Source organism: Methanoculleus sediminis (assembly GCF_001017125.1).
GTDB lineage: Archaea > Halobacteriota > Methanomicrobia > Methanomicrobiales > Methanoculleaceae > Methanoculleus > Methanoculleus sediminis.
Map to the genome: position 1 here is coordinate 383,964 of NZ_JXOJ01000002.1, position 50,948 is coordinate 434,911.

Annotated in this window: 47 protein-coding genes and 2 tRNA genes (1 of these 49 only partly in view); 29 read left to right on the forward strand and 20 right to left on the reverse strand. The window is 61.7% G+C overall.

The window, feature by feature from the left end; all coding sequences use genetic code 11:
• The 3 genes in view from mmp3 to SZ63_RS04750 are tightly spaced (at most 47 nt apart) and all read right to left on the reverse strand, a layout consistent with a single transcriptional unit that may run on beyond the window.
• Positions 1–766: the 5' portion of a methyl-coenzyme M reductase-associated protein Mmp3 gene (gene mmp3, locus SZ63_RS04740; protein WP_048181944.1), read on the reverse strand. 761 nt of this gene lie to the left of the window's left edge; 766 of the gene's 1,527 nt are visible here — the first part of the coding sequence; its start codon is at positions 764–766; its stop codon lies beyond the left edge, outside the window.
• Between the two features lie 10 nt (positions 767–776).
• Positions 777–2,390 (reverse strand): methyl coenzyme M reductase system, component A2, encoded by a 1,614-nt coding sequence (atwA, locus tag SZ63_RS04745; protein WP_048181949.1) that lies wholly within the window; start codon positions 2,388–2,390, stop codon positions 777–779.
• Between the two features lie 47 nt (positions 2,391–2,437).
• Complete coding sequence (locus tag SZ63_RS04750) at positions 2,438–3,280, reverse strand: HAD family hydrolase (RefSeq protein WP_048181951.1); 843 nt, start codon at positions 3,278–3,280, stop codon at positions 2,438–2,440.
• Positions 3,281–3,334: 54 nt separating this feature from the next.
• Between SZ63_RS04750 and SZ63_RS04755 the strand changes: the two genes are divergently transcribed.
• Positions 3,335–4,264 (forward strand): ribose 1,5-bisphosphate isomerase, encoded by a 930-nt coding sequence (locus SZ63_RS04755; RefSeq protein WP_048181954.1) that lies wholly within the window; start codon positions 3,335–3,337, stop codon positions 4,262–4,264.
• On the opposite strand, the gene SZ63_RS04760 is transcribed toward SZ63_RS04755, so the two are convergent.
• Both SZ63_RS04760 and SZ63_RS04765 read right to left on the reverse strand, forming a co-directional pair.
• Complete coding sequence (locus SZ63_RS04760; RefSeq protein WP_241481245.1) at positions 4,215–5,081, reverse strand: winged helix-turn-helix transcriptional regulator; 867 nt, start codon at positions 5,079–5,081, stop codon at positions 4,215–4,217. The two genes, SZ63_RS04755 and SZ63_RS04760, sit on opposite strands and share 50 nt — an antisense overlap.
• Positions 5,082–5,112: 31 nt before the next feature.
• On the reverse strand, positions 5,113–5,604 hold the full coding sequence (locus SZ63_RS04765) for a hypothetical protein (protein ID WP_048181957.1): 492 nt from the start codon (positions 5,602–5,604) through the stop codon (positions 5,113–5,115).
• Between the two features lie 812 nt (positions 5,605–6,416).
• On the opposite strand from SZ63_RS04765, the gene SZ63_RS04770 reads away from it, so the two are divergent.
• The 5 genes from SZ63_RS04770 to SZ63_RS04790 all read left to right on the forward strand — a co-directional run bounded on the left by SZ63_RS04770 (position 6,417) and on the right by SZ63_RS04790 (position 11,155).
• Positions 6,417–6,830: a hypothetical protein gene (locus tag SZ63_RS04770; RefSeq protein WP_048181960.1), complete on the forward strand. Its 414-nt coding sequence runs from the start codon at positions 6,417–6,419 to the stop codon at positions 6,828–6,830.
• Positions 6,831–6,973: 143 nt separating this feature from the next.
• Complete coding sequence (locus tag SZ63_RS04775) at positions 6,974–7,927, forward strand: ABC transporter permease (protein ID WP_241481246.1); 954 nt, start codon at positions 6,974–6,976, stop codon at positions 7,925–7,927.
• Positions 7,928–7,934: 7 nt separating this feature from the next.
• Complete coding sequence (locus tag SZ63_RS04780) at positions 7,935–8,948, forward strand: ABC transporter permease (protein WP_048181965.1); 1,014 nt, start codon at positions 7,935–7,937, stop codon at positions 8,946–8,948.
• A gap of 185 nt (positions 8,949–9,133) precedes the next feature.
• Entirely contained in the window at positions 9,134–10,177 is a 1,044-nt protein-coding gene (locus tag SZ63_RS04785) for an ABC transporter permease (protein ID WP_048181971.1), read from the forward strand.
• A 582-nt stretch (positions 10,178–10,759) separates the two neighbouring features.
• A complete protein-coding gene (locus tag SZ63_RS04790; RefSeq protein ID WP_048181978.1) occupies positions 10,760–11,155 on the forward strand; it encodes a hypothetical protein in 396 nt (131 codons plus the stop codon).
• Positions 11,156–11,265: 110 nt separating this feature from the next.
• On the opposite strand, the gene SZ63_RS04795 is transcribed toward SZ63_RS04790, so the two are convergent.
• The 5 genes from SZ63_RS04795 to SZ63_RS04815 form a co-directional block, all read right to left on the reverse strand.
• Entirely contained in the window at positions 11,266–11,493 is a 228-nt protein-coding gene (locus SZ63_RS04795) for a translation initiation factor eIF-2B alpha/beta/delta subunit family protein (RefSeq protein ID WP_048181982.1), read from the reverse strand.
• Between the two features lie 79 nt (positions 11,494–11,572).
• Entirely contained in the window at positions 11,573–12,301 is a 729-nt protein-coding gene (locus SZ63_RS04800; protein ID WP_048181986.1) for an MBL fold metallo-hydrolase, read from the reverse strand.
• A 1-nt stretch (position 12,302) separates the two neighbouring features.
• The gene (locus SZ63_RS04805) at positions 12,303–13,589 is read right to left on the reverse strand and encodes an ATP-binding protein (RefSeq protein WP_048181992.1); all 1,287 of its coding nucleotides are present in this window, start codon (positions 13,587–13,589) and stop codon (positions 12,303–12,305) included.
• A gap of 44 nt (positions 13,590–13,633) precedes the next feature.
• Positions 13,634–14,515 (reverse strand): type II methionyl aminopeptidase, encoded by an 882-nt coding sequence (gene map, locus SZ63_RS04810; protein WP_082122653.1) that lies wholly within the window; start codon positions 14,513–14,515, stop codon positions 13,634–13,636.
• The gene (locus SZ63_RS04815) at positions 14,512–15,642 is read right to left on the reverse strand and encodes a M24 family metallopeptidase (protein ID WP_048181998.1); all 1,131 of its coding nucleotides are present in this window, start codon (positions 15,640–15,642) and stop codon (positions 14,512–14,514) included. Before SZ63_RS04815 ends, map begins: the two co-directional genes overlap by 4 nt.
• A gap of 59 nt (positions 15,643–15,701) precedes the next feature.
• On the opposite strand from SZ63_RS04815, the gene SZ63_RS04820 reads away from it, so the two are divergent.
• The 4 genes from SZ63_RS04820 (at position 15,702) to dacB (ending at position 18,121) form a co-directional block, all read left to right on the forward strand.
• Complete coding sequence (locus SZ63_RS04820) at positions 15,702–15,935, forward strand: hypothetical protein (protein WP_048182004.1); 234 nt, start codon at positions 15,702–15,704, stop codon at positions 15,933–15,935.
• Between the two features lie 31 nt (positions 15,936–15,966).
• Positions 15,967–16,266 carry a hypothetical protein gene (locus SZ63_RS04825; protein ID WP_011844927.1) on the forward strand — a complete coding sequence of 100 codons (300 nt, stop codon included), beginning with the start codon at positions 15,967–15,969 and terminating at the stop codon, positions 16,264–16,266.
• Positions 16,267–16,301: 35 nt separating this feature from the next.
• Positions 16,302–16,374, forward strand: a tRNA-Asn gene (locus tag SZ63_RS04830).
• 154 nt (positions 16,375–16,528) lie between these two features.
• The gene (dacB, locus tag SZ63_RS04835; protein ID WP_048182011.1) at positions 16,529–18,121 is read left to right on the forward strand and encodes a D-alanyl-D-alanine carboxypeptidase/D-alanyl-D-alanine endopeptidase; all 1,593 of its coding nucleotides are present in this window, start codon (positions 16,529–16,531) and stop codon (positions 18,119–18,121) included.
• Positions 18,122–18,817: 696 nt separating this feature from the next.
• Here the strand turns inward: dacB and SZ63_RS12375 are convergent.
• Positions 18,818–22,174: a PAS domain S-box protein gene (locus SZ63_RS12375; protein WP_052959059.1), complete on the reverse strand. Its 3,357-nt coding sequence runs from the start codon at positions 22,172–22,174 to the stop codon at positions 18,818–18,820.
• Positions 22,175–22,714: 540 nt separating this feature from the next.
• Here SZ63_RS12375 and kaiC point away from each other — a divergent pair.
• From kaiC to SZ63_RS12895, 7 genes are all read left to right on the forward strand, one after another.
• Positions 22,715–24,478, forward strand: a complete 1,764-nt coding sequence (gene kaiC / locus SZ63_RS04845; protein WP_048182014.1) for a circadian clock protein KaiC — start codon at positions 22,715–22,717, stop codon at positions 24,476–24,478.
• Positions 24,475–24,786: a circadian clock KaiB family protein gene (locus SZ63_RS04850; protein WP_048182019.1), complete on the forward strand. Its 312-nt coding sequence runs from the start codon at positions 24,475–24,477 to the stop codon at positions 24,784–24,786. The genes kaiC and SZ63_RS04850 overlap by 4 nt, the downstream gene beginning before the upstream one ends.
• A gap of 6 nt (positions 24,787–24,792) precedes the next feature.
• Positions 24,793–25,149 carry a circadian clock KaiB family protein gene (locus SZ63_RS04855; protein WP_048182024.1) on the forward strand — a complete coding sequence of 119 codons (357 nt, stop codon included), beginning with the start codon at positions 24,793–24,795 and terminating at the stop codon, positions 25,147–25,149.
• A gap of 26 nt (positions 25,150–25,175) precedes the next feature.
• Positions 25,176–26,528, forward strand: coding sequence for a sensor histidine kinase (locus tag SZ63_RS12380; RefSeq protein WP_156168365.1), 1,353 nt, complete (start codon positions 25,176–25,178; stop codon positions 26,526–26,528).
• A gap of 91 nt (positions 26,529–26,619) precedes the next feature.
• Complete coding sequence (locus SZ63_RS04865) at positions 26,620–27,798, forward strand: epoxide hydrolase family protein (RefSeq protein ID WP_048182029.1); 1,179 nt, start codon at positions 26,620–26,622, stop codon at positions 27,796–27,798.
• Positions 27,795–28,949 (forward strand): epoxide hydrolase family protein, encoded by a 1,155-nt coding sequence (locus tag SZ63_RS04870; RefSeq protein WP_048182033.1) that lies wholly within the window; start codon positions 27,795–27,797, stop codon positions 28,947–28,949. Before SZ63_RS04865 ends, SZ63_RS04870 begins: the two co-directional genes overlap by 4 nt.
• An 83-nt stretch (positions 28,950–29,032) precedes the next feature.
• A complete protein-coding gene (locus SZ63_RS12895) occupies positions 29,033–29,179 on the forward strand; it encodes a hypothetical protein (RefSeq protein ID WP_156168367.1) in 147 nt (48 codons plus the stop codon).
• A gap of 57 nt (positions 29,180–29,236) precedes the next feature.
• On the opposite strand, the gene SZ63_RS04875 is transcribed toward SZ63_RS12895, so the two are convergent.
• Entirely contained in the window at positions 29,237–30,682 is a 1,446-nt protein-coding gene (locus tag SZ63_RS04875) for a CorA family divalent cation transporter (RefSeq protein WP_048182037.1), read from the reverse strand.
• A gap of 131 nt (positions 30,683–30,813) precedes the next feature.
• On the opposite strand from SZ63_RS04875, the gene SZ63_RS12385 reads away from it, so the two are divergent.
• From SZ63_RS12385 to SZ63_RS04900, 5 genes are all read left to right on the forward strand, one after another.
• A complete protein-coding gene (locus tag SZ63_RS12385; protein WP_052959061.1) occupies positions 30,814–31,221 on the forward strand; it encodes a hypothetical protein in 408 nt (135 codons plus the stop codon).
• A 125-nt stretch (positions 31,222–31,346) separates the two neighbouring features.
• A complete protein-coding gene (locus tag SZ63_RS04885; RefSeq protein WP_048182041.1) occupies positions 31,347–31,862 on the forward strand; it encodes a hypothetical protein in 516 nt (171 codons plus the stop codon).
• Complete coding sequence (locus SZ63_RS04890; RefSeq protein WP_048182046.1) at positions 31,859–33,067, forward strand: ABC transporter substrate-binding protein; 1,209 nt, start codon at positions 31,859–31,861, stop codon at positions 33,065–33,067. Before SZ63_RS04885 ends, SZ63_RS04890 begins: the two co-directional genes overlap by 4 nt.
• 11 nt (positions 33,068–33,078) lie before the next feature.
• Positions 33,079–34,128 (forward strand): FecCD family ABC transporter permease, encoded by a 1,050-nt coding sequence (locus SZ63_RS04895; protein WP_048182051.1) that lies wholly within the window; start codon positions 33,079–33,081, stop codon positions 34,126–34,128.
• Positions 34,128–34,916: an ABC transporter ATP-binding protein gene (locus tag SZ63_RS04900; protein WP_048114532.1), complete on the forward strand. Its 789-nt coding sequence runs from the start codon at positions 34,128–34,130 to the stop codon at positions 34,914–34,916. The genes SZ63_RS04895 and SZ63_RS04900 overlap by 1 nt, the downstream gene beginning before the upstream one ends.
• A gap of 6 nt (positions 34,917–34,922) precedes the next feature.
• On the opposite strand, the gene SZ63_RS04905 is transcribed toward SZ63_RS04900, so the two are convergent.
• From SZ63_RS04905 to SZ63_RS04915, 3 genes are all read right to left on the reverse strand, one after another.
• Complete coding sequence (locus tag SZ63_RS04905; RefSeq protein WP_048114531.1) at positions 34,923–35,183, reverse strand: DUF3303 domain-containing protein; 261 nt, start codon at positions 35,181–35,183, stop codon at positions 34,923–34,925.
• Positions 35,184–35,282: 99 nt separating this feature from the next.
• The gene (locus tag SZ63_RS04910) at positions 35,283–36,563 is read right to left on the reverse strand and encodes a chloride channel protein (protein WP_048182053.1); all 1,281 of its coding nucleotides are present in this window, start codon (positions 36,561–36,563) and stop codon (positions 35,283–35,285) included.
• A 108-nt stretch (positions 36,564–36,671) separates the two neighbouring features.
• Positions 36,672–37,148 carry a PRC-barrel domain-containing protein gene (locus SZ63_RS04915; protein ID WP_048182059.1) on the reverse strand — a complete coding sequence of 159 codons (477 nt, stop codon included), beginning with the start codon at positions 37,146–37,148 and terminating at the stop codon, positions 36,672–36,674.
• A gap of 219 nt (positions 37,149–37,367) precedes the next feature.
• Between SZ63_RS04915 and SZ63_RS04920 the strand changes: the two genes are divergently transcribed.
• From SZ63_RS04920 to SZ63_RS04930, 3 genes are all read left to right on the forward strand, one after another.
• Positions 37,368–37,661: a hypothetical protein gene (locus SZ63_RS04920; protein WP_048182062.1), complete on the forward strand. Its 294-nt coding sequence runs from the start codon at positions 37,368–37,370 to the stop codon at positions 37,659–37,661.
• A gap of 104 nt (positions 37,662–37,765) precedes the next feature.
• The gene (locus tag SZ63_RS04925; RefSeq protein WP_048182065.1) at positions 37,766–38,260 is read left to right on the forward strand and encodes a hypothetical protein; all 495 of its coding nucleotides are present in this window, start codon (positions 37,766–37,768) and stop codon (positions 38,258–38,260) included.
• Between the two features lie 140 nt (positions 38,261–38,400).
• Positions 38,401–40,443, forward strand: a complete 2,043-nt coding sequence (locus tag SZ63_RS04930) for a M13 family metallopeptidase (protein ID WP_048182068.1) — start codon at positions 38,401–38,403, stop codon at positions 40,441–40,443.
• 43 nt (positions 40,444–40,486) lie between these two features.
• Here SZ63_RS04930 and SZ63_RS12390 read toward each other — a convergent pair whose 3' ends face one another.
• Complete coding sequence (locus SZ63_RS12390; RefSeq protein ID WP_156168369.1) at positions 40,487–41,518, reverse strand: hypothetical protein; 1,032 nt, start codon at positions 41,516–41,518, stop codon at positions 40,487–40,489.
• Positions 41,519–41,816: 298 nt separating this feature from the next.
• Between SZ63_RS12390 and SZ63_RS04940 the strand changes: the two genes are divergently transcribed.
• From SZ63_RS04940 to SZ63_RS04950, 3 genes are all read left to right on the forward strand, one after another.
• Positions 41,817–42,821 carry a hypothetical protein gene (locus SZ63_RS04940; RefSeq protein ID WP_048182072.1) on the forward strand — a complete coding sequence of 335 codons (1,005 nt, stop codon included), beginning with the start codon at positions 41,817–41,819 and terminating at the stop codon, positions 42,819–42,821.
• Complete coding sequence (locus tag SZ63_RS04945; RefSeq protein ID WP_048182074.1) at positions 42,818–46,006, forward strand: hypothetical protein; 3,189 nt, start codon at positions 42,818–42,820, stop codon at positions 46,004–46,006. The genes SZ63_RS04940 and SZ63_RS04945 overlap by 4 nt, the downstream gene beginning before the upstream one ends.
• A gap of 237 nt (positions 46,007–46,243) precedes the next feature.
• Positions 46,244–47,002: a hypothetical protein gene (locus SZ63_RS04950; RefSeq protein ID WP_011844944.1), complete on the forward strand. Its 759-nt coding sequence runs from the start codon at positions 46,244–46,246 to the stop codon at positions 47,000–47,002.
• A 56-nt stretch (positions 47,003–47,058) separates the two neighbouring features.
• Here the strand turns inward: SZ63_RS04950 and SZ63_RS04955 are convergent, their stop codons facing one another.
• Positions 47,059–47,274: a hypothetical protein gene (locus SZ63_RS04955; RefSeq protein WP_048182076.1), complete on the reverse strand. Its 216-nt coding sequence runs from the start codon at positions 47,272–47,274 to the stop codon at positions 47,059–47,061.
• Positions 47,275–47,536: 262 nt separating this feature from the next.
• On the reverse strand, positions 47,537–48,067 hold the full coding sequence (locus tag SZ63_RS04960) for a hypothetical protein (protein ID WP_048182079.1): 531 nt from the start codon (positions 48,065–48,067) through the stop codon (positions 47,537–47,539).
• A 257-nt stretch (positions 48,068–48,324) separates the two neighbouring features.
• Between SZ63_RS04960 and SZ63_RS04965 the strand changes: the two genes are divergently transcribed.
• Positions 48,325–49,038, forward strand: coding sequence for a hypothetical protein (locus SZ63_RS04965; protein WP_048182082.1), 714 nt, complete (start codon positions 48,325–48,327; stop codon positions 49,036–49,038).
• Here SZ63_RS04965 and SZ63_RS04970 read toward each other — a convergent pair.
• Positions 49,033–50,226, reverse strand: coding sequence for a DNA-methyltransferase (locus SZ63_RS04970; RefSeq protein WP_082122654.1), 1,194 nt, complete (start codon positions 50,224–50,226; stop codon positions 49,033–49,035). The genes SZ63_RS04965 and SZ63_RS04970 overlap by 6 nt on opposite strands.
• Before the next feature lie 340 nt (positions 50,227–50,566).
• Positions 50,567–50,649: transfer RNA gene (locus SZ63_RS04975), tRNA-Leu, on the reverse strand.
• Positions 50,650–50,948: the final 299 nt, after the last annotated feature.

Genomic DNA, 50,948 nt, shown 5'->3' on the forward strand with positions numbered 1-50,948 from the left:
ACTCCGCCGGAACCCGTGTCGGAACCAGGTGCGTGTCGGCGACATAGGTGCTGCTCGAGCGGTCCACCCTGAATCTGCCGCCCTGCACGGAGAGAAGGAAGTGCTCGACGCTCCGGGCGGTTCCGGTATCGATCCCGTCTTCCCCGAAGCCCTGCACTTCCGCTTCCACGTAGGAGACGACCTGCATCCCGTCTTCGAGCGGGAAGTCGGAGTCGCGGGTGACGACGACGTTCGAGCGGTCGACACGCCGGAATACCCGCTCGACCCCGGTGATTTGATCGCCGTCGGCGAGCCGGTCGAGCAGTCCGCGGCCGGTGACGATTTTGCCGATGACGCCGCCGTCGGCCGGGGCGCCGTAGTCGGCGGTATGCCCCATGCGTGCGAAGATCAGGTAGGACCTGGAGGGATCATAGCCCCCGCACCCGAGGATCACGTCGCCGCGCTCGTACCGGCCCGGATGGCGTGCCGGGCGGACGTCGGACTCGAACGGCCCGAAGGCGACTGCGTAACGATCCTGCCAGTGCAGGCGGAGCTGTTCTGCAACCTCCGGTCGAAGGAGACGGGAAACCGCCGCGGTCTTCGCCACCTCGACGACCAGGTCACCCGCCGGAGCGGCGAACCGGACCTCCTGCGACTCGGCTTCATCTTCAACGAGCGCCGGGCGGATGACGGCGACACTGAACCGCTCATCCCATGCGGGGAGGAGATCCCCGAGCCGGGAACCTTCCGGAACCAAAACGCGTTTGCCGTCCAGGTGGATCTCCATTACGTGCACCTCAGGGGGCTCCGCCGGCCCCCATCACCGTTCGTTCGTCCTCGGTGAGATGAGCGAGCACCTCCTCCGTCGGTCCCATCTGGATGATCTTGCCTCCCCGCATGAGGGCGACACGGTCACAGATATCTCTCACAAATTCCATATCGTGCGAAACCACGATAAATGTCTCGTCCATCTCTTCGCGGGCGTGGAGGATCGAGTGCTTCACATCGATCTTCGTGATCGGGTCCATGGTGCCGGTCGGTTCGTCGAGAACAACGAGCAGCGGCTCGCGGATGAGCACCTGGGCGAGCGCCACCCGGTGCTTCTCGCCTTCGGAGAGCTGGCCCGGATAGCGGTCCAGGATCTCCTTGCTCTTCTCGGGCGTGAACCCGGCCATCCCGAGCGTGATGATCGCCTTCCTCATCGCGAGTTCCTTGGGGAACTCGAGACCGATGGCGTCGGTGAGGTTGTCGAGCACCGTCCGGTGCGGGTAGAGATCGTACTCCTGGTGGAGAAGCCCGATGTAGCCCTTCGCCCGACCGCGGTTCTCGATGCCGGGTTTCGTCATGTCGATCCAGTCGTCGCCGATCCGGATGTTCATCTCGCCGCTGGTGGGCTCGAGGATCCCGGATATGATCCGGGAGAGGGTCGTCTTGCCCGCCCCACTCTTGCCGATGATCCCGAAGATCTCTTTCTCGCCGACCTCGAACGAGACGGTGTTGACTGCCCGGACGACGCCCCGGTCGACCGAGAGGTAGCGCTTCACCACGTCACGGGCGACCAGGATCTTCTCGCCGACCGCCCCGGCCTCGTGCTGCTCGACGTCGCTGTAGTTCTCCATGAACCGGCCGATGACTTCCTCGGGGGCGCCGATCCCTTTGATCTCACCGTTTTCCAGGAGGATTGCCCGATCGGCCACGTCCTTGATGACGTTTGAGAAGTGGGACGTGACGACCATTCCCATGTCGTTCGCCTGGGCGCTCTCGATGAGCATCCGGTGGACGAGCGTGGCGGTCTCCGGATCGAGCGTCCCGGTCGGTTCGTCCGCATAGAGCATGAACGGGTTCTTCGCAAGCTGCCGGGCGAGCACCACCCGCTGCTTCTCGCCGCCGGACAGGTCGCGGGCGATGTGCATCATCCGGTGGGAGAGCCTGACCTGGTCGATGAGGTCGGCGGCCCTGCTGACGGCCTTCTCGCTCGGGTAGCCGACATCGTCGAGCGCACGCAGGACGTTCTCGATCACCCGGTCGTCACCGTAGAGTGCGAACGTCCGCTGGAACATGATGGCGGTTCTCCGCATGATCCGCCGTTTCATCGTCGCGTTTTCCTCGGCCCAGAGATCGATATCCGCCGGTTCGAGCCTGCCCCCGCAGACAGGACACGGCTTTTCCGCTTCGCTCGGGACACCGATGTACTCGCATTTGCCGCAGGTGACGACGTGATAGATGACTGCACCCCGTGTCGGAGGCTGGTCGACACCACGCATAAGGTGCATGAGAACGGTCTTGCCGGCGCCGCTTCTGCCGATAATGCCGACGGTCTCTCCCTCCGCCACCTCGAAATTGATATTTTTAAGCACGGTAGTCCCGTTGAACTCCATGCAGAGATCCTTCACCGTAATAAGTGGGGTCATCTTGAGATCCTCGTTAAACTAATCTTCTTCTGGTATCATATTAGGGTTTATATTGTTGCACTTTTCCCGGTCGCCGCGGTATCCGTGAGGAGTTCTGCCACGATACCGGGCACCTCGCTGACGTTGTGGATCACCCGATCCACGCTCGCATAAAGGACGGGCGGTTTCCGATCCGACTGCTGTTCGGTGAGCACCGCGAGGTCCGCCTTCCGGAAGGCGTTCAGGTCGTTGATGGCATCTCCAACCATAACAACGTTATCGTACTGCTCTTTGAGATCCTCCACGATCCGTGCTTTCATCGAGGGGGTTGCGACACCGTAGACCCTTTCCCGCGGGATTCCGAGATAATCGCCCATCCGTTCGAGTTTTGCGACGCGATCGCCGGATGCTATGTATGCGGGAACACCCATCCGGTGCAGTTCGCTGATGGCCTCTTTTGCACCCTCAAACGGCCTCCCGCCGGTCGTCACCGTGAACTCGATGCCGGGGATCTCCATGTTCAGGATCACGCCGCTGTTCATGGTGACGATCGACTCTTTCTTGCAGCAGCTCCAGACCTGCCGGATACATGCCTGCAGGTCGCCGATGCGGGCATGTTCGTCGTTGTAGAGGAGGTTCCCGACCTCTTCGGCGGGGATGACCCGGCGGGAACAGGCCACGCCGAACCCGATCGACTGCTCCAGGAAGAACTCGGAGAGGCACTGATCCTCCGGCGCCTCCATGACGTCCCGGGAATGGAGGTGGAGAACGACGAGCACCCGGGCGTCCGAACCGAAGGTGATGGTCGTGGTCTCGACCTCGGTCAGCATCTCGTCGTGGAGGATGTCGCGTGCTACCCGGTAAGTCCGCAGAAGTGTGCCTGCACTATCAAAAACAACGGCTACCGACATATTCTCACGTCAATAAGTCTATGTAGTCTCTTGTCCTCTCTTCAATGAGGACGTATGGTATTGAGTGAGACGGCAGCAAGCATAAAGAGTATGGAGATCCGGGGCGCCGGCAGGATCGCCCGGGCGGCGGTGGAAGCACTGGCCGATTATGCCGCAAATCTCGACGCATCGGACCCCGATACATTCAAGCAGGAGATGAGGAAGGCGGCCGATATCCTCACCGAAACCCGGCCGACCGCCGTCTCGCTTCCGAACGCTGTGCGCTCCGTGATGCGGGCTCTGGACTCGTTCGATTCGGTGGAAGCCGCACGGGACGCGGTTCTTGCCCGGGCTGCGGAGTTCGTCGAGCACTCGGAGCACGCGGTCGAACGGATAGCGGCAATCGGGGCACGCCACATCTCCGACGGCGACGTCCTCCTGACCCACTGCAACTCCGAGGCGGCGCTCGGGTGCATCCTGGAGGCCCACCGGCAGGGGAAGGATATCGAGGTCTACGCGACGGAAGTCCGGCCCCGCGGCCAGGGGCTCATCACCATCAGGACGTTGAACGACGCCGGGATCCGCACAAACTATATCGTCGACTCGGCGGTCCGCTACTTCATCAACGACGTCGACCTGGTCGTCGTCGGCGCCGACGCAATAGCGGTGAACGGCGCGGTGGTGAACAAGATCGGGACCGCCCAGATTGCGCACGCCGCACACGAGGCGCGGACGAACGTCATCGTGGCGGCCGAGACCTACAAGTTCGCCCCGAGGACGATCCTCGGTGAACTGATCGAGATCGAGGAGCGGGATACGGCCGAGGTGCTCCCCCGGGAGGTGGCGGAGAAACTACCCTTCGTCCGGGTCAGGAACCCAACCTTCGACGTGACGCCCGCGGAGTACGTCGACCTGATCGTCACCGAGCAGGGGGCGATCCCGCCGGGGCTGGCGTTCACGGTGATCCGGGACTACCTGGGGTGGAAGATCGAGGAGTTGCGGTAGGGCCCGGATCGCCTACCGGGGGGGAGTCGGCACGATTTTCGGCACCCGTTCCGTTCCAGGGAAGGAGGGGCACCGTGCCGTCTGCCGTCCCCTCGCAACCCCCGGAAGGCACCAGTGCCTCGCCGGTGAGCGTGTAGCACACTGTCTGGCCATCGCGATTCGCTTCAACGAGCCCATCTGCGGCGAGCCGTCGCAGGTGCCAGGCAGCCGTGGAGCGCGAGATGCCGACAATATCGGCAATCTCCGACTGCGTGATGCCGGATTTTTCAAGGAGAAGGGCAAAAATCTGCCGACGCGTGCCGTTCTGGAGGTGCAGGCATACGACCTTCTCGGCCGTATCATAGTCGCCGTTCCGAAAACAGCCCACCCTGCCGTCTCGATACAGGGCACTGACCAGACCGGCCTCCCGGAGACGAGAGAGGTGGTAACGGGTGGTTCCCCTGTTGATCCCGGTGATACGGGCGATCTCCGCGGGCGCGATCCCCGGGTGATCCCGGATGCAGGCGTAGATCCGGGACCGTTTCTTGTTGTCCAGGGGGCAGCGTGAGGTCCGGTAGCCGAGGTACGCCGTGACGCCGGTAGAATAGACGAATTCGAAGGGCATCGCGAGGAGCGGGCAGTGGAGGAGAAGGAGAATGGTGAGCAACTCCATCGGCGGGTAGGACCAGAGCGGCATGAAGAACTCGTCGTCGACGTTTATCCCATCAGTGGGGAGTTCAGCGGGACCTGGCTCGACGATGATCTTTGCCGTCGCAGGACTCCAGAGGAGGAGCAGGGCCAGGGACAGGACAATGAACAGGTCAGCCGCTCTGTGCACGGTCCGGCCCCCTACAGTGCCTCTACATCCATCAGTAGTAATAGATAACATTCAGCGTATACTCCGTTCCCTCCTCCGGAACGTCTTCCCCGAAGATCAGGAACTTCCACATGCCGGACGGCAGGGAATCGGACCCTGAGAGGGCGAGAGAGATCTTCTCGTCCATCCTTCCGTCGACACCGTCACGGTACGGGCCGAGCACGCCGCTGCCCGGCGGGGTTATGGTCAGGGCAAGAGAATCGGTTCCGGGATGCTGGTGGCCGCTCCAGTCAAGGTTGACCACAATGGTTCTCACGCCCGACGGCACCGACTTCCAGACAGTCTGATACTCGCCCGGGTGTATCGTGCCGCCGACCGACCGGATGAGTTCCACCCTGTCGCTCACATCGTCGGCGGGCGCTACCGCAATCCCGCCGGCGGTCGTGCAGGGCAGGGCTGCAGCGCCGGAGACTAGGAGGGAGGTGAGCAGTGCGGCAACAAGGATTCTTTCAACAACCTGTGCACTGCACTTCGTTGCATTCATGATACCACTATGCTCTATGTCCAGATTCCTGACCTTAAATGTTCTGTGTCGAGCGTCGAATCGTCAGCGGGAAGTCCGCATCACCGTTTTCATCGAATAAGCCTCTGATACCTGCAATACGGACGGCATGGAGACTTTCCAGTGGAAGTTATCCCCTGGCGCAATCCTGGAGGCCAGAACGGCGTTCAGGATCAATAACGGAGAATCTCCCCGGAATGGCAAAACCCGGCAGTTTCATAGGCGCCCCTGGAGAACCCGACCTGCGACAAGGAGGTTCTGCGCGCCCATCAAGGAGGCCGTAACCCCCGATATCGGTCCGAGCCACCGAGTCGATATACTACACCCAGATCGTCTTCCATCCCCATGACCCGAACCACGACGACGCGCACGCGCACCGGGATACGGCCAGAAGACCCACAATATTACAGATTTTTCAGCATCCGCGGAACGTATGCGGATTTCAGTTCTACATATGCACCACGCTCACGAGAAAGAGATTCGGATCGATTTCTACCGAAAACACCCCATACCAGTCATGAATCGGGGCGAACATTGTAAACCGGGAGGAACCAGCGGGTCAAGGCCGCGATGACAATTCGATGGTAAGCACAGAAACGTTAAGAGGAGCAACGGCGACGTCTCGATTGGCGATACCGCATGCGGTATCCCGCGGGGGCCAGGAAGATCGATTGGCGTCGTGTCCCGGCTCCCACAGCGTGCCCGGAGGACGACTGAGTTGTTGGCTGCCATCAGGGATAGTCATTGTGATTTAGCGCTCCTCCTAGCACCATTCCGAAGATTAGAGGAACAAAATGACACAGAAAAAAGATCACCCTCTCAGGGTTGTACTCATGGCCATGTTGCTCGCCGCCTTGGTCGCCGTTCCTGCGGTGAGTGCCTATTCGGCATCGGACTATGCGACATCGTACAAAGAGACGGTGCCGACCCGGATCCAGTACTACGCTGAAACCGACGTGACAGAGGTGATGGATGAGATCTATATCCAGGCTAACCTCTGGTATAGACCTAATAGCGGATCGTCGAGCAACCATGTTGTGAGCACTCCCATGGAGCACTATTACAACGTGGATGGCGCTGGTGCATATGGAACATATTCCAATCCAGCGCCGGGCGACTACCAGACCCGGGGATACCGTGCGTTAGTCGAGAACGGTGTCGTATCGAAGAGCTGGTTCGATCAGAACGGCTGGACACCTCTGCAGTAGCCTCCCCCTGGTAGTTCCAATGTGGGACCGTCACTTCCTCGTAAGCTGCGGTCCCTTCGCCCCATAGAGTGTGAGAATATGAACGGTGACAACCCATGTCCATAACCCGGAGCAACCAAGCAGCTCCGAGTGGCCTACTGACGGTGGCCGGTAAGGAACTTACCGACCACCTGACGAACTGGACGTTTCTTGCCTTTGCGCTCCTGCTGATCGTGGTCTGCATCCTCCCTTTCCAGCAGGGTCTTACTGGATACCAGGCGACTCAGGCGGCGTATGCTGCCGGTCCCGTCGTCACCCCATGGGGTGTCGAAGAGTTCGGTAGCAGCCTTCCGAACGCCGCGGACGTTTACACCCGCCTCCCCGGAGAACTCTCTACCGTCGGGGCAATCCTTGCGATCGCCATGGGGTTCGATCTCATCTCACGGGAGCGGCAGACCGGTTCGCTCAAGTTGCTCCTCGTCCGGCCGATCTTCCGGGACGAGATCATCACCGGCAAGGCGCTCGGAGGCCTTTTTGCCCTGGGAATACTCGTTGCCGCGGGGCTTGCCGTTTCGCTGGCAGTCCTTCTCATCGAAGGGATCGTGCCCGGCCCGGACGATCTGGTCTCGATCTCTCTCTTTGGGATCGTAACGGTTGCGTTTCTGGCGTTCTACTTCAGTCTCGCCCTGGCGATCTCGACGGTGGTGCCCCGGACTGGAAAGGCATTTTTGTATGCGCTGATCGCGTTCTTCATCTTTTCCGCCCTCGTCCCGACGGTGGGAGCGGTTGCGAAGGACGTCGTTGCCGGTGCTCACCCTCTGGGTGCGGGCCCCTCCGAACGGGAAGATTACCAGACCCGGCTCGCACTGGTGAACAGCGTCGTAACAGTCTTTTCGCCGCAGTGGAACTACGAACTGGTTGCAAAGAGTGCTCTTGAACCGCGGCTCACTACCTACTCGTTCATTGAGGGTTCCGTAGTTCTCCTCCCCGGCGACGGGACGGCACGCCCGGCGGACGCCCTCGCACGGTTCTGGCAGAACGTGCTGGTGCTTTTCACAGCACCGTTCGTGCTCTTCGGGATCGCGTATATAGCGTTCCAGAGGATGGATGTCCGGTGATGCGCCAATGAAAATCGACCTCTCTCGTGTAGCGATCATCGCACGAAAGGAGTTCGCCGACCACCTCACCGACCGGACGTTCCTCCTGGTGCTCGCGCTCTTCGGCATTCTGACTCTCTTTGCCCTGGAGCGAGGCCTTGCTAGTTACACGAATGCAATGGAGTGGTATGTGTTTCTCCTGGAGAGGGCGGCGCGTGCCGACCACTTATCGACATCGCCGTTTACATCTTCTCCTAACCTCCCATCGGTGTTGTGGATCTTCCTCGGCGTAGGGGAAAAGTTCCTCCTCTTCGGGCCGTTGCTCGCGATCGCCGTGGGGTTCGACCTCATCTCCGGGGAGCGTTCGACCCGGTCGCTCCGGATGCTCCTCTCCCGGCCGGTCTATCGCGACGAGGTCATCACCGGAAAGGCCGTAGGCGGCGCCGTCGTGCTGGTGCTTGCATCGGCCGTGCCGTTCATCCTGGCGCTGGGTGCGGTGCTCGTCGCCGGGCTTACCGTCACCCCTCATGATGCGGCAATCGTGGTGCTCTGCTGGGGCGCCACGATCCTCTACCTGCTCGCGTACTTCGGCGTCGCCGTTGCATTCTCCGCATTCAGCGAAGACGGCGGCCGGGCGCTCGCCTGGGCGATGGCGATCTTCATCCTCTTCTCGGCGATAGTGCCCGTCGTTGCAGAGAGTTCGGCCGTCTCAGCCGCCGGCCCCATCCCGGCGTGGCCCGGCGACAATCCCACGCCGGACGAGGTACAGCAGTACCTGGAGGAGAGGAACGATCGCAGCGCGACGTACGACGATGTCAAGAACACCATTCTGGCACTCAGCCCCAACGGCAACTATGAAACGATGATAAAGATGCTGGGGTCCCTTCATTCCGGCGGCGGGGACGGGGGAGCCGTTGCGGAAGAACCCGGTCTCAAAGATGTGCTGGGCCGATTCTGGCAGAATATCGTCGGTCTCGTTGCGTTCCCGATGATCTTCCTCGCCGTCGCCTATGTGCGGTTCATGCGGATCGACTTGCGGTAACAATCTGGATGCAAAATGACAACAATGCTGTATTTTCCGGTAATATGCGGGGTCTCCCCGAAAACCCGGTCCCCGTCATCCGTGATGAGACATACAGGTGACGGCGCGGTGTCGACACACACCCTCATCATGCGGCGTTACAGCGGCGTTCTGCCTCCCCTGTCCTCCACCGGAGGTGGCGTTCCGTGACGTCCGGCCTCTTCGTCGTGCTGCAGAAAGAGTTCGTCGACCAGTCGACCAGCCGGCGTTTCCTCTGCATATTTGCGCTGTTCTTGCTCATCTCCGCGATCGGCGTCCACGACGGCGCGAACCAGTATGGGGATATGCTTGCATCGTACGCACAGCAGATGCAGTCCGTCTCCTCCGACACCTATATGCCGAGGTATATGCCCGAAAAGCCGTCACCCCTGCTCATATTTACGAAGATGGCCGATTACTTCGTGATGTTCGGGGTGTTCCTCGGCATCGCCATGGGGTTCGACCTCGTCTCAAAAGAAAAGGAGACCCGGTCGCTCAAGACCCTCCTCTCTCACCCGGTCTACCGGGACGAGGTCGTGAACGGAAAAGCACTCGGCAGCGCCCTGGTCCTGGCGATCGCCCTCGGCGCGACGGTCGCGGTATCGGTCGCCATCCTCCTTGTTGTGGGTATCGTACCCACCATGGACGAACTGGGTGCAATCCTGGTGTTTACCGTTGTCTCCGGGATATTTGTTCTGACCTACTTCTCGCTGGCTCTCCTGATGTCCGCCGTCGCGCCGGACAGCGGAACCGCCCTCATCTTTACTCTGATTATCTTTTTGCTCATCTCATCAGCGGTACCGATCTTCGGGTGGACAGCCGCCGAGATGATTGCCGGTTCGCCTCCCGAACAGCCTGCCGGGGTCCAGGGAACTTTTTATACCCCCATGAATGTCGACCCGGAGGAATTCGAGCAGTATGAGCAGGAGATGCGGTCTTACTGGGAAAAGCGGGCCGCGGCATCATCGCTGATCTCGCTGCTCTCCCCGAACGTCAACTATCAGAAGACCGCAACGGCCGTCACCAACCCAAAGATTGCCATGACAATGGATAATAATCCTTACTCGTTCACCGAGGGGCCGCCGGAGACACAGCCCGGCCTGGACGAAATTCTCGGCAGGATATGGGCAAACATTGTTGCACTCATCACGCTGCCGTGCGTATTCTTCGCCGCCGCATACGTGGGGTTCATGCGGATGGATATCCGGTAATGGTCCAGCCCCGGGTGCGCGTACTCTGCCTGCAGCCGGTTTCCAGGGGAAGCACCGGAGTACCAGGCTCCGATATCTGCAGGCCTGCTCTTTTCCCTAGACCGGGATCTTTGAACGCCCGGACGAATTGGTGGTTGTCCTAGAAAAGGTATAAGGAATAACAACGGAGTTCTGCTTGGCGATACCGCATGCGGTATCCCACCGGGGGCTGAGACCCTCGATTGGCGTCGTGTCCCTGCCCCTGGAGCATACCCGGAGAACACGGGCCCACAACCACTATTCCCGCCAGCAGCCCCATGTTCTCCGGGATGCGCATGAATGGTTGTTCGAAACCCTGAGGTCAAAACGCCTCTTCGGCATCAGCTCATCCACCGTGGCGCTGCCGATTGCGGCGTTATCTCCGTGCCGGCGGGATGGAACGCGTTCACACCGAACTGTCCGAAACGTGGACGGCGGCCGGGGCGACGGGCAGGGGCCGCCCCTGTCCGTCCTCATGATCGCACGAAGGCTCGTTATGATGATTGAACCGGGAACGCATTTTGCAGGAGCGTGATTCCAGTCCTTCTCATCGCGGTGGCCTGTATGACGGTTACGCTGTTCTGGCCGGACGGAGAGGTGCACGTTATAGACACCGCGAGCGGGCGTATCGTCTTTTGCGAGAACGTCACCGCCGGCACCCATCCCCAGGGGCGGGTCTGGATCGACTCGGACCTCAACGAGACGGTCGCCTCTTCCGGCACGGATGTCGTGGCCGGGCTCGGGAGGAACATGTTTACGGTGACCTGCGCCAACCGGAACTATGGGATCTTCGATCCTGCCCGTGCCTCGTTCACGCTGACCGTCCGGGATGCAGCGGGCAGGCCGTACAGCGAATCCGTCACCATGGACCGGGCCGGTACAAAGACCCTGTCCGTCTCGTTCGACGCGGAGGAAGCGGGCGAGGGGGCGTTTCGGATCTCCGCGACGAGTTTTCGTTAAGACCGGCAGCGACAGAAGGGGGCGACCCGGCGAGGGCATAGATCCTCCCCGCTCAGAGACCCCCACGCGACCGCTCGACCTCCTAGAGCATCCCCTCGTCGGATGCCGTATCACCGCAGTTCCTCGATCCTCCACCCGAGGTAGTCCCGGATCACCGTGAACGCCAGCCCCGGCGGGATCGCGCCCTGCTCGGCGACGATCAGGTCGACGTACTCCGCGGGCGTCACGTCGAAGGCCGGGTTTCGGACCCGGACGAAGGGGAGTTCCTCCGCCACCGCCCGGGGCAGAACCTCGTAGGGGTGCCGCTCCTCGATCGAGACATCGTTGTTCGTCTTCACACAGTATCTGTGCCTTGTGCGGATGGACATCCGATGACGGGGGGCCGGTCCAAGCCTGAATGCGCGCCCTCCCCCTGGCTCACTCCCAGCAGAACGTTTCCATGTCGTACCCGGCGTGCGGCATCCCCGGCGGGACCAGGTGGCTCATGTGGACGCACCGGTAGTCCCTCGCCCCGACGCCGCGGGCGAACCGGACCGCCTCGGCGTAGTTCATGTGCTTGGTGATGGAGTAGCCTTCGGGAGCGATGGCGTCGACGAAGAGGAGATCGATATCGGTATTTTCGAGGAGATCCCTGCTCCTCTTCGGGATATCCTCCCGCGTGTCGGCGGTGTAGGCGACCGTCACGCCGTCGTGCTCGATCAGAAGCCCGCAGGTGTAGACCGGCGGGTGGTTCACCTCAAAAAACGTGAAGGTCACGCCGAAGAGGTCGAACGGCTCGTAGACCGGGACCGGGTGCTTCTCGAACGGCAGGAAGTGGAGGTAGCCCGAGCAGTAGTCCATCACCGGCGGCGCCGCGTAGGCCGGAGGCACCTTCTGCACCCGGTAGAACTCCCCGAACCCGATGAAGTGGTCGTAATGGCCGTGCGACCAGAGGACGGCGTCGATGTGGGGCGAACAGGCCCGGAGGAGTTGCTGCCGGAGATCCGGGGAAGAATCGATGAGAATGTGCCTGCCCTCCGTCTCGACGAGGAGGGACGTCCGGAGCCGTGACCGCCCCGCCGCGATCATCGCGCGGCAGTTCTCGCAGTCGCACCCCACCTTCGGCGTCCCGATGGCGTCCCCGGTCCCGAGCAGCGTGATACGCATCTTAGCGCCCTGTCCGGATGACGTTCCTCTCCTCCGCCCGGAGGAGCCCCTGCTCGATGTCCACCGGGTCGACCCGGTGCCGGTCCTCCATCAGCGCCGACATCACCGCTTCTTTCATCATCATCCTCAGATCGGAGCCAGAGAACCCCTCCGTGCGGGCGGCAAGGTCTGCGAAGTCGCAGTCGCACTCGATCGTGGCGGCGACCTTCTCGAGGATTGCCTGCCGCATCTCCCGGTCGGGGAGCGGGAACTCCACCACCTCGTCAAAGCGCCGCCAGGCCGCCTCGTCGAGGATACGGGGGTGGTTCGTCGCCCCGATGAGGAGGACGCCGTTCTTGACGAAACTGATCTGGTCGATGTTTTTGAGGAGCATGTTCACCGCGCGTTTCATCGCGCCGTGGTCGTCGCTGACCCGGGTCTTCGCGACGAAGTCGAACTCGTCGATGAAGAGGATGCAGGGCGAGAGTTTCTTCGCGAGGTCGAAGATCCGGTCGATGTTCTTCGAGGTCTCGCCCAGGTACTGGGAGGTGACCATCGCGAGACGGACCTCGAGCACCGGCATGTGGAGCGTCCGCGACATCGCGAGCGCAAGCGAGGTCTTCCCGGTTCCAGGCGGGCCGACGAAGAGGAGCCGGCCGAACTCGTAGATGCCGTGCCGCTTTAAGAAGTCGCGGTGCTCGAGGGCGACGCCGATCTTCTTGATGGTCTCCTCCTGCCGGGGCGTGCAGACCAGTTTCGCAAGCGTGAACTCGACCTCGTCCGGTGCGCTGATGATGATGAGGTCGCGGGCCTCCCGCATCTCTTCGCTCTCCCCGATGATCCGGGAGACCTTCGCTTCCACGTACTCCCGGGTATCCTCGAACCGGCGATTTTTCGCCCGGACGTCGCGGTACCGGGCTGCAACGCCGTCTTTCCCGTCAAAGAAGTACGCGAGGACGGGGTTCTCCCCGACCCTTTCCTCGCCGCCTTTCTTGAGGAACCATCCCGCCGCCGTGTCGAGCGAAGGCAGGTTCAGCCGCTGCCCGAACTCGTCGTAACCGACGAACGGATTTGCGCGAACGGCCTGGTAGACGGCATCCGGGGTACCGAGCACCTTCTTGATCGCTCCCTCGCTCACAATCAGGGGACGCTTCACCTCGCGGCTCCCGCCGCTCCCGGCACCGAAGAACTCCCGGCATCGCGGGTGAAGGTCGTTGATATCGAGTTCCTCGTTCCGGTTGAATATCTCCGCGGTGAGCAGGAGTTCCATGATGGCGAGGACGTCACGTGTACCTGTGTCGCCGGTCATATCTATGAGCAGACATATTTGCGCGCGGCATCAATAAGCGTAACTCACCGGGTGGTGACCTCGCACCCCTCTTCCGTGACGAACATGGTGTGCTCCGCCTGCGAGACGAACGAACCCGGGACGTCGTGCAGCACCGGGAAGGGATGAAGGATCCCGTTCCGCACAAGGGTTGAGAGCCCGATCTCGACCTTGTCCCCCGGAACCCAGCGGCGGGAGAACGGGAGCCCCCTGCGCGGCCGGGCGGTCTCGAGGATCCGCTTTGCCGACGGGAGGCGTGCGGGCCGGGCTGCGATCTGTTTGTAGATCTCCACCCTCGGGGCTTCGGTGACCTTCCCCGACCCTGTCGTCGCGAAGGGCTCGATTGCAAAGACCATCCCTTCTTCGAGGACAGTGCCGCCGTTCATCGCGACGTTCGGAATCATGGGCTTTCCGTGGAGGTCGTAGCGGTCGAGGCCGTGTCCGGTGAGGTTTCCGACCGGTTTGTAGCCGTGCTCCTCGATCGCCGCCTGGATGATCGTCCCGAGTTCCCCGGTGACGACTCCCGGCCGGACGGCCCCGATCGCCGCTTCGAGGGCCGCCCGGGACGCCTCGACGAGCGGCCCGTGGTCGCCGAGGTCGACGGTCATCGCGGTGTCGGCGATGTAGCCGTCGACGTGGATCCCGAGATCGACCTTGACGAGGTCGCCCCGGGCGAAGATCCGCTCGTCCCCGGGCATGGCGGTGTCGTGGGCCGCGGCCTCGTTGAAGGAGACGTTTAAGGGGAAGGCGAGCAGCGCCCCCTCCTTCGTCACCATATTCTCCGTCTCTTCAACCATATCGAGGAGGGGCGCCCCCTCCTTCACGAGCCCCGCGCCCCGGCGGAGCACCTTCCTTGCCAGCGCCCCTGCTTCCCGGTAGGCGTCGTAAACTTCGTCGTCCATGATCATAGCGTGAGCTCCTCTCCGTATTGGGTGAACCGGTCAAACCCGGTCTCTGTCACCGCGCCCATATCCTCCAGGCGGACGCCGCCGGTTCCGGGGTAGTAGAGCCCCGGTTCGATCGTGACGACGTTGCCGGCACAGAGCTCCCCGCCCTGCGGCCCGAGCGACGGCTCTTCATGCACCTCGAGCCCGACGCCGTGGCCGAGGCTGTGGGTGAACCCCTGCGTGTTGCTCTCGTAGCCGCGGTCGCGGAAGAACTCGACCGTCGCGCGGTAGAGATCGGCGCCGACGGCACCGGCACGGAGCATCGATACGGCGTGGGTCTTTGCGTCCCGCACAGCCTCGTACATCTCCCGGATTGCAGGAGAGGGCTCGCCTTTCACGACCGTCCGGGTCATGTCGGCGTGATAGCCGGTCAGTTCGTCCTGCGGGTAGATGTCGATGACGATCGGTTCGTTCTCCCGGAGCGGCCCTGCGCCGGGGCTGTGGGGGAGCGCGGTGTCGGGCCCGCAGGAGACGATGGTGTCGACCCCGCGGTAGCCGTGGGCGAGCAGGTAGGCGTGCATCCCGGCGCGGACGGCTTCGGAGGTGAGGGGCGCGCCATCCCGGTAAAGGACGCCCCCTTTCGGGACGGACGACCGGATGAGCGCCATCCCGTGCTCCATCGCGGCCTCGGTGGCCCGCTGGACCGAGCGTATCCGCTCGATCTCTTCCGGCGCCTTGACCGCCCGCATCGCCTCGACCGCTCCCCGCTCGTCGAGCACGACCGGGTGGAAGGACTCGAGTTCTCTCGCGAGGGCGAGCGGGAAGTTCGCGGGGACGAGGACGGGGCCGCCGGCGAGGTCGGCGATCATGTGGGCGGTCGCACGCCAGCGCGGCTCTCCGGCCTTGATGTAATCGAGATACCCGGCATCGGCACGGGTGGCGACCGCCGCCGTCGATTCCCGGACCGCACGTTCGTGCTCCATCTGCGGGACGACGATCATCCCGCGCTCGCCAGGCTTCTGGACGTAGACCACGGGGTCGGTGGTGCGGAACCGGGTCAGATAGCGCACGTTGGCATCCAGAGATGAGCCGTAGGCCGCGTATGCCGCGGTATCCGCGTCCCGGATAGCCGAATCCAGTCCATTCATTCTACCAACTCTTCCGTTGAAACCACAAGTACTTTTACCCCCGCGTTCAAGTATGAATAATGGATGAGGCAACCAAACAGGTCTTCAAGGCAAAGTTCGTCATGCTGACGGTCATGCTCAACGTCATCGTCCTCTGCTTCGCCATGGGTGTCTTCGTCCTCTTCCGGTTCGCGCCCGAAGGGACCATCGGCCTTGCGATCGGCCTTCTCCTCCTCACGGTAGGGGCGGCCCTCTCCATATCGTTCCGGAAGCAGTATGCGCAGACGAAGGTCTGGCTGCACGAACAACCATAAGAGTGCGCGTTGCACCCACGCGGGTAAATCCATGCTGGCAAAGATCAAATCCGAGATTGAACTTGTCTCAAGGCACCTGGAGGTGATCCGGGCGGTCGTGGAGCACCAGCCCATCGGCATCATGAAACTCGCCGACATCCTGGATCTCCCCTACCACCGGGTCCGCTACTCGCTACGCATCCTGGAGCAGGAGGGATACATCCGCGCCTCGCCGGCCGGCGCGGTGGCGACACCCCTTGCAGGCGACCTTCTTTCTACTCTGGACGCCGAGGTCGACGAATTGATCGATCTTCTCCTGGTTATCCGGAAAGAGAATTCCCGTAATGTTTAATACGATTCAGTCAAGACATTATAGAGCACTTGTGTGCCGCCATAACTCAGTTGGTAGAGTGGCTGGCTGTTAACCAGCATGTCACAGGTTCGAGTCCTGTTGGCGGCGTTCCCGTCTTCTCCCTCTTCAGCAGAACAGCGCTCCGTCGCACCCCGTCTCTTCGTTCCCCGATATCTCCCCCGGGTGCACGAAGACCCGTGCCACCCCGTTGCCTTAACCGCTTTTCAAAACGCCTAAATCCGCAGAACTCAAACCTCCGGCTATGAATGCGCAAATTGTCGGAACGCCGCCAACAGGCCGCCGGTTGCTTACCGTCGCGGGCGCAGTATTGATTGTTCTTGCCGCGCTCTGCGCTGCGGGCTGCACCGCCACGGCCCCGACCGAGACCGTTATGGCGTCCGACGCCGCGAACGCAACCGAATTCAAAGAACGGATCGATGCCGTCATCTTGCAGGAGCGGTATGATTACGCCACGTGGGGCATGATGGCGCGGGACACCTCCACCGGCGAGGTGCTGCTCTCGATGAACGGCGACCGTCTCTTCACGCCGGGCTCGACGACGAAGGTCTTCACCGTCTCGACCGCTCTCGACGTTCTCGGCCCCGACTACCGGTTCAGGACGCCGGTGTACCGGGTCGGCGACGACCTGGTGCTGGTGGCCTCGGGCGACCTTGCGATGGGCGGCCGGGCCGGGCCGAACGGCACCCTTGCGTTCACGAACGAGGATCACGGCGATGCCTGGGCGTTCGGGGACTGCCTGCTCGTCGGAGCCGACCCGCTCGCCGGGCTCGAGAGCCTGGCCGAACAGGTTGCTGCGGCCGGGATCACGGCGGCAGATGACGTGATCGTCGACGACCGGCTCTTTTGCGAGACGCAGATGATGTCCGAGGCGCTGGTGACGCCGATCGTCGTCAACGACAACCTGATCGACGTGACGATCGTTCCCGGGCGGGAGGGAGAGCCGGCGACGGTCGACTGGCGGCCGCGATCGTCCGCATACACGGTCGAAAGCCGCGTCGTGACCGGGGCGCCGGGCTCGGCGCCGACGGTGACGATCCCCGCCTACACCGGGCAGGCAGTGATCGAGGTGGCCGGGACGGTGCCGGCGGACGCAGGATCGGTTAATCTGACCTCGAACGTGGAGGTCCCGGCGGCGTTCGCGAGAAGCCTCTTCATCGACGCGCTTGAGAACGCCGGGGTGGCGATCTCGACACCGGCGGCCGGGGAGAACCCGTCGGGGGACCTTCCCGACGGATACGGGTCGGCCAAAGTCGCCGAACTCGTCTCTCCGCCGCTCTCCGAGTACGCGAAGGTGACCCTGAAGGTGAGCCAGAACCTCTACGCGAACTGCCTGCTCGGGATCATCGCCGCTCACGAGGGCTACGATACGGTCGAGGCCGGGCTCTTTGTCGAAGGGGCGTTTCTCGAAGAGATCGGGGTGAACCCCGACACCCTGATGCTCGCCGACGGCGAGGGGAGCATCGTGAACCGGATCAGTCCCCTCGCGGCGACCGAGCTCGCGGTCTACATGGCGGGGACGGAACTGCATGCCCCGCTCTCCGACGCCATGCCGGTCCTCGGCGTGGACGGGACGCTTGCAGGCAATGCCCGACCGGGAGACCCGGGTTACGGTGCGATCCGTGCCAAGACCGGAACCTCGGCGGGCGGCGACCAGCAGGGCGGGATCTTCCTCTACACCCGCGGCCTGCTCGGCTATATGACGACGGCGAAGGGAACGCCGGTCACGTTTGCGATCTACGTCAACAACATCGCCGGCCTTGCGTCGATGGACGACCTGCAGGGCGTGACGGACGACGTAAACGATGTCGCCGTTCTGATATACGAGTATCTCTGACCCCTTTTTTTCGGCCGTTACGGGCCCGGTCTTTCGGAGAAGGGCCGGGTCGACGGACTGATCGATCTCCTTCCGGCTATCCGAAAAAGAATCACCCTGACGTTTGATGCGAGTTGGCCAATACCGTCCTGAATCTTCGTTACCCCTCGCGAAGGATTATGTCCCGGGTTGCGCTACGCCACGGCGGGCGTGCCGCGGTTCTGCATACGCCGGAGACTGCACACTGCAGGATCGTGCACCACCGCACCGGAGTCCCCACCCTTCGACGATGAGTGCCGTTTTGCACCGCTACGCACACCGTCTCACGGCGGGGGAGAACCTGTCTTGCAGGGTTACCTGCTCCAGGGCGATCGACCCGAGACCAGGAGTCTCCCCGGCCGGCGCCCGGCTTCCCCGGCGTCCTGCTTCGCCGCCGCCTCCAGGCACTCCGCGCTGCAGTAAGGTACGCTTCCGCCTGCGGCTTGCTCTTTTATCGGGAACTCCCGGCCGCAATATCCGCAATAAGCTGTTTCAGGCATCCGAACTCACCTGATGATAGAGGAGGCATGCCCGGGGATAAACCTTTCCTTAAGTTCCGGAAAACCGCCATCGGTCCATCCAGAACGGCTCATTCGATGAACCGGAGATCTCCGGCGGCCCCATGCGCGGGAGTCCCGCCCCCTTCTACCGGCAGCGGCAGGCGGTGCCAGGGGATCCCTACGCAGCCGGCTTCAGCGTGAACCGGAACGCTGCCCCCTCCCCCGGCCGGCCGGGCACCCGGTCCTCGACCCGGACATTCCCGCCGTAGCGCTCCACCAGCGTCCGGACGATGAACAGCCCGAGACCCTCGCCTTTGCCTCCTGCCATACCCCGATCGAACCGGCGGAAGATCTTCTCCTTCACCTCGTCCGAAACCCCGGGGCCGGTGTCCTCGACCGAGACCCGAACATCGCCGTTCTGCTCCTCGACCCTGATGGTGATCAGAACGTCCGCGCCGCCGTATTTGACCGCATTGCTGATGAGATTGTTGAAGACGGTCGGGAGAAGGCCGTCCGCCAGCACATCGATGTGAGCGCCCGAATACCGGATCGATGCCCCGGGAAAACTCTCGATCTCGTTTTGGACGACCGCATCAAGGTTCACCGGCACAAGATCGATACTTCCCTCATGTATCCGCCGGACGGTGGCGACGTTACGGAGGATGTTGGTGCTCCGCTCGATGCTGGCGTGCAGCTTCTCCGCATAGGCCTTCAGGTCGCCGTCGGCGAGCTCGGTCAGGAGATCGGCGTACATGCCCGAGACGTTGTTCGCGTTCCGCACATCGTGCGTCATGATGTCGAGGTACATGTTCGCCTCGTCGCGTGCCGCCTCGACCTCGCGGCTCTGCCGCACGAGGTCTTCGGTGCGGCGCACAAGCGCTTCTTCCGTCCGCTTGCGGTCGGTGATATCCTCCAGCATCCCGATGGCATAGTGCGGCCTGCCCTCTGCGTCCCGGAGCAGAGATGCGGTCATGCGTCCCCAGACAGTACGGCCTTCTTTTGTCAGATACCTCTTCTCGATGACATAGGAATCCCGGGCGCCGGCGAGCATGTCTTCAAAGAGATCCAGGTCAACATACATGTCGTCAGGATGGGTAACCGCCGCAAACGTGAGGTTGGAGAGTTCTTCGGCGGTGTATCCCAGGATCTCTCTCAACCGTGGATTGGCTTCCAGGATGCGGCCGTTCATATCGACAATCGATATGCCGACGCCTGCCCAGTCGAAGATGCCGTGGAACCGTTCCTCACTCTGACGCAGGGCTTCTTCCGCACGCTTCCGCTCGCTGATATCCCGGATGATCATCGTCGTCCTGACGTTTCCGCCTCTGTCCGTGTAGAGTGCGGACGAGACCTCGCCGGGGAAGGTGGTCCCGTCTTTTCGCCGGTACCTGAGTTCTCCCCTGAACAGCCCTGTCCGGGCCCTTTCCTCAAGAGCGGGTCGGAGGCGCGGGTCCGATAGATCCACGACGCCGTCCCTGCCTGCACGGATCAGCTCCTCTTCGGTCATGCCGAAGATCCGGCGAGCTTCAGGATTGGCAGAGAAGACCGAACCGTCGGGAGCTGTGAGAAGGACTGCATCGATGCTGTTCTCGACGAGGTTCCGGTACTTCTCCTCGCTCTCCCGGAGGGCATCTTCCGCCCTCCTCCGGTCGGTGATGTCGCGTGCATTCACCACAAACCCCCGGACGGCAGGCTCTTTTAAGAGGTTGATACCGATGATATCGAAGTTCAGCCACTTTCCCGAACTGTGCCGAAGCCGAACTTCGAGGGGGAGCCTCTCTCCCGGATGGGCGGCAGCAGTGGAGAGGGCGTTCATCACCAGCGGCAGATCGTCGGGGTGCGTCATTTCGACGGCATGCCGTCCGATGAGTTCTTCGGGCGCATACCCCCCGACCTGTCTCACCGACGGGCTTGCATACGAGATGGTTCCCCCTTCATCGAGGACGATGACGATATCGGAGGCGTTCTCGGTGAGCAGCCTGAATCGCTCCTCGCTCCGGCGCAGTGCCTCCTCGGCCCGCTTGCGGTCGATGAAATCGGCGGCCTGGCGCGCCAGAACATCGATGAAACGCAGCTCGTTCGCCGTGGGCTCATACGGCCGGCGCCAGTGCGTGGAGAGCATGCCGAGCAGAGTGCCGGAACGCGAGTAGAGCGGCGTGGTCTGCACGGCACGGATACCTGTCTCAAGATATGTCTCCCGGTCAGCGCTGCCGGCCATGAATTCGCAGTCCAGGATGTCCGGGACAATGACGCGCTGCCCGGTGAGGAGGGCTTTACCGCAGGCACTCTCCGAATCCGGGCGCACCCATTCCCAGAACCGGGCGGCCTCTTCGGTGAATCCACGATGGCCCAGGAGCCGGAGTTCCCCTACGGGTCCGCGTTCCGCATAAAGCATCTGGATACTCGCGAAATCGGCGTCGAGGATCGTCATCGCGGTATCGAGAATCTGCTCGTAAAGCGCCTCGGCCCTGTCGGCCTGGATCATCCGCGTGCTGACCTGCTGGAGGCGCCGGGCGGCGTCGAGTTCCGCCGCGAGGGACTGTTTGCTCCGGCGCAATGCTTCTTCCATCAGCTTGCGGTCGGTGATATTTTTTCCGTATACGTTCACGTAGTGCAGATCCCTTAACGGAACAAATGTGAGAAGGTAGGTCTCGGCACCGATGCGGTGCTCCACCTCCTGCCGGACGCCGGACGCCAGCGCCATTTCTGCTATCGCGGCAATATCCCCGGGGGCATCCGTGCCGGGGCCGGCGAACGCCTCTGCAAATGTTGCCCGGGCTGCGCTGTTGGCATAGATGATGGTGCGCCCGTTCTCAAGCCGCAGGGTCGGATTGGGATTTTCGGCAGGGAACCGGGCGATGGACTGGAGTTCTTCCTCCGCCCGCCTGCGCTCTTCGATCTCGCTCTGGAGCCGGGTATTGGCGTGTTCGAGTTCGGACGTCCGTTCCCGGACCCGGTCCTCGAGTTCGCCATACGCTCTTTGCAGCGTCTCCTCCGCCTGCTTGCGTTCGGTCAGATCCAGGGCAACCAGGGAGTAGACCTGTACCCCGTCCATGGAGAGCGGCTTCAAGGAGAGGTGTACCGGAACCCGGCTGCCGTCCTGCGCCTGCACCGTGCTCTCGCCCGCACTGCCGGACGAATTTGCCTCCAGCATCCTGCGGAAAACCTCCGCAGACTTCGGAGCGATGAAGGCGTGGATCGACTCGCCCATCAACCTCTCGAGGGGCATAGCAAGTAGTTGGGCCAGACTCCGGTTACCGTAGAGGATGATGCCGTCAGTGGAGACAAGCGCCGCTCCTTCCCGCATCTGCTCGATGAGGACGCGGTAGGGATGCTCGGCGGTCTTTAAGGTATAAACCTTCTCGCCTTCGTCCGTGGAGACCAGAAAGGCATCGACCTCTCCACGCCGGATCGCCGAGAGCGCCTCTTCCGCTCCGGCAAAATCTCCATAGAGCTCCTCCAGTACGCGGAGGAGTTCCTTCTCCCGCGGCAGATGTGGAGTGCTCGTACCGGACTGCTGATCCTGACCCTGCATCACGCGTTATCCCCGGAGACGCTTATTACCCCTTCTCGATCGTCGAGGGGTTGAAACGTGTGTCTTTACCAGTTTCACTCAAGCATGAAATAACTACTTTCGCAATCCCGGATCTCCCGGCAGCCGTGCGTCACGGGCGTACTGTGCCGTGAATGCAACGGATCCGGTATCGCAGCCGCTCCACCAAAAAGACATTCGCAGGGTTCGGGTTTCGTTCGAATACGACAAGTGATCTCTGTTCATAAATAAGGCGGTTTCATAGGTGCCGTGGACGAAACAGGCCGCTCCGGGCCCGGCGGACCCGAAGTTTCATTTCATCGATCCGGGGTATGCGTATGGCTGAAAACGGCCGGCATAAACGTGCATGCGTGAAACGGTCACGCTCCTCTCGGGCCGGGGATACGATCGCTCATAACCGGCCAGGGATGCCCCGTCCACGGGAGAGAAAGACGCACGGATACAGACCCGTCACGACCACCCAACTCCTACAACACACTTTAACATCCCTGAAATTCAACAGGCATCTTAGCGTTGATATATATGCGCGACACAGAACAATCCCGGGGACCGGCACGCATCGAGTTGCCGAAGAGCCCGACGGGTATCCGGGGCCTCGACGAGATCACCCTGGGCGGTCTGCCGAGAGGGCGTACATCCCTTGTCGTCGGGAAGGCAGGGTCCGGCAAGACCCTGCTCGGCATGGAATTTTTGGTACACGGCGCGCTGGATTTCGGGGAGCCCGGCGTCTTCATCTCTTTTGAGGAGACACCCGGAGATCTCGTTGAGAACGTTGCATCGCTCGGCTACGACTTAAACGATCTCCAGGAGAGGAACCTGCTCGCGATCGACCACGTGGAGGTGTCCCGGAGCGACATCATCGAGACCGGGGAGTTCGATCTCGAAGCCCTCTTCATCCGGCTCAACTATGCCATCGACTCCATCGGCGCGAAAAGGATCGTCCTCGACACCATCGAGTCGCTCTTCTCCGGTATCGCGAACACCGGCATCCTCCGCGCCGAACTCCGGCGGCTCTTCTTCTGGCTGAAGGATAAAGGGGTTACCGCAGTCGTCACCGGGGAGAGCGGGGGGACGACCATGACCCGGCATGGCCTCGAGGAGTATATCTCGGACTGCGTGATTCTCCTCGACCACCGGGTGGACGACCAGATCTCCACGCGCCGCCTGCGGGTAGTGAAGTACCGTGGTTCTGTCCACGGCACCAACGAGTATCCCTTCCTGATCGACGAGGACGGGATCTCGGTGCTGCCCATCACCTCCACCGGTCTTTCGCACACCGTCACCAGCGAACGCATCTCGAGCGGCGTCGAGCGCCTCGATGCCATGCTCGATGGAGAGGGCTTCTACCGCGGCAGCACGATCATGGTCGCGGGGACGCCCGGCACCGGAAAGAGCAGTTTCGGGGCGAGTTTCGTGAACGCCGCCTGCCTCCGCGGGGAGAAGTGCCTTTACTTCTCCTTCGAGGAGTCTCCCGACCAGATCCTGCGCAATATGCGGTCGATCGGGATCGACCTTGCGCCCCACATCGAGAGCGGACTCCTCGAGATCCACTCTTCCCGGCCGACGATGTACGGCCTTGAGATGCATCTCGTCATGCTTCTGAAGCAGGTTCAGGAGAAGCAGCCCGGGGTCGTGGTGATCGATCCCCTGACCGATCTCATCGCGATCGGTTCCACAAAAGACGTCAAGGTCATGCTCACGCGCCTGATCGACTACCTGAAAACGAACCGGATCACCGCGCTCTTCACCCACCTGGTCTACACGCGGAAGAAGATGGCGCCCTCGGACCTTGCCGTCTCCTCGCTCATCGACACCCTGATCCAGCTCCTGGACATCGAATCCACCGGGGAGCGCAACCGCGGGCTCTACGTGCTGAAGTCCCGTGGGATGAGGCATTCCAACCAGATCCGCGAATACCGGATCACCGGCGGCGGCATCGAGTTCGTCGACGTCTACGTCGGGCCTGCCGGGATGTTCATGGGCACCGCCCGGCTCGTGCAGGAGGCGAAGGAGCGGGCGGAGGCAGAGGCCAGAAGAGACGAGATCGCGTCCCGGCAGCGCGAACTGGAGCGGGAACGGAGCATCATGGAGGCCCGGATCGCTCTCCTGCAGAATGAGTTCGTCTCGCGTGAGGGGGAGTTGCAGAGGATGATCGAGGCGGAGAGCCGCCGGCAGCGCGTGATTGATGCGGACACCCGCGCAATCGGGGAACTGCGGAAAGCCGACGCATCCGATGATGATAAGAAGATTCGGACAATACGGGAGGAGACGGAGGAGAAGCGATGACCGATACGGAGAAGACTGCCGGCGAAAACGGGGAGAAGTGGATTTTACGGCTCTACGTCGCCGGCCAGACCCCGAAGTCGCTCGCCGCGTTCGCCAGCATAAAAAGGATCTGCGAGGAGCACCTGGCCGGGAGATATGAGATCGAGGTGATCGACCTCCTCGAGCACCCCCAGCTTGCCAGGGGCGACCAGATCTTCGCCGTCCCCACGCTTGTCCGGAAGCTACCCCCGCCGCTCCGAAAGATCATCGGGGACCTCTCGAACACGGAGAAGGTCCTCGTCGGCCTGGACGTTCAGCCGAGCAGGTGATGCGGTATGGCGAACGGAAAGAACGAGAATGCAAAGGATCAGTATTCAGCCACGGATGCGTTCGAGCTGGCGCTGGAGGAGACGGACGCCCGTTATGTTCTGCGGCTCTACGTCACGGGAATGACGCCCCGTTCGCAGAAGGCAATCGAGAACATCAAGGAGATCAGCGAAGAGCATCTCGCGGGGCGCTACGACCTCGAGGTGATCGATATCTACCAGCAGCCCGAACGGGCACAGGAAGCCCAGGTCGTCGCGACTCCCACGCTCATCAAGCAGCTGCCTCTGCCTCTCCGGAAGCTGATAGGGGATATGTCGGATAAAGAGCGCGTTCTGGTCGGGCTTGGCATTCAGCAGAAGGAGTGATCGGTTCACTCACCGGGTGCACCACGATGCAGGGTCAGGATCAGCAGTCCGATACGAGCACTCCCCGGGTGCCGCGGGAGAAAGAACTCCTCCGCGTACTGGAAGAACTCTACGGGGGGTTTTCGGAAGCGGAAGAGACGCTGTCGGCGATCCGCCAGGGGGAGGTCGACGCCTTCGTCGTCTCCACGACCGATGGGGAGAAGATCTACACCTTAAATACCGCCGAACATCCCTACCGCGTCCTCATCGAGCAGATGCGGGAAGGAGCGGCACTCGTTTCCGCCGACGGCACCATCCTCTACAGCAACGCGAGTTTCGCCCGGCTGCTCCATATGCCGCTCGGGAAGGTGATGGGCGAGTCGATCCATACCTTCATCGTTTCCCCCGAAACGGCGGAGTTCCGGAGGAGAATGAAGGCGAATCCGTCCGGCACCGCGGCCGAGAGCACGCTGCAGGCGCAGGACGGCCGCCGGGTGCCGGTGTATCTCTCCTTAAAACCGCTATCGTTGGATGGAGTACAGGTCTTCTCCCTGGTTGCCCTGGATCTGACCGAGCGCAAGCAGGCCGAAGAGGCGATGCGTAATGCCTACGACGAACTCGACGACCGGGTCAAGGCCCGGACCGCCGAGCTGGCCCAGTCCAATGCCCGGCTTGTGGCCGCCAACAGGGATCTGCAGACGCTCACCGAAGACCTCATCCGGCAGAGCCGGAACCTCAAAGAGGCGCAGAACGAGGCGAACCTGTATCTCGACATCCTGACCCACGATATCGGGAACACCGAGAATGTCGCGAACCTCTATGCCGACCTGCTCCTCGGCACGCTCTCCGGGGAGGGGCGGACATACGTGGAGAAACTCAAGCGCAGCATCGATAAGAGCATCGAGATTCTCGGAACGGTCTCGAAGATCCGCCGGATTCACGCCGGAACGCCGGAACTGAAGCCGGTGGATCTCGATGCGGCCATCAGGGAGGAGATCGGCCACTATCCCGAGGGGATCATCCGGTATACGGGTTCAGCGCCCCCGGTCCGGGTTGACGACCTCCTCCCGGAAGTGGTCGGGAACCTGATCGGCAACGCCGTGAAGCACGGCGGTCCCGATGTCGCAGTCACCATCCGGACGGAAGATGCGGGGGAGTTCGTCCGGATCTCGGTCGAGGATACCGGCCCCGGCGTCCCGGACGACCAGAAGGAGGAGATCTTCCACCGCTACGAGCAGCAGAAGCGGGGGGTCGGCGAAGGGCTCGGGCTCTACCTCGTGCAGGTGCTTATCGAACGCTACGGGGGACGGGTCTGGGTCGAGGACCGGGTGCCCGGGCACCCGGAGAGAGGGGCGGCATTCGTCTTCACGCTGAAGAAGGCTTCAGCCGTCCACGAATAAGATTATGGGCTTTCTGCCCGGTTCTTCCATAGGGGCCACAGAGAACGGCTGCACGAAAGAACTATTACTTCTGTTTCCAGTAATCCCCGGCATGGAGATCCACGCTTTTACCGTCGATATCCCCGGGCACGTCATGGACGACCTCCGGGAGCGGCTCTCGGAGACCCGCTTCCCGGACGAGGTCGAGGGCACGGGCTGGGACTACGGCACGAACCTCGGTTACATGGAGGAATTGGTCGACTACTGGCTGAATCGGTTCGACTGGCGAAGGCAGGAGGCGGAACTGAACAGGTATCCCCATTACCGTGCCGAGATCGACGGCACGGGCATCCACTTCATCCACGAGCGCGGGAAGGGGGCCGACCCGCTCCCGATCATCCTCACGCACGGCTGGCCGGACTCCTTCTACCGTTACCAGAAGATCATCCCCCTGCTCACCGACCCGGCGGCGCACGGCGGCGATCCCGACGACTCGTTCGACGTCATCGTCCCCTCGATGCCCGGCTACGGGTTCTCCGACCGCCCGCATGAACGGGGCATGACGTCGGCGCGGATCGCCGACCTCTGGGCGCGGCTGATGACCGACGTACTCGGCTATGAGCGGTTCGCCGCAGGAGGCGGCGACATCGGGAGCGGGGTCTCCCGGCTCCTGGCGCTCGGGCATCCCGGGACGGTCGTGGGCCTGCACCTCACCGATACGGGATTCTTCTCTCCCGGTGCCGACATCCCCGACCTCTCGGAGAACGAGAGGCGGTATCTCGACGCGATCCAGCAGTTGTGGATGCAGGAGGGCGCCTACAACATGGTGCAGTCGACGAAGCCGCAGACCCTCGCCTACGGGTTAAACGACTCGCCCGCCGGACTTGCCGCGTGGATCGTCGAGAAGTTCCGCTCCTGGAGCGACTGCGGCGGGGATCTCGAGCGGCGTTTCAGCAAGGACGAACTCCTCACGAACATCATGATCTACTGGGCGACGGAGACGATCGGGTCGTCGGTCCGCCTCTACTACGAGAACATGCACGCCCTGCCGCTCTCCTTCCTGGAAGAGCGGATCGACGTCCCGGTGGGGATGGCGGTCTTCCCCAAAGACTTCATCCCGCCTCCCCGGGAATGGGCCGAACGAAGACTGAACGTAGAGCGGTGGACCGAGATGCCGCGGGGCGGCCACTTCGCCGCGATGGAGGAGCCGGACCTCTTCGTTCGGGACATACGGGAGTTCTTCCGCCCGCTCCGAGCGGAACTCCGAACGGCCGTGGAGGTGTCGAGATGACGGTGCGGCCTTACACCCTCAACGTCCCCGACGCAACGCTCGACGACCTGCACCGCCGCCTTGCACGCACACGTCTCCCCGACGAGGTCGAGGGTGCGGGCTGGGACTACGGTACGAACCCGGGCTATCTGCGGGAATTAGCCGACTACTGGCTGCACGAATACGACTGGCGGGCCCGCGAAGCGGAGTTGAACCGGTTCCGCCACTACACCGCCGAGATCGACGGGACGGAGCTCCGCTTCATCCACGAGCGCGGGAAGGGGCCGGATCCGATGCCGCTCGTCCTCTTCCACGGCTGGCCGGACTCGATCTGCCGTTACCTCAAACTGATCCCGATGCTCACCGATCCGGCGGCGCACGGCGGCGATCCCGCCGACTCGTTCGACGTCGTCGTCCCCTCGCTGATCGGCGACCCGGGGATGTCGCGCTCGGACAAAGGACAGCCGCTTGCAAAGATGGCGGAGATATCTTATCGGCTGATGACGGAAGAACTCGGGTACGGGCGTTTCGGCGCCGGCGGCGGGGACGGCGGAAGCCCGATCTCGCAGATCCTCGGCGCACGCCATCCCGAATCGATCGCCGGCCTCCACCTCACCGACATCGGCTTCCCCATCATGATGGCGAACTTCCCGGATCTCTCGGATGCGGAACGGGAGTACCTCGCGAGATCGCAGGAGCAGGGTTTTGAGGAAGGAGCGTATGCGATGCTCCAGGGCACGAAGCCGCAGACCATCGCCTACGGGTTGAACGATTCGCCCGTCGGCTACGCCGCCTGGATCATCGAGAAGTTCCACACCTGGAGCGACTGCGACGGGGACCTGGAGACGATCTACACGAAAGACGAACTGCTGACCAACATCATGCTCTACTGGACGGCCGGACCTTCGGTTCGGGCCGTCAGCTACCGCGAGGAGTGGGTCTCGGGTTCACTTGCGCCGGACCAGCGCATCGACGTTCCGGTAGGACTCGCGTTACCCCCGAAGGATATCGACCCGGTTCCCCCGCGGGAGTTTGCGGAGCGCAACCTGAAAGACATCCGCCGCTGGACGGTGCTCGAGCGCGGCGGCCACTTTGCGCCGATGGAGGTCCCGGAACTGATGGCCCGGGAGATCCGGGAGTTCTTCAGGCCGCTGCGTGCGGCGGGGCCGTAACGGGCCGGACGGGGAGGCCGATCCCGAAAGGAAACGTTCGTAACTCCTGAAGTCGAGCTCCATGCATCGATGAGGAGATCGGGATGCCGAGGCTGGTACTGATCGATACGGCGACGGGGACGCGGGTCCGCCACCGCATCAGGAGCTGGAAGCAGGCCTTGAAGCAGCAGGAGTGGTACGAGGCGAAACTCGGGCGGCGCGTGCGGATCGAGAAGGAGTTTACGCGGTAACGCTGCCGTGGAACACACGGTGCCGGCGACCGGACCTCTTCCACCTGCATAACCCCCTCACCTGAGCCACCCGAGTTTGTAGAAGATCCAGCCGACTACGAGCATCGAGATGATCGTCCAGGCGGTCACCTGCCAGATGTGGAGGCTGAAAGGGGTGCCGAGGATGTTCGTCCCGAGTACCTGCCCGATCAGGGTCGGGATCAGCACGAGTGCCGAGAGGACGGCGATCACCCGCATCGCCCGGTTCATTTCGTAGGAGACGGTGTTGATGTGGACGTCGATCAGGGAGAGGAGCCCTTCCCGGATGTTCCCGGCGCTCTCGTGCAGGTAGTCCGTCTCGTTCGCGAGCGCGTCGAAGATGCTCTTCTCTCCAGCCCGCGATACTGTAGCGGGGAGATCCGCCGCGATGACTGTCGCCACCTCCCTCTGGTGGAAGAGGCTCGAAGCCAGAATGCTGCTCACCCGCTTGAGCTGGAAGACGGTGTCGAGGAAGTCCCTCGGCATCTCGTTGTTGGGCGTCTCCTCGAGCCGCATCAGTTCCGCCTCCAGCTCCGCGAGGATCCGGGCGTAATTCTCGTTGATCCCATCAAGGGAGCCGTAGAGGACCCGGGTGTCCAGGGGCACGCCGGCGAGGGCGCTCCCTTCGAGGCCCGCCCGGATCGGTTCGAAGAAGCGGTCTTCTGCCTTCGAGATGGTGACGATCGCCTTTTTCCGGTGTACGATGATGAGCCCGACGGTTGTCACGATCGGGACCCGCACCCCGCCTTTGACCCGGAGCGTCCGCTCGGGTTCCTGCACGAAGATGAGCCGGGTGGTGTCGGCAAACGTTATTCCGGGGTGCGACGGCCGCATCAGCCGGCTCTCGAAGAAGGCGGCGGGCAGACCGAGGAGCCCGGAGAGCACCGGGAAGTCCGGACGCGACACACCGGAGAGGTCGAACCAGGCCTCGACCGGGGTTTCGTCAAGGTATCCCTTCACTTCGGCGGGGGTGAACTCGCCGTCTCCGGAATCCCCCACTCTCCCCCGGATCCGCATCGTCGAGAACGCCGGTTCCGCAGCGCCGCGGGCGACAGCCTCCGGCTCGATCCGCCGCTCCACGGACCTCCCGCCGGCCGCCGCCACCCGGACCACCCGGAGGAGCCGGAGCGTGGGCGAGGACCTCGCGAGGGTCGAACCGGCAACCGGCACCACCTCGAGGACCGGGAGCGTGATGATGACGAGATCGAGGAGATGCCAGCGGTCCAGGAAGTGGCTCACCGGATCCTCCGCAAGGGCCAGTTTGAGGACGTACTCAAGGACAAAGATGGCGATGATCGTCGTATCGGCCATATCGAGGAACTCGACGACCGGTTGGGGGAGGGTCGGGACCACGATGGGTATGATGACGATTGGGGCCATCACCAGGCCGAGGAAGATCATCAGGCCGTCGGAGAGGATCCGGCAGACGAGATCCCGCAGAGCCGCCTTCCTCTCCTGTCCGGTCTTTCCTGCAGCCTGTTCCATACCGTCACCAGAAGCCGGACCCGCAGATCCCGGCGTCACCGTGTATACGCCTTTCCGTATATAGCAGGTGGGAGGCCAGTCGGCGGGAGCCCGGGAAAGACTGATAGTCCCCCCGGGCGTACCTGACAATCATGGACGGCGATGCGGCGGAACGGGTCTCGCTTGCGGACGCTATAGCGGCGGCGGAGGTATCCCGCCGGGAGAAGAGGAAGAACCCGGCGATAGCGGCAGGACTCTCGCTCCTCTTCAACGGCCTCGGGCAGGCCTACAACGGGCAGTTCGTACGGGGCGTCCTGGTGCTGCTCGGAAGCCTCCTCGGCCTCTTTGTCATGATCGTTCCGGGCGTGGCGATCTGGGCCTGGGGCGTTTACGATGCCTGGGCCACGGCCCGGCGGATGAACGAGGGCCTCCTCCCCTACCGGGAGACGAGTCCGCTCGCGATCATCGGGTTCGTGGTCGTCTGGGCGGTGACGATCTTCTCGCTCTCGGCGGCGTCGGCGATGCTGCTCGTTGCGATAGGACAGCAGGGGATACTGTAGCGGGGTGTTCTGCGGGCGGCCGGAGTCGGCAGTACAGCATCCCGATATACTCCTGATCATCCAGTTTTCAGACTTGTTAGCACATTAAGAAACATTCATATTACCTGATCGACAAAAGAAAACCCATGATAGGTCTCCCGGCAAACCGTCTTTTCTGCCTTGTCCTCCTGTTTCTCTTCGTCCCGGCCGCGGTCTGCGGCGCCCCGGTCACCCGGACGCTCTCGACCGCCGAGCCCGGGGCGGGGGAGGTCTTCGAGGTCTCGCTCTCGATCGACGGCATCGCCCTCGGCGGGGTGGTCGAGACGCTGCCGGCCGGCTACGCCTTCGCGGGGACCGACCACCCGGACGACCGTGTCCTCGTCCGGGGGCAGAAGATCGGATTTACCGTGATGGACGATACCGCGATAACCTACTCCGTCACGGCCCCCGCCTCCGGGAGCGGGGATATCGCCGGGACGTGGGAGGACTTCCTCGGCGAGACGGACGGGGAGGTAGCCGCGTCGCACGTCGCGGTGGACGGCATCGAGACGGCGGCGGAGAGCGGCGGGGAGAAACCCGCCGCACAGGAGGCAGCCCCGCAGTTTGCGGTCGTCGCTGCGGCTGCCGCCCTCCTCATCGCCGGATGGGGTGGTCGGCGATGAACCGGTGGTACCTCCTCGCTCTCCTCCTGGTCCTCGCCGTTCCGGCATCGGCGGCAGAGGGCATCCCCGGGGACGCCGACGCAGACGGGACGCTCACCCGTGCCGAGTACGCCTCGGCGGCCCTCGCCTATCTCGACGCTGCTTACATGAACGGCGCCGGCGAACTCGACCGCGACGGCATCCGCGACGCCGCCTGGGTCTACGCCCGCTGGGACGGGAAACCCCGCGAGGTCGTCGACTCCACGGGGAGAACGGTGACGCTCTACCGCCCCCTGCGCCGGGTAGTGACCTTCAGCGGCGAGTCCCTCGAGACCCTGCGGTCGCTCGGGTTCGATATGGACAAAATCATCGCTGTCGACAAGTACAGCCACGAGAAGAGCATCTTCTTCCCCGAGTGCCGGGAGAAGGTGAACGTCGGGTCGATCTGGTCTCCCGACATGGAGAAAGTCCTCTCTGTGCGGCCGGACACGGTCATCCTCTACGCGACGATCAGCACCGCGGCCTGCGACGACATCCAGAAGAGGCTCGAGGCGAGCAGCCCCGGGATCCGGGTGCTGCGGTTCGACTGCTTCAAACCCGCCACCTACGCGGGCGAGATCCGCACGATCGCCTCGATCATCGATGAGACCGAACGGGGGGAGGAGTTCGCCTCTTTCTACGGCTCGACGATGGACCGGATCCGGGACGGCACGGCGGGCATCCCGGACGATGAGAAGACCCGGGTCTACTTCGAGTACTGGTTCGACTACACGACCGTTGCCGCCAGTGCGGGCTACAACGAGAAGACCGAACTCGCCGGCGGGAAGAACCCCTTCGCCGTCGGGACCACCGAGTACCCCGTCGTCGACCCCGAGGCGATCATCGTCGCGGACCCGCAGGTCGTCGTGAAGCTGGCCGGGCAGGGCCTGGCCATCGGCGGATACGCGGGGCATGACCCCGCGGCGCTCGCTGCGATCCGGTCGGCGCTCTTTGAGCGGCCCGGGTGGTCGAGGATCTCTGCGGTGAAGGACGACCGCGTCCACGTCATCCACTCCGACATCCTCGGCGGCGCCCAGCACTTCATCGGGACGGCTTACCTCGCGAAGTGGTTCTACCCCGACCGGTTCGCCGACCTCGACCCGCACGCCGTCCACCAGCGTTACCTCACCGAGTTCCAGGGGATCGACTTCGATCTCGCATCCCAGGGGACGTTCGCCTACCCGTGACCGGTGCCGCCATGGAACAGCACGTCGTCATCGAAGGGTATACCCGGCTGAAGAAGACCCGCGCCCTCTTCATCGGCGGTCTTCTTTCGGCCCTCGTCATCCTCACCGGCGTCGCGGTCACGCTCGGGTCGGCCGGCCTTACCGTGGGCGAGTCCTACCTCGCGATCCTGGCCGGCCTCTTCCCCGGCTTCTTCAGCGCCCCCGACCTCGCGACGACCATCGTCTGGGACTTCCGGCTCCACCGGGTGCTCTTCGCGGTCTCGTCCGGGTTCGGGCTCGCGGTGGCGGGCTGTGTCATGCAGGGCATCCTCAGAAACCCGCTCGCAAGCCCCTTCACCCTCGGGATCGCCTCGGCGGCAGCCACCGGCGCCTCGATCGCCATCGTCCTCGGCGCCGGGGCCGTCGGCGGGGAGTACCTCGTCATCGGCAACGCCTTCCTCTTCTCCCTGCTTGCGGCGCTCGCCATCTACGGGATGGCCCGTTACCGTGGCATCGGTTCCGAGACGATGGTGCTTGCCGGCATCGCCCTCATGTACCTCTTCTCGGCGGTGACGTCGCTTTTGCAATACGTCGGCAGCGCCGAACAGCTCCAGGCGGTGGTCTTCTGGATGTTCGGGTCGGTGGACAAATCCACCTGGCCGAAACTCGGAATCGTCGCCCTCGTCCTTGCCTGCACCATACCCTACCTCGTCTATCGCGCCTGGGATTTGAACGCCCTCGCGGAAGGAGACGAGATGGCGGCCAGTCTCGGGGTGCCCGTCGAACGGTCGATGGCGGTCCTGATGATGATCGCCTCCCTGATCACCGCGGTGATCATCTGCTTCACCGGAACGATCGGCTTCATCGGGCTCGTCGCCCCGCACATCACCCGGATGGCCATCGGCGGGGACTTCCGCACCCTCCTCCCCGCGTCCGGCCTCGTGGGGGCCCTTCTCCTTCTATCGGCCGACAGCATCGCACGGAGTGTCCTTGCACCGCAGATCCTTCCCGTCGGGATCGTGACCGCGTTCCTCGGGGTGCCGTTCTTCATCTACCTCTTCCTGCACCGGAGGGATGCCTGATGGCGCTGATCTCGGTAAACAGCCTCTCGTTTGCCTACCGCGACCGCCGGGTGCTTCACGGGGTCACCTTCTCGGTCGACGCAGGTGAAGTCCTCGGGCTCGTGGGGCCGAACGGGTGCGGTAAGACGACGCTTATCAGGTGCGTCGACGGGATGCTCTCCCCCGACGGGGGAACGGTGATGCTTGATAAGCGGGAGATCCGCACGATGCACCGCCGCGAGGTCGCGCGGGCGATGGCCTACGTGCCGCAGTCGGCCGGGAACCGGACTGGAGCGACGGTCTTCGAGACCGTCCTGATGGGGAGGCGGCCCTACCTGAACTGGACGGTGAACAGGACCGACGAGGAGAAGGTGATTGCGGCGCTCGACCTCCTCGATCTCGGGGATCTCGCGCTCCGCAACGTCGCCGAACTCTCCGGCGGGGAGCGCCAGCGGGTGATGATCGCCCGGGCGCTCGTGCAGGAGACCGGGGTGATCCTCCTCGACGAACCAACGAGCAACCTGGACGTCTGCCACCAGATGGGGGTCATGGAAGTCCTCCGCGGCCTTGCCGGGGAGAAGGGGCTCGCGGTCGTCATCGCGCTCCACGACCTGAACCTCGCCGCCACCTACTGCCACCGCCTCATGGTGATGAAGGCCGGGGCGGTCTACGGCTACGGGGCTCCGGAAGAGGTGCTCACCGAGGAGATGCTCAGGGCGGTCTACGGCATCGAGGCGGTGGTGAAACGGGATCTTTCGGCGCCCTACATGGTTCCGGTCAGGCCGGGGCACCTGCGGGGAGGGGCGTGAAGGCCCCTACCTCCCCAGATGCTTCAGCGCCTCCTTCGCCTCCATGACCGGGTGCGTCTCGGTGTAGCCGAGATCGCCCCAGGGATACCCGGCTTTCAGGAGTGCTACGGAATCCTCCACCTCGACCAGCCGAAAGACCGTGTTGCTGGTGAGATCGATCCACTCGTTGATCACGATCATCCCGTCAGGGGCCTTCTCCACGGCCCGCATCTCCATGACCTCGCCGGTTCTCCCGGGCTCCCAGGTGAAGATACTCATGAACTGCATGGCAAACCACCCATTCCGTCTCCCGCCCGGCATGCCGGATGGGGCATCCGGCGTCAACGGGCTCCGGGTATAAATACCTGGTGCAGGGCGGGCCGCCCGTTACGCCGGCCGCTCCTTCACGGCGGCCGAGATGACCATGGCGGTGACGGCGGAGATCACGAGGAGCACGACCATGTGCGGGTCGGCCGTCCCCACGACCGCGACCAGGAGGATGGAGGTCAGGGGCGCCCCGAGGGCGAGGGTGAGGGCCGCGGCCTCGATGCAGAGGACGAAGATGCCGACCGGGATGCCAGGAAATGCGAGGTTCAGGGCAAGCCCGATCAGCGTCGACGAGAAGATGATGGGAAAGAGCGGGCCGCCGATGTACCCGCTCTTGAACGAGAGCGCGAGCAGGAGGATCTTCAAGACCGCTGCGCCGAGCAGCATCCCGACCCCGAGCCGGGCCGGGTCGGCGATGATCCCGTGCAACTGGGCCTCCCCGGAGAAGAGCACCTCCGGGACGAAGTAGCCGGCGCACGCGATGACCGCCCCGGCGGCGAGGACGCGGGCGACGGGCGCGTCACCAAACACCCTGTCCATGACCGTCCCGGCGGCCTGCATGGCGACTCCCGCAAAGACCGCGAGCAGCGATCCGAGGATGCCGAGGGCGATCGCACAGAGGATGTAGCCGGGATGCAGCCCGCCGATCGGCTCGAACGGGATGCTCCGCGCAAAGGAGGGGAGGCCGAGGAGCAGGTAGAAGAGGTAGCCGACGGTGCCGGCGAGCAGGTTCCAGGTGAGGAACCGGAAGGCGTTCCTGTTCCCGCCGACCTGGAACTCGGTGGCGAACACCCCGGTAAAGAGCACGTTGCCGACGATCCCGTTGAACGCCGATGCCAGAGCCGCAACATCGAACCCGAGCGCGGCCCCCGCAGATCCGAGTCCGAGCCGGTCGCGGACGTACGAGGAGACGTAGCCGATGAGAACGGTGATGGTTCCTTCCGGCCCGATGCTTGCCCCGGAGAGAAGCGAGAAGAGCGACGAGAGGAGGGCGCCGGGAAACGTCCGGTAATCGGGTCTCTCACCACCCCCTTTGAGCGATTCGGCGAACCCGCCATGGATCACGTCGGGTGCGTGCAGGTACCTGCGGCAGAGGCCGACGAGCAGCGAGAAGAGAAGCACCCCCGCCGGAACCGCCCAGGGGTTGGCCTGCACGAAGCCGTTCTGGGACCAGACGACGTTGTCAAGCAACCCGTAGAGGCCCAGGTAGGCGACCGTAAAGGCGATCGCGATTATGGCGATGAGGGCGACCTGCAGGAGGTTCGGGGTTCCTTCCCGGCTACCGGGCTCGACGCAGATCCGCTTTTGCGGCGGTGCCGGACCGTCTGCAGGTGCTGGCATGGCAGGCACGATGCGGCCCGTTCGTCGGTTCCGGGTAATCTTCCTTGCGGTCGACCCCGTGCGCCTGCCGGAAAAAGAGTGACCGTTCCCCGAACCCGGGGTCCGGGGTTACCTCCGCCGGGGCCGCGTCTCGATGCGCTCAGTCGTCACGACCTCGGGCGGCGGGGTCTCCTCCCGCTTCATGGCTTCTGCCTCCTCCCGGGTCGGCGGAGTTATGGTTCCGGCCGACTGGATCAGGCCGTAGTCCGCTTCCCGGGGCCAGAGGTCTTCTTCGAAGCCCGGTTCGTCGTCCAGCCGCCGCTTGTCGATGTTCACGACGAAGTTGTCGTCGCCGGGGCGGTAGATCACGGCTTCGGGCGGGATCGCGAACCTCTTTGCCGCCATGCCGAGCACGCCGCCGTACCTGAGCACCAGGTACGTTACCTTGCCCTCGGGGAAGCCGATCCGCATATCCGAGATCTCCCCCAGATCGTCTCCCTGCGGGTTGATCACGTTTTTGTCCAGGATGTCGTCGGCCGACATGAACCACTCTTCGCCGGCCGTCCGCGTCCTGCGTTCCAGAATTACATCCGATCTCTCCTGCATCTTCTTCGCCTCCGTTGCCTCTTACGAGAGGGCGTGCAGTGAGTGCCGGGAGTCCTTAAAATGATTTGCACACCCCGACCGCGGGGTAGCCCGGCCTCCGGGGAGGCGGCCCCCCTGCCCGAATAAACACCTTTTATCCGTTTATCACCCCAAAGATGCTTCATCCGGGGCCTGAGTGAAATGGATGAAGTTATTACCGGGTGAGTCAATCCCCTCTTCATGGGGCCTACTGTCAAACTGGATCTCACCACGATCCTCGAGGCAACAGGCGAGTTGCAGCACTTTCTTGACCTGGGCGCTGCCCGCCTGCATGCGGAAGGGCCGTTGCCGGAAGAGGCGTCCGAGGAGTTGATATTTTCCATGGCCGACGAACTTGAGGATCACCTGCGGGCGATGCGCGACCGGCAGGGGTCCGCGAGCATCGGTGATCTCCGGGTCTGGACCCGGGCCTGGATCGACGAGCGGCAGGAGGCGCTCTCCCAGGGGCCGTTGCAGGGCGGCAACCGCAGGTAACCGCCCGGCGAGGATCTCCGCAAGGCGGACGATACCCGGCTACTCGGGGGGCCGCCCCCGGAGAGACCCCATGATTTATCAGCACGCGCACCTATCCGCACCCGATGCCTCACTTCGACCTCTTCTTCAAGACCGAAGAACTGCGGCGGAGGCTTGAGCCCCATCTGGGGCTCATTCCGCCGTACTTTCAGTTCACCGTCCGGACGGGCACCCCGGAGGTCCGCTTCTTCGACCAGAAGGACCCGATGTGGAAGGAGTTCCCGTTCCCGGTTCCGGAAGGAACCGTCTACGTCTTCGACGATGCAATCCCCGCCCGGGCCCTCGGGGGCGGGATGCACATGCGGGCGAGCGTCCGGGTTACGCGCGAGGATAGGGACGACGAGGCGGTCGTCCTCCGTATCTGGCACGAGATCCTGCACGCGATCGGGCAGCCGGCGGACGACATGGCCAAACGGGCGGGCGAGTGGCAGAGCGTCTCCGAGCGGGTCATGTGGACGGCCTGGCAATCCCTTTCCCGGCCGCTCGACGTGCCGTTCTGGCACCGGAAGTTTTACGTGTGGCTGACGGAGCGGGCGGAGAGCGGCGCGGGGGGGAGGTAGGAATGCGGCCGGGTCCCGTCCCGGCCCGTCACCGGTAACGGGTGGCTGCATGAGGAATCGGGAGTTGCTCGTTTCATCGCCTCCGAAATAGGGTTGCCACGGATCAAAATTCTTATTCCTGGAAAAGAGACAATCTCCTTGTGAAATACATTCTTCTGACCATCCTCCTGATCGTATGCCTCGCCTGCGCCGGATGCGCCGACCCGGCCGGGACGGCGGTTCCCGGCGATGTATCGCAGTCGCCCGGGAGTGGATTCGCCCTCAACGAGTCCGTCCATCCGGGCGACGACTTCTATGCCTACGTGAACGATGCATGGATAGCGGAACACCCTATCCCGGCAGATAAGCAGTACTACGCAGTATTCACCGGGATGAGGGACGGGGTGGATAACGACCTCCGTGCTCTTCTCGAGGATGCGGCCGACGCGCCGGAGAGTGCCGATCGGAACGCCACCCTCCTCGGAACGTTCTACCGGTCGGGCATGGATACCGGGACGATCGACCGGGAAGGGCTCGACGGTCTCTCCGATCTCCTCGCGGCGATCGACGCGATCGATTCCCGTGGCGATCTGACCGAAACCACGATCGTTCTCCTGGAACAGGGTTTCCCGCCGGTCTACTTCTACGGGGCCGGGACCAACCCCGAGAACAGCAGCGAGATGATCCCGTGCCTTTATCAGGGCGGGCTCGGGCTGCCCGACCGGGACTATTACTTCCGGAACGATGCGGGAAGCTCTGAGCTCCGGGATGCCTACCGCGAGCACATAGCCCGGGTGCTGGTGCTCGCCGGCAGGTCCCCCGAAGAGGCGGCCGCCGACGCAAAGACCGTCTATGCCATGGAAGCGGCCCTTGCCGCGGCCCACCTCGGCCGGGAGGAGAATCGCGATCCCCAGAAGACCGCGAACATCCATACTCTCGCCGAACTCGAAGAACGGTACCCCGCCGTCGGGTGGGGGACCCTCGCCGCCATCCCGGGTTCCGGGCCGGTCGGCAGGGTGCACGTCTACCAGCCGGGATACGTGGAGGAACTTGACTCCCTCCTCGCGACCGCGCCGCTCGACGACTGGAAGGTCTACCTGCGCTACCGGCTGATCGATCAGGCGTCTCCCTATCTTGGGGCGTCGTTCGAGGAGGAGCACTTCGCCTTCTACGAGACGACGCTCTATGGTGTCCCGGAGATGAAGCCCCGGTGGCAGCGCGTCGTGGCGGCGGAGAGCGAGTTCCTCGGCGATCTGGTCGGCCGGGCATACGTCGCCGGATACGTGGACCCCCGGACACGCGGGATGGTGTCGGGGATGGTCGTTGCCATCCGGGAGACCTTTGATGCGCGAATGGCAGACCTCACCTGGATGAGCGAGCCGACAAAAGCCGCGGCCCGCGAGAAACTTGCCGCCATGGGGGAGAAGATCGCGTATCCCGACCGGTGGACGGACTACTCCGGGCTGAACCTCTCGGATTCGTATGTGGAGAACGTCCGCGCAGCAAAAGCGCACGCCTTCATCCACGGCCCCGAAGGGCTTGAGAGGGTCGGCGGGCCGGTCGACCCGGGCACCTGGTTCATCACCCCGCAGACGGTGAACGCCTATTACGACCCGACCAGAAACGAGATGGTCTTCCCCGCGGCCGTCCTCCAGCCGCCCATCTTCGACCCCGACAGAGACCCTGCCTTCAACTACGCTATCCTCGGCTGGTTGATCGGGCACGAGATGACGCACGGCTTCGACGACCAGGGAAGACAGTACGATAAAGACGGGAACCTGAAGGACTGGTGGACTGAGGAGGACGCCGCGAACTTCAACGACCGGACGGCCCTGCTCGTCGCCGAGTACAACGCGTTCGAGGCGCTCCCCGGCCTTTACGTCAACGGCAACCTCACTCTCGGGGAGAACATCGCCGACTTCGGGGGTCTGACCATGGCCTACCACGCGTGGAAGAAGGCGGAGAACGGGTCGGCCGACCCGGCAGCGGACCGGCGGTTCTTCCTCGCGGCCCCGTGCCTCTGGCGGGTGAACGACCGGGAGGACTCGCTCCGGAACCTGGTGCTGGCCGATCCGCACTCACCGGAGAAGTTCCGGGTGAACGGTGTCCTGTTCAATGTCCCGGAGTTCTACGAGGCTTTCCCGGAGATCCGGCCCGGCGACGCCCTCTACCGGGAGGTCGAGGAGAGGCCCGTCATCTGGTGACGGGCGTTAACATACACCCATTTTCATCTCCCGAACCGCCCGGTCATGATCCGGATAGTTCCGGGCGGGAGGGGGACAGTTCCTGCACGGTGCGTCCTTCCATGCGTTTCTGCACCCATCCCCGGGCGGGGCTTGCCGCGAACGGAACGATGAACAGTGCCGCGATGCCGACAACACCACACCACCATTCGGGAACAGCCGGGTAAGAGGTGATCCGGAGGCCGATATAGAAGAGGAAGATGGTGAAGCATACCGCCGAGACGGTCACGTACTGCAGCGCTCTCGCATGGGGGGTCACGATTGCGTGGTATTCCGGAACCAGATACACGAAGATGTAGTACAGGCCAAGGATCCCGAGGAGCGTTCCGGCGATAAAGATCGGCCACGGTGAGATCCCGAGTCCGTGGTTGATGTTGCCGAAGTCGTCGTGCTGCAGGAACGAGCGGGTGAAGACGTACTCGAAGACCATACTGAACGTGATGATGCACGTCCAGAAGGTGCAGTGGTATGCCCGGCGGTGTTTTTTCACCCACGTCGCCGACATGAGCCCGACGGTCGCGAAGAAGAGCACGATGTTTGAAAAGGGCCCGGCAAACGCGATGACCGACGCGGCCGGGCCCTCTCCCGCAGCAAAAAGAGCCGAATAATCGACGTTCTCGTCCCAGTGCGCCCCTATGAAACTTCCATAGACGATCTCCCACGGATCCGATTTCCAGCCGAGGAAGTACGCGCAGAGGCTGTGCGAGTACTCGTGCATCACGATGATCAGGAGGTGCAGGATGAGGAAGAGGATGACCGTTACCGTGAGGAACAGTACGATCGCTTTTAACCGGGAAAGCCGGTCTGACCGGCAGGTTCCGGAGGACACCGTCTCCGCGGCCCCGGGCGCCCCTCTCCGGCGGTCGATCTCCGGCAGGATGTACCCGGAGTAGGCCAGGTACAGCAGGAGGACCAGGAAGAGTGCGAGTGAAGTCTCCAGGAACTCCATTGCTATCCCAAAGAGAAGATACATCCCGATTGCCAATGCTATCAGCCGGACTGCAGCAGTAAGATAGTTCCCGCCCTCTCCGACCATACGATCCCTTTCAAGGAATAAGAACACCCGAAGGCCGGATTAATCTTCTGAAACGCATCCCGCGGCAGAACGGGCAGACGTGCCCGGGTCCTCGGGCAGGATCCCCTGTTTTCATCGGCCCCGTGCCCGTCCGGCCGTGTCCCGGGGCGGCGCGTTTAGGACATGTTATATAGATAAAAACCAATGATATAATATTTTCCATTGGTGAAAAATTGTTCATTCCGTGATATCATGGATTCTGGAGGAGATTAATCAGATATTATCAAAGTGGACGAATTTCCAGGGGTGTTGAACAGTAATGGCAGACAGTGACAAAGTGAACGAAATTTTTGGCAGGTGCAAGGAGGCCGCATCGGTTGCCGCCGATAAGGCAACCGTGGCGATCGACTCTGCATCGGCCAGCGTTTCAGCGGGTATCAAGGAGATGCGCGAGGAATCTGCGGCATCTCCGCGTACAGACGACGGCAGCTATGCCCGGGACGGCGAAGCCCGTGCAGCGGCGGAGGCGGGCGAGTGCGTCCTCTCCGGTGAACTCGCCCTCTCCGCAGCTGCGGACGATGCAGCGGGCATACCGGTCAAACATACCGCGGGCGAGGTCGTGAAAGGATGCGTGCAACAGAGGATCAACGGCTTCAAGAGCGGTTTGCAGAATAAAAAACTCCTGATCACCGCGGGGACCATGGCTCTGGTCTGGCTGGCGCTGACCGTACTTCCGGCCCTGGGGTTCAATCCGGCTCCCGTGCAGTCCCTCTCCTTCCTGACCTTCGCGCGGGGCGGGCTCTCCGGCGGCGTGCCCGGATTTGTCGGCGGGCTCATCGGGAAGGGCCTGATCGCCTACTTCGTGACGCTGCTCATCGTCGGCGGGATATCCGGCGAGAGCATCGTCTCGAACGTACGCTCTCTTGCTGCAAGGTTCTCCGGGCAGAAATGGGACGCCGCATCGATCTCTCCTCTTCTCATCGGCGGCGGCGCGGCCCTCTTCGTCTACAACTTCCTCGCGGGAACGTCGACGATCATGAACTGCATGGTGGGGGTCGTGGCGTTCCTCATCGCGGCCCGTGCACTGGCGAACCGGGCGGGCTGCGTGCGGCAGGCATTTGCCGCGGTCTTTGCAAAAGAGGGCAGGGCCGACTCCGGGCTGGTCACGAAGGTGATGGCGGGATGGGCCGGAGGGTTCGCTCTCGGCGTCGTCCTCTCCGTCTTCGGGGGATACACCTGTTACATCGCCGGGTTCCTTCTCCTGGCGGCCGGTGCCGTCCTCATGGTTACGGTTCAGAAGCAGGCGGGAGGTGTCCCGGCATGAGGCCGACGGCGAGACTGCTGCTCGTGCTCCTTGCAGCCTTCCTCCTTACCGGAACCGCGGCTGCAAGCTACTCGCTCACCGATACCAACAGTTACGACTACAAACTGGCGAGCAAGTACATCCACAGCATGGAAGACGAGGGGTTCGTCGTCGAGATGCCGATCGGCGTCTACAAGAAAGGGACGGACGAACTCCTTGCGACCGAGAACACGCTGCTGATCATCGGCAACCTCGGAAAGATTGACCCCGAGGCTGAACGGCTTGTCCTGACCGAGATCCCGACAGACGTCTACAGTTACACCTATCAGGGCGACGCAGGCGGCGGCGAGATCAGGACGAGTACGGGAGAAGTCACCTGCGGCCGCTACATGTTCACCGAGTTCGGCCTCACCACGAAGTACAAGACGGTGAGCGAGTATGCCAGCTACTTGAAGACCGAACTCGAAAAATCGGTCGAGACTTCCAGCGCAAGGATCGAGTACGTGGATACGACCATAAACGGACACCGCGTCGTCGGCGTGCGCGAGTTGACGGACGACTCCAACTGGGCGGCCGGCGGCGGCTCCATGGACAACCACCTGGAGAACACGTTCACCTACTACGTGATCCGTGAGGACTTCTACCCGGCGGGCTCGGGGCTCGCCCACATCAGGTTGCGCGGTCATGTCGGCCTCGAACATGACAACGGCCGGTCATTGACGTATGATCCGTATCCCTCGGAGAACCAGGTAGCTATAGCACTCTCCGAGATGAAAAGGGCGTACGAGGATGCGAACAAGGTCATGGACTCGATCATCGCCGATGCGGCGAACGCAAAGGGAACGCTCATCGTCGGGAACTACGAAGAGGTCTTCGGCGGCTACGGCGGCGGCAGCTTCTCCATCGATACCCCGGGCGGGGGTGCCGGTGAGAGCGATTACGGCATACCGCTCGCGGTTATAACCGGGATCGGTGCCGCGGGAGCCGCGGTTGCGGGCGCTGCAGCGGCGGCCGGCGGCGGTGGCGGCAACGGCGGCAGCGAGACGGAGCGCACCAGCACCTACCGGATGAGGATCCGCAAAGACTTCGAGGATTATATCGTCTGCGGAAAGAGCCCCGAGACCATCTACGCCCAGATGATCGAGATCACCGCGGAAGGCCAGACGATCGAGCGTGACGACCTCACCGCGACGCTCTCGATAACCTCCGGCGGCGGGCTCCGGGTCGAGGATCAGACGCTCGCCGGCAGTTACATGGGAGCGTTCGTATCTGCGGACGAGAACGAACTCGCGGAGGAAGGCATCGTCAGGGTGGCCTACACCGGAAAGGGCGGGTCGTTCACGAACAACATCCACTTCCGGATCATCGGCGAGCCGAGGATCAAGTTCCCCGAGCAGGGGGCGGCGATGGACATGCGGCTGAACGTCCTCTACGGCGACGGGCTGACCTACGACGTCGAGGTCGAACTCGTCGACTTCATAGAACCGCCCAAGGAGGTCACGATCACCCAACTCGACGAGGCGCCGTTCACGAGCTCGCTAGAGAAGATCGACGATACGCACTACATTGCAAAGATCGTCAACACGAGCCCGCTGCCCGAGAAGGGAGCGCCGGTGACGAGATACGGCGCCAGAGTCATCGCCACCTGCGAGGATGACGAGATCGTCGAAGAAGCGTTCACGGTGATCTTCTATCCCGAGGGCATCAGCGTCACCGACGTCGTCTACGACGACGAGGGACACGCCCAGTTCGCGGCCTACGACGATCTCGACACCGAAGAAGACGACGTTGCAGCGACCGGATTCATCGTGAACCTCGCCGTCAGGGTGACCGAGAACGAGAAGGAAGTGGTGAAACTCCTGGACGGGACGGAGTACGCGCCCGAGTTCGGCGAGCTCAAGGGAACCGACCAGAGGACGGAGGTCCTCGCATCGAGGTTCAAGTACACCATCGAGAAGAAGCCGGACAACACCAACAAGGCCTACAAGTTCACCCCCGCCCAGCAGATCGGCGAGGACGAGAGGAACCCCTACTTCCTGGAACTCCCGATCACCTGCGAGTACGGCGACGAGACCTATGAACTCGATCTCCCGATCCGCCTCATCGGCGACAAACTCGGGGTGCGCAAGGATCGCGAGACCGAACTTGCGAACTTAAAGAAGAGGATCCAGAAGTTCGGCATCAATCCGGACACCGCCCGGTTCCTGCGGGAGAACGTGCAGAACTTCACTGCCGCCGAGCTCCGCCTGATGAGCAAGAAGATCGTCTACGACTCGATCGTCTACTACACCCAGGAGTCGGCGGACTTCATGGAGACCGCCGACACCATGGACGACTGGATCACCTTCCTCTCCGTCGTGAAGTGGTTCGGCGATCAGGCGTTCTCGTACCTCATGACCATCTACACGGGGCCCGCGGGAGAGGCGATCCTCACCCCGACGAAGGAGCTTACGGTCGAACTGATCGGCGAGATGTCGGCCGACCTCTTCATGGGTAACGGGGTGAACTGGGACGAGATCAAGGTCGGTGTGCACATCTCCGAGATGATCGAGAACTACACCAAGTCGTGCTTCGAGGATCTGGCGACAGCGAACCCGAAGAAACTCGCCCAGGTGATCGCGGGGCTCTGCGTCTTCAACCTGGTGCGCCACTACACTTTCGATCTCGACGAGAACGGCAAACGCAGCCTGTATAACGCGATCATCTCGTCGTTCTCCGACATCTCGCTCGAGTTCTTCAAGAACAAGTTCGGCAGTTTCCTCAAGGGCAAGGTCAACGACCCGAATTCGAGCCTCTCCAAGCTCCTGAACTCGTCGGCGGCCAAGATGCTCGAGGACATGATGCCGGAGGGCAAACTCGCGGTTCCGGGCGTGAACACCCTCACGGAGGACGTAGCGGTAGGCCCCATCCTCCAGAAGTACGTGGAGGAGATCTTCGGCTTCGGCGCGTCCTACGTGACGCAGGAGTTAGGAACGGCGGCTGCCGAGACTCTCTATGTGAAGGTGAAGGTCGGCGTCCCCAATTCGGACCGGGAGATCGACTGGTATGTCTTCATAGACCCGATCAAAGCGGCCGACAAACTCCTGGACTACATCTTCACGTCGCTCTTCGAGAAGTTCCCGTTCCCGACCGCGGAGCCGGGAGAAGCCTCCAAACCTCGCGACCCGCTCTACATGGATCCGAAGACCAACCAGCGGATCGGATAATCCTCTTTTTTTGAGTGGTTGCCCGGCACTCTCGGGCAGCAGGGAACCGTCTCGCGAAGGGGTGTCGCGGGCGGCACCACGCAGATTTCGCGAGACTATATGATCATTGCGGGTACCGTGTTCTTTACCGCTGTTTGTGATATTATTTTTCCTTAAATCCCAGAATCCGCCAATATTATTCACACCCGGCGGTTTTCTTTACTAATATTTTTTATACAAGATATTTCATTCACTATTATGCAATCCCTATCGAACTGTTGTCGTCTCCTTCTCATCTTCGGGCTCCTCATGCTCTGCGTTCCGCCGGCAGCGGCGCAGGCCGGCTCGCATACCACACTGCAGGTCTACACGGATGAGACTGTTCTCGGTCGAATCGTCTCGATCACCCCGGCTTCGGATGTCGGTGCGTATTCCATCACCATCACGCGCGGCACGAGCGTTCAGCCTGCCGGCGTGGGCGACACACTCCGCCATAAAGATATCATCACCCTGCAGCGCGGCTCGTTTGCAGACATCCAGCTCGTCGACAGGAGCGATACGACGATGCTCGGCGGAGGCACCGGGGGAACCGCGATCCTGATCGAACGGGCAGGCGGCAGCTCCGGACAGGCGGCGGCTCCCGAGGTGACGGAAACCCCGTCGGGCAGCGGGATAATTTACGTGGATTACGGACAAACTGAAGCAGGAACGGTGACATCTATTCAGGGCAGAGCGGAGATCCTTAGAAATGCCCGGATCTTTCCTGTATATAGAGGAGATAGCCTGCTTGTCGGCGATACCCTGTTTATCAGAGAGGGTGTGGTGACCGTTGAGATCTGGGACTCCGGGACAAGGACGATCTATGAGGGAGGGATACTCAGCGTTGAACAAAGAGCGAAACCCCAGGAACTGCTCGAACCGGTCTTCACCTTCTTCAACGATCTAAAGAATTCCCTTGAACGCGCTCTGGGATTTGAAGTCAGGGTCCCAACCGACACAGCCGGGGTCCGGGGATAACGGGATACGGGGGAGGAGCCCTCCTCCGGCTATTTTTATCGCTACGACCGAACCGGTCAGCGCTTCGTGCGGCGGTCGAGGTCTTCAGCCGCCGCCCTGAACTCTTTTAGGCGGTCTTCAACCGATCCGTCGGCGTCGCGAAGGGTCACAAGCCTGCCGCAGCCGCCGCAGACGATCGGTCTGTTCTCTTGCAGGTGCTCGACCGTAACCTGAAGCGCGAAATTGCAGTCCGGGCAGCGTATTGTGATTACGGGGTGGCCTTCACGGTCCATATTCAGGGTTGCGGGCGTCGATGGAATAATCTTTCCATACGCGGTTTCTTACCGGTCTAATCCTGTCGAACCGGACTGCGATGCATTCTTCCCACCTCCGCCGCGGGGATCTTCGTGGATTCCGCGGGGGTTGCCACCCGCAAAGCCGACGGGATTGCATACACCCCCTCTCATACGCGCTCATCCGTTTTCGAGTGTAACAGCGACGAATCATCGATCACGGCAATCAGCTGTTGTATGGCTCTTCCCGGCGTAACCGGCACTATCTCCCTAAAAATTGACTGATATCGAATACCGGATGTAAATCACTCTGTTTTATCTCATAGAGGTCGGCTTTGGTCAAAAGTGTAGAACCATCATCCCGCGTCCTGATTGATCCTTTCGGGTAGAGTGAAGCAAGCTTCAGGAGCTCGTCGTGTGAAACGTAGCCACATATTGTAATGATATGCTCCCGTTTATTGTAAGACTGAAAAATGTAGTAGTGGACATTGTAATTTTTCTGTAATCCAAAGAAATTGTGCACATAGCGTTCCTTCACGCTAACCGTTCTACCCATGGTTTTTACATCAACGAAAATTTCCTCCCCGATGACAAAATCGTGCCCGCCGTCAAATCCTTTACGGCCATCGGGCCGCGGTAATCCCATGTAATCGGCAAAAACCGTCTCTCCAAGAATTCCGGTGAATTGCTGATCTTTTGTGCCGTCTGCAACCCCCCGCATGCCGAAATTGTATTGCGCCACCTGTCGATGAGTATAGTCCTTTTGCTCGTCTGTTACGTGAAGGTCTATCAATCAACCACAATCCCGGGGTATCGGACTTTTTACCACGACCGGACAGGGAATCCTGTATCGAGGAAGAGACGAATACGAGTTATTACCATTTTAGGTCGAATGTTCGATTTAATATTTTGCTTCTTCACCCTCTACCGATGCGGGTTTCCGGATAATCCCTGTTTAAATTTGGTTTGAGCGCCGTTTGACCGCAGAGAAGGGTCTTTTTCGACATGCACTTCGAAATGATTATAGTATAAAGCAATTAATCCCTTTATATGGTGAATCTGACATCCAGGTTTCAGGAGATAATCTCTGCGTATAACACAGTGGTCGGAGGCATAGACCGGGAGGCGGCAGGTAATCACGATAGAGCATACGGAGGCATTGTTCGAGCCGGAAAAGGACAACTCACTGAAAGTATCGCAAAAGAACTGGTATATCTCGCCTGGGCGACGTTAGATCAAGACAGTCGTGAAATAGACGTTAAACGGTACAAATACAAGATCCCGATCAGGATGAACTATGTTGAAACCATCCGGGATGAACGTCTCCGCAACCATATATCGGCACATATCGATGACTACGTTTACGAATCAAATATCGACTGGACCGTCATGATTCGTGGTGAGCCGAAAATGTGCATTGAGTGCAAGACCTACACGGAAAACGCCATGTTAAAGAGAGTTCTGGTTGATGCCTCGCTGTTGAAACAGCGGTTCCCGGATATGGATTTCGTATTGCTTCAACTGGAAAGCCAGCTGGGAGGTGATTACTGCCAGATCGGCGACAGCGTTCTGGGCAGTTGCTCAACACACACGTTACTGTCACATTTTGATATAGATTTAGACATTATCACATTACTTAAGGGCGACAGACGTGTCGACAAACCGATACATAAAAAAGAATTCTTCAAACCCCTCACCGAAGAGAGTTTACGGCATGCGACACAGAGGCTCGCGATGAAGTTGAGTAGATATCGCCGATCATAATATTTCTTTCAATCTCAGTTCGGACTTTTTGCAATACTCCTCGGATACATCGATACCGAGGTATCTCCGCCCGGTCTTCTTTGCAACAACCGCAGTCGTACCGACCCCGCTGAAGGGATCCAGTACCACATCGTTCTGGAAGCTGAAAAGTTTCAGAGACCTCTCTACGAGTTCTTCAGGAAACATGGCCGGATGATCGTACTTCTTCATATTCCTTTCAGGCGCAATCGACCATCTTGCAACAACCCACTTTTTAAACTCCTCGTCGTTGATGTCGATATTCTCCTTCGACCCGGACTTTTTCAGGTCCCCCTTGCAGTATATCTCTAAAAATTCCCATGTATATTTCAAATAAGGACTACTGGGGCTCTTCCAGCTCCCCCAGGCGGTATATTTGCAGTTGTAGTTGTTCTTTTCCCAGAGAATTTCCCCTTTCCAGATCATATTGTTCTCCATGAAGAAGTTTGAAATGATATGATGGATCGGAATATAGTCCGAAAAGAGAGGCTGGACGTTAACAATGATTCTCCCCCCGTACTTCAGTACCCGGATACATTCGTGGAATATGGCAAACAGTTTATCGAAGTATGCATTCCAGTCGATGCCGTCCTCACTATTCTCGTAACCGAGTCCGAAATTATACGGCGGTGATGTAAAGACAATATCCACACAATTGGGAGGCAGCTTCTTCAGCACCTCTTCACTGTCTCCGCAGATTATTTTATCGAGGTATTCAGCGGGTAATTTGTTTTCTGTTCGGGAAAATCCATGATCCAGGGCATAGTAATGCATCCCCCTTTTTGCAATCTTTCCAACCCGGTCCTTTACCTTTCTCTCCTGGTTGTACCCGACAAATACCCTTTTTCCGCCTTTTATCCCATAACTCCCGATATTTTCAATTTGTTCCAGTATGCCGGCGAAAATATTCTTTTCATTATTTCGAGCGTAAACCTCGAGTAGATCTGACGCGACAAGCCACTTCTGTATCGCCTCTTTAAACGAGTTAAGGTCCAGAGATCTCAAATACAGAAGTAAAGCCCCTTCTTGGACCGCCAGATAGCACTCCTCTTTCGGGAAGGTTTTATTGATGTTATCGATTATCATCAGTTCCTCCTTATAAGGAGGCCTACCAATGTTTTCGGTTAAAGTCCGATATTTTTCCGGCTCAAACGATTCGCGCTCATCCATTCTCATCAGTTCCCCAGAGGTTCAGCTAAACAACACTTAAAGATACTTGCAGATTGTTTCTTGAATTTTCATATACTCTTTCGGAGTCCCGTATACTCTAATATTTTTCACCGTTGTTTAAAAAACCCTTTGAATTACGCCGTTTCACCGCCACCGTCGGCAGATGCCGGAGGGGTCGGCGACCGCAGGGGTTTATAGGTGAGACAGAGGCCTCGGCATGGATTGATCACCTGGCGAACGAGAACATTGAAGCATGCAGGCCGTGCCGAACTACCGGGAACAGAAACCCGCACACTCATAGGGGCCCGTTTTGTGAGATAACCAAACCCAGCTCAAAAGATGCGAGTGGCAGGATTCGAACCTGCGAACTCCTACGAGAATCGATCTTGAGTCGATCACCTTTGGCCGCTCGGTAACACTCGCGCCTGTACCTCTTGAACCTACGAAGTAATGAGTTTGATGGCGGCCGGCCCCGCCGGGACGGACACCCCTGTCTCAGTACTTCGCTAAAATGTTTGGGCAGTCCACCCAGAGATCAAACTATCGACTTTCCTTCGCGTTCTTCGCGGCTTCGCGTGAGTATTCAGCATCGGTGGGGGTGATAGAGCCTCACGCGAAGGACGCGAAGCCGCGAAGTGCGACTACCAGAATGGCAGGAGCGTGAGCACCGTCAGGTGAGAAGTGCGATGTTCCGTCAGGAACAGAGCTCGAGCACCGTCAGG

Excerpts from the sequence above, each read along its gene's own strand:
- SZ63_RS04940 (WP_048182072.1), top strand. The coding sequence starts at position 41,817 with ATGGCAGACAGTGACAAAGTGAACGAAATTTTTGGCAGGTGCAAGGAG.
- SZ63_RS04800 (WP_048181986.1), bottom strand. The coding sequence starts at position 12,301 with ATGCGTATCACGCTGCTCGGGACCGGGGACGCCATCGGGACGCCGAAG.
- SZ63_RS04895 (WP_048182051.1), top strand. The coding sequence starts at position 33,079 with ATGGAACAGCACGTCGTCATCGAAGGGTATACCCGGCTGAAGAAGACC.
- SZ63_RS04925 (WP_048182065.1), top strand. The coding sequence starts at position 37,766 with ATGCCTCACTTCGACCTCTTCTTCAAGACCGAAGAACTGCGGCGGAGG.
- SZ63_RS04820 (WP_048182004.1), top strand. The coding sequence starts at position 15,702 with ATGGATGAGGCAACCAAACAGGTCTTCAAGGCAAAGTTCGTCATGCTG.
- kaiC (WP_048182014.1), top strand. The coding sequence starts at position 22,715 with ATGCGCGACACAGAACAATCCCGGGGACCGGCACGCATCGAGTTGCCG.
- SZ63_RS04910 (WP_048182053.1), bottom strand. The coding sequence starts at position 36,563 with ATGCCAGCACCTGCAGACGGTCCGGCACCGCCGCAAAAGCGGATCTGC.
- SZ63_RS04815 (WP_048181998.1), bottom strand. The coding sequence starts at position 15,642 with ATGAATGGACTGGATTCGGCTATCCGGGACGCGGATACCGCGGCATAC.
- SZ63_RS12385 (WP_052959061.1), top strand. The coding sequence starts at position 30,814 with ATGGACGGCGATGCGGCGGAACGGGTCTCGCTTGCGGACGCTATAGCG.
- SZ63_RS04855 (WP_048182024.1), top strand. The coding sequence starts at position 24,793 with ATGGCGAACGGAAAGAACGAGAATGCAAAGGATCAGTATTCAGCCACG.
- dacB (WP_048182011.1), top strand. The coding sequence starts at position 16,529 with ATGAATGCGCAAATTGTCGGAACGCCGCCAACAGGCCGCCGGTTGCTT.
- SZ63_RS04790 (WP_048181978.1), top strand. The coding sequence starts at position 10,760 with ATGACGGTTACGCTGTTCTGGCCGGACGGAGAGGTGCACGTTATAGAC.
- SZ63_RS04765 (WP_048181957.1), bottom strand. The coding sequence starts at position 5,604 with ATGAATGCAACGAAGTGCAGTGCACAGGTTGTTGAAAGAATCCTTGTT.
- SZ63_RS04945 (WP_048182074.1), top strand. The coding sequence starts at position 42,818 with ATGAGGCCGACGGCGAGACTGCTGCTCGTGCTCCTTGCAGCCTTCCTC.
- SZ63_RS04865 (WP_048182029.1), top strand. The coding sequence starts at position 26,620 with ATGGAGATCCACGCTTTTACCGTCGATATCCCCGGGCACGTCATGGAC.
- SZ63_RS12375 (WP_052959059.1), bottom strand. The coding sequence starts at position 22,174 with ATGCAGGGTCAGGATCAGCAGTCCGGTACGAGCACTCCACATCTGCCG.
- SZ63_RS04900 (WP_048114532.1), top strand. The coding sequence starts at position 34,128 with ATGGCGCTGATCTCGGTAAACAGCCTCTCGTTTGCCTACCGCGACCGC.
- SZ63_RS04890 (WP_048182046.1), top strand. The coding sequence starts at position 31,859 with ATGAACCGGTGGTACCTCCTCGCTCTCCTCCTGGTCCTCGCCGTTCCG.
- map (WP_082122653.1), bottom strand. The coding sequence starts at position 14,515 with ATGATCATGGACGACGAAGTTTACGACGCCTACCGGGAAGCAGGGGCG.
- atwA (WP_048181949.1), bottom strand. The coding sequence starts at position 2,390 with ATGACCCCACTTATTACGGTGAAGGATCTCTGCATGGAGTTCAACGGG.
- SZ63_RS04755 (WP_048181954.1), top strand. The coding sequence starts at position 3,335 with ATGGTATTGAGTGAGACGGCAGCAAGCATAAAGAGTATGGAGATCCGG.
- SZ63_RS04965 (WP_048182082.1), top strand. The coding sequence starts at position 48,325 with ATGGTGAATCTGACATCCAGGTTTCAGGAGATAATCTCTGCGTATAAC.
- SZ63_RS04905 (WP_048114531.1), bottom strand. The coding sequence starts at position 35,183 with ATGCAGTTCATGAGTATCTTCACCTGGGAGCCCGGGAGAACCGGCGAG.
- SZ63_RS04950 (WP_011844944.1), top strand. The coding sequence starts at position 46,244 with ATGCAATCCCTATCGAACTGTTGTCGTCTCCTTCTCATCTTCGGGCTC.
- SZ63_RS04825 (WP_011844927.1), top strand. The coding sequence starts at position 15,967 with ATGCTGGCAAAGATCAAATCCGAGATTGAACTTGTCTCAAGGCACCTG.
- SZ63_RS12380 (WP_156168365.1), top strand. The coding sequence starts at position 25,176 with ATGCAGGGTCAGGATCAGCAGTCCGATACGAGCACTCCCCGGGTGCCG.
- SZ63_RS04780 (WP_048181965.1), top strand. The coding sequence starts at position 7,935 with ATGAAAATCGACCTCTCTCGTGTAGCGATCATCGCACGAAAGGAGTTC.
- SZ63_RS04970 (WP_082122654.1), bottom strand. The coding sequence starts at position 50,226 with ATGGATGAGCGCGAATCGTTTGAGCCGGAAAAATATCGGACTTTAACC.
- SZ63_RS04920 (WP_048182062.1), top strand. The coding sequence starts at position 37,368 with ATGGGGCCTACTGTCAAACTGGATCTCACCACGATCCTCGAGGCAACA.
- SZ63_RS12390 (WP_156168369.1), bottom strand. The coding sequence starts at position 41,518 with ATGGTCGGAGAGGGCGGGAACTATCTTACTGCTGCAGTCCGGCTGATA.
- SZ63_RS04850 (WP_048182019.1), top strand. The coding sequence starts at position 24,475 with ATGACCGATACGGAGAAGACTGCCGGCGAAAACGGGGAGAAGTGGATT.
- SZ63_RS04875 (WP_048182037.1), bottom strand. The coding sequence starts at position 30,682 with ATGGAACAGGCTGCAGGAAAGACCGGACAGGAGAGGAAGGCGGCTCTG.
- SZ63_RS04885 (WP_048182041.1), top strand. The coding sequence starts at position 31,347 with ATGATAGGTCTCCCGGCAAACCGTCTTTTCTGCCTTGTCCTCCTGTTT.
- SZ63_RS04750 (WP_048181951.1), bottom strand. The coding sequence starts at position 3,280 with ATGTCGGTAGCCGTTGTTTTTGATAGTGCAGGCACACTTCTGCGGACT.
- SZ63_RS04870 (WP_048182033.1), top strand. The coding sequence starts at position 27,795 with ATGACGGTGCGGCCTTACACCCTCAACGTCCCCGACGCAACGCTCGAC.
- SZ63_RS12895 (WP_156168367.1), top strand. The coding sequence starts at position 29,033 with ATGCCGAGGCTGGTACTGATCGATACGGCGACGGGGACGCGGGTCCGC.
- SZ63_RS04955 (WP_048182076.1), bottom strand. The coding sequence starts at position 47,274 with ATGGACCGTGAAGGCCACCCCGTAATCACAATACGCTGCCCGGACTGC.
- SZ63_RS04770 (WP_048181960.1), top strand. The coding sequence starts at position 6,417 with ATGACACAGAAAAAAGATCACCCTCTCAGGGTTGTACTCATGGCCATG.
- SZ63_RS04915 (WP_048182059.1), bottom strand. The coding sequence starts at position 37,148 with ATGCAGGAGAGATCGGATGTAATTCTGGAACGCAGGACGCGGACGGCC.
- SZ63_RS04805 (WP_048181992.1), bottom strand. The coding sequence starts at position 13,589 with ATGACCGGCGACACAGGTACACGTGACGTCCTCGCCATCATGGAACTC.